48 protein-coding genes and 1 tRNA gene (1 of these 49 cut by a window edge) are annotated in these 57,671 nt (G+C 65.6%); 32 read left to right on the top strand and 17 right to left on the bottom strand.

What is annotated here, in order from left to right; all coding sequences use genetic code 11:
- From lepA to HH308_RS08650, 8 genes are all read left to right on the top strand, one after another.
- Positions 1-3: the final stretch of a translation elongation factor 4 gene (lepA, locus tag HH308_RS08685; RefSeq protein ID WP_170193907.1), read on the top strand. 1,875 nt of this gene lie to the left of the window's left edge; the window shows 3 of its 1,878 coding nt (coding positions 1,876-1,878); its start codon lies beyond the left edge, outside the window; its stop codon occupies positions 1-3.
- A gap of 3 nt (positions 4-6) precedes the next feature.
- A complete protein-coding gene (locus HH308_RS08680) occupies positions 7-2,046 on the top strand; it encodes a M3 family metallopeptidase (RefSeq protein ID WP_170193793.1) in 2,040 nt (679 codons plus the stop codon).
- A 61-nt stretch (positions 2,047-2,107) separates the two neighbouring features.
- Positions 2,108-2,308, top strand: coding sequence for a hypothetical protein (locus tag HH308_RS08675; RefSeq protein WP_170193792.1), 201 nt, complete (start codon positions 2,108-2,110; stop codon positions 2,306-2,308).
- 256 nt (positions 2,309-2,564) lie between these two features.
- The gene (locus tag HH308_RS08670; RefSeq protein ID WP_312870500.1) at positions 2,565-3,659 is read left to right on the top strand and encodes a sulfate ABC transporter substrate-binding protein; all 1,095 of its coding nucleotides are present in this window, start codon (positions 2,565-2,567) and stop codon (positions 3,657-3,659) included.
- Complete coding sequence (cysT, locus tag HH308_RS08665) at positions 3,656-4,516, top strand: sulfate ABC transporter permease subunit CysT (protein WP_170193790.1); 861 nt, start codon at positions 3,656-3,658, stop codon at positions 4,514-4,516. The genes HH308_RS08670 and cysT overlap by 4 nt, the downstream gene beginning before the upstream one ends.
- A 1-nt stretch (position 4,517) precedes the next feature.
- Complete coding sequence (cysW, locus tag HH308_RS08660) at positions 4,518-5,447, top strand: sulfate ABC transporter permease subunit CysW (RefSeq protein ID WP_170193789.1); 930 nt, start codon at positions 4,518-4,520, stop codon at positions 5,445-5,447.
- Positions 5,448-6,440 carry a sulfate/molybdate ABC transporter ATP-binding protein gene (locus HH308_RS08655; RefSeq protein WP_170193788.1) on the top strand — a complete coding sequence of 331 codons (993 nt, stop codon included), beginning with the start codon at positions 5,448-5,450 and terminating at the stop codon, positions 6,438-6,440.
- A gap of 213 nt (positions 6,441-6,653) precedes the next feature.
- The gene (locus HH308_RS08650; RefSeq protein WP_312870483.1) at positions 6,654-9,644 is read left to right on the top strand and encodes an acyltransferase family protein; all 2,991 of its coding nucleotides are present in this window, start codon (positions 6,654-6,656) and stop codon (positions 9,642-9,644) included.
- 3 nt (positions 9,645-9,647) lie between these two features.
- Here HH308_RS08650 and HH308_RS08645 read toward each other — a convergent pair whose 3' ends face one another.
- Both HH308_RS08645 and HH308_RS08640 read right to left on the bottom strand, forming a co-directional pair.
- Positions 9,648-10,487, bottom strand: a complete 840-nt coding sequence (locus tag HH308_RS08645; RefSeq protein ID WP_312870482.1) for an SGNH/GDSL hydrolase family protein — start codon at positions 10,485-10,487, stop codon at positions 9,648-9,650.
- Between the two features lie 106 nt (positions 10,488-10,593).
- On the bottom strand, positions 10,594-11,292 hold the full coding sequence (locus HH308_RS08640) for an alpha/beta hydrolase (RefSeq protein ID WP_170193786.1): 699 nt from the start codon (positions 11,290-11,292) through the stop codon (positions 10,594-10,596).
- Positions 11,293-11,384: 92 nt separating this feature from the next.
- Here HH308_RS08640 and HH308_RS08635 point away from each other — a divergent pair, with 92 nt between their 5' ends.
- Positions 11,385-12,332 carry an AraC family transcriptional regulator gene (locus HH308_RS08635; protein WP_170193785.1) on the top strand — a complete coding sequence of 316 codons (948 nt, stop codon included), beginning with the start codon at positions 11,385-11,387 and terminating at the stop codon, positions 12,330-12,332.
- Positions 12,333-12,679: 347 nt separating this feature from the next.
- Here HH308_RS08635 and HH308_RS08630 read toward each other — a convergent pair whose 3' ends face one another.
- The 5 genes from HH308_RS08630 to HH308_RS08610 are packed head-to-tail and all read right to left on the bottom strand — an operon-like array spanning position 12,680 to position 18,188.
- Complete coding sequence (locus HH308_RS08630; protein ID WP_170193784.1) at positions 12,680-13,435, bottom strand: sirohydrochlorin chelatase; 756 nt, start codon at positions 13,433-13,435, stop codon at positions 12,680-12,682.
- Position 13,436: 1 nt separating this feature from the next.
- Positions 13,437-14,744, bottom strand: coding sequence for a sulfate adenylyltransferase subunit 1 (locus HH308_RS08625; protein WP_170193783.1), 1,308 nt, complete (start codon positions 14,742-14,744; stop codon positions 13,437-13,439).
- 2 nt (positions 14,745-14,746) lie between these two features.
- Positions 14,747-15,727, bottom strand: coding sequence for a sulfate adenylyltransferase subunit CysD (gene cysD, locus HH308_RS08620; RefSeq protein WP_376767196.1), 981 nt, complete (start codon positions 15,725-15,727; stop codon positions 14,747-14,749).
- Complete coding sequence (locus tag HH308_RS08615; protein WP_170193781.1) at positions 15,706-16,461, bottom strand: phosphoadenylyl-sulfate reductase; 756 nt, start codon at positions 16,459-16,461, stop codon at positions 15,706-15,708. The genes cysD and HH308_RS08615 overlap by 22 nt, the downstream gene beginning before the upstream one ends.
- Complete coding sequence (locus HH308_RS08610; protein WP_170193780.1) at positions 16,458-18,188, bottom strand: nitrite/sulfite reductase; 1,731 nt, start codon at positions 18,186-18,188, stop codon at positions 16,458-16,460. The genes HH308_RS08615 and HH308_RS08610 overlap by 4 nt, the downstream gene beginning before the upstream one ends.
- A 355-nt stretch (positions 18,189-18,543) precedes the next feature.
- Between HH308_RS08610 and hemW the strand changes: the two genes are divergently transcribed.
- Complete coding sequence (gene hemW, locus HH308_RS08605) at positions 18,544-19,776, top strand: radical SAM family heme chaperone HemW (protein ID WP_170193905.1); 1,233 nt, start codon at positions 18,544-18,546, stop codon at positions 19,774-19,776.
- 13 nt (positions 19,777-19,789) lie between these two features.
- Here hemW and HH308_RS08600 read toward each other — a convergent pair whose 3' ends face one another.
- On the bottom strand, positions 19,790-20,224 hold the full coding sequence (locus HH308_RS08600; RefSeq protein WP_170193779.1) for a type II toxin-antitoxin system VapB family antitoxin: 435 nt from the start codon (positions 20,222-20,224) through the stop codon (positions 19,790-19,792).
- A 125-nt stretch (positions 20,225-20,349) separates the two neighbouring features.
- Here HH308_RS08600 and hrcA point away from each other — a divergent pair, with 125 nt between their 5' ends.
- The 10 genes from hrcA to HH308_RS08550 all read left to right on the top strand — a co-directional run bounded on the left by hrcA (position 20,350) and on the right by HH308_RS08550 (position 30,706).
- Positions 20,350-21,384: a heat-inducible transcriptional repressor HrcA gene (gene hrcA / locus HH308_RS08595; protein ID WP_170193778.1), complete on the top strand. Its 1,035-nt coding sequence runs from the start codon at positions 20,350-20,352 to the stop codon at positions 21,382-21,384.
- Between the two features lie 43 nt (positions 21,385-21,427).
- Positions 21,428-22,588 (top strand): molecular chaperone DnaJ, encoded by a 1,161-nt coding sequence (gene dnaJ, locus HH308_RS08590; protein WP_170193777.1) that lies wholly within the window; start codon positions 21,428-21,430, stop codon positions 22,586-22,588.
- An 18-nt stretch (positions 22,589-22,606) separates the two neighbouring features.
- A complete protein-coding gene (locus HH308_RS08585) occupies positions 22,607-23,386 on the top strand; it encodes a 16S rRNA (uracil(1498)-N(3))-methyltransferase (RefSeq protein WP_170193776.1) in 780 nt (259 codons plus the stop codon).
- Positions 23,383-24,153, top strand: a complete 771-nt coding sequence (locus HH308_RS08580; protein WP_170193775.1) for an alpha/beta hydrolase family protein — start codon at positions 23,383-23,385, stop codon at positions 24,151-24,153. The genes HH308_RS08585 and HH308_RS08580 overlap by 4 nt, the downstream gene beginning before the upstream one ends.
- Positions 24,154-24,222: 69 nt before the next feature.
- Positions 24,223-26,097 (top strand): PhoH family protein, encoded by a 1,875-nt coding sequence (locus HH308_RS08575; protein ID WP_312870480.1) that lies wholly within the window; start codon positions 24,223-24,225, stop codon positions 26,095-26,097.
- Positions 26,094-26,633, top strand: a complete 540-nt coding sequence (gene ybeY, locus HH308_RS08570) for an rRNA maturation RNase YbeY (RefSeq protein WP_170193774.1) — start codon at positions 26,094-26,096, stop codon at positions 26,631-26,633. The genes HH308_RS08575 and ybeY overlap by 4 nt, the downstream gene beginning before the upstream one ends.
- Before the next feature lie 7 nt (positions 26,634-26,640).
- Complete coding sequence (locus HH308_RS08565; protein ID WP_211188315.1) at positions 26,641-27,966, top strand: hemolysin family protein; 1,326 nt, start codon at positions 26,641-26,643, stop codon at positions 27,964-27,966.
- 17 nt (positions 27,967-27,983) lie between these two features.
- The gene (locus HH308_RS08560) at positions 27,984-28,328 is read left to right on the top strand and encodes a cytidine deaminase-like protein (RefSeq protein ID WP_170193773.1); all 345 of its coding nucleotides are present in this window, start codon (positions 27,984-27,986) and stop codon (positions 28,326-28,328) included.
- Complete coding sequence (gene era / locus HH308_RS08555; RefSeq protein WP_170193772.1) at positions 28,325-29,245, top strand: GTPase Era; 921 nt, start codon at positions 28,325-28,327, stop codon at positions 29,243-29,245. The genes HH308_RS08560 and era overlap by 4 nt, the downstream gene beginning before the upstream one ends.
- Before the next feature lie 96 nt (positions 29,246-29,341).
- A complete protein-coding gene (locus HH308_RS08550) occupies positions 29,342-30,706 on the top strand; it encodes a YhgE/Pip domain-containing protein (RefSeq protein ID WP_170193902.1) in 1,365 nt (454 codons plus the stop codon).
- Positions 30,707-30,987: 281 nt separating this feature from the next.
- Here HH308_RS08550 and HH308_RS08545 read toward each other — a convergent pair whose 3' ends face one another.
- Positions 30,988-31,656 carry a GNAT family N-acetyltransferase gene (locus HH308_RS08545; protein ID WP_170193771.1) on the bottom strand — a complete coding sequence of 223 codons (669 nt, stop codon included), beginning with the start codon at positions 31,654-31,656 and terminating at the stop codon, positions 30,988-30,990.
- Positions 31,657-31,732: 76 nt separating this feature from the next.
- On the opposite strand from HH308_RS08545, the gene recO reads away from it, so the two are divergent.
- The 3 genes from recO to HH308_RS08530 are packed head-to-tail and all read left to right on the top strand — an operon-like array spanning position 31,733 to position 33,692.
- Entirely contained in the window at positions 31,733-32,491 is a 759-nt protein-coding gene (gene recO, locus HH308_RS08540) for a DNA repair protein RecO (protein WP_170193770.1), read from the top strand.
- A gap of 11 nt (positions 32,492-32,502) precedes the next feature.
- A complete protein-coding gene (locus HH308_RS08535; RefSeq protein ID WP_170193769.1) occupies positions 32,503-33,306 on the top strand; it encodes an isoprenyl transferase in 804 nt (267 codons plus the stop codon).
- Positions 33,303-33,692 carry a hypothetical protein gene (locus HH308_RS08530; RefSeq protein WP_170193768.1) on the top strand — a complete coding sequence of 130 codons (390 nt, stop codon included), beginning with the start codon at positions 33,303-33,305 and terminating at the stop codon, positions 33,690-33,692. The genes HH308_RS08535 and HH308_RS08530 overlap by 4 nt, the downstream gene beginning before the upstream one ends.
- Positions 33,693-34,281: 589 nt before the next feature.
- Here HH308_RS08530 and HH308_RS08525 read toward each other — a convergent pair.
- The 4 genes from HH308_RS08525 to HH308_RS08510 all read right to left on the bottom strand — a co-directional run bounded on the left by HH308_RS08525 (position 34,282) and on the right by HH308_RS08510 (position 36,039).
- A complete protein-coding gene (locus tag HH308_RS08525; protein WP_170193767.1) occupies positions 34,282-34,686 on the bottom strand; it encodes a Fur family transcriptional regulator in 405 nt (134 codons plus the stop codon).
- Positions 34,679-35,035: an ArsR/SmtB family transcription factor gene (locus tag HH308_RS08520; RefSeq protein ID WP_376767199.1), complete on the bottom strand. Its 357-nt coding sequence runs from the start codon at positions 35,033-35,035 to the stop codon at positions 34,679-34,681. Before HH308_RS08520 ends, HH308_RS08525 begins: the two co-directional genes overlap by 8 nt.
- A 63-nt stretch (positions 35,036-35,098) precedes the next feature.
- Positions 35,099-35,566: a MaoC/PaaZ C-terminal domain-containing protein gene (locus HH308_RS08515; RefSeq protein ID WP_170193765.1), complete on the bottom strand. Its 468-nt coding sequence runs from the start codon at positions 35,564-35,566 to the stop codon at positions 35,099-35,101.
- A 26-nt stretch (positions 35,567-35,592) separates the two neighbouring features.
- On the bottom strand, positions 35,593-36,039 hold the full coding sequence (locus tag HH308_RS08510) for a winged helix-turn-helix transcriptional regulator (protein ID WP_170193764.1): 447 nt from the start codon (positions 36,037-36,039) through the stop codon (positions 35,593-35,595).
- 149 nt (positions 36,040-36,188) lie between these two features.
- On the opposite strand from HH308_RS08510, the gene HH308_RS08505 reads away from it, so the two are divergent.
- The 3 genes from HH308_RS08505 to HH308_RS08495 all read left to right on the top strand — a co-directional run bounded on the left by HH308_RS08505 (position 36,189) and on the right by HH308_RS08495 (position 39,495).
- Positions 36,189-37,580, top strand: coding sequence for a glycine--tRNA ligase (locus HH308_RS08505; RefSeq protein WP_376767198.1), 1,392 nt, complete (start codon positions 36,189-36,191; stop codon positions 37,578-37,580).
- A 132-nt stretch (positions 37,581-37,712) separates the two neighbouring features.
- Positions 37,713-38,201: a cold-shock protein gene (locus tag HH308_RS08500; RefSeq protein ID WP_170193762.1), complete on the top strand. Its 489-nt coding sequence runs from the start codon at positions 37,713-37,715 to the stop codon at positions 38,199-38,201.
- Entirely contained in the window at positions 38,194-39,495 is a 1,302-nt protein-coding gene (locus HH308_RS08495) for a deoxyguanosinetriphosphate triphosphohydrolase (RefSeq protein WP_170193761.1), read from the top strand. Before HH308_RS08500 ends, HH308_RS08495 begins: the two co-directional genes overlap by 8 nt.
- A 277-nt stretch (positions 39,496-39,772) precedes the next feature.
- On the opposite strand, the gene HH308_RS08490 is transcribed toward HH308_RS08495, so the two are convergent.
- The gene (locus HH308_RS08490) at positions 39,773-40,783 is read right to left on the bottom strand and encodes a pyridoxamine 5'-phosphate oxidase family protein (RefSeq protein ID WP_170193760.1); all 1,011 of its coding nucleotides are present in this window, start codon (positions 40,781-40,783) and stop codon (positions 39,773-39,775) included.
- 78 nt (positions 40,784-40,861) lie between these two features.
- Here HH308_RS08490 and HH308_RS08485 point away from each other — a divergent pair, with 78 nt between their 5' ends.
- Complete coding sequence (locus tag HH308_RS08485) at positions 40,862-41,497, top strand: TetR/AcrR family transcriptional regulator (protein ID WP_170193759.1); 636 nt, start codon at positions 40,862-40,864, stop codon at positions 41,495-41,497.
- A 128-nt stretch (positions 41,498-41,625) separates the two neighbouring features.
- Here HH308_RS08485 and proA read toward each other — a convergent pair whose 3' ends face one another.
- Complete coding sequence (proA, locus tag HH308_RS08480) at positions 41,626-47,583, bottom strand: anti-phage protein ProA (RefSeq protein WP_170193758.1); 5,958 nt, start codon at positions 47,581-47,583, stop codon at positions 41,626-41,628.
- Between the two features lie 330 nt (positions 47,584-47,913).
- Between proA and dnaG the strand changes: the two genes are divergently transcribed.
- The 3 genes from dnaG (at position 47,914) to HH308_RS08465 (ending at position 51,631) form a co-directional block, all read left to right on the top strand.
- Entirely contained in the window at positions 47,914-49,827 is a 1,914-nt protein-coding gene (gene dnaG, locus HH308_RS08475; RefSeq protein ID WP_170193757.1) for a DNA primase, read from the top strand.
- A 130-nt stretch (positions 49,828-49,957) separates the two neighbouring features.
- Positions 49,958-51,448 carry a glyceraldehyde-3-phosphate dehydrogenase gene (locus HH308_RS08470; protein WP_312870499.1) on the top strand — a complete coding sequence of 497 codons (1,491 nt, stop codon included), beginning with the start codon at positions 49,958-49,960 and terminating at the stop codon, positions 51,446-51,448.
- Between the two features lie 109 nt (positions 51,449-51,557).
- Positions 51,558-51,631 (top strand) — tRNA-Ile (locus HH308_RS08465).
- Between the two features lie 34 nt (positions 51,632-51,665).
- On the opposite strand, the gene HH308_RS08460 is transcribed toward HH308_RS08465, so the two are convergent.
- Positions 51,666-52,157, bottom strand: coding sequence for an FBP domain-containing protein (locus HH308_RS08460; RefSeq protein WP_170193755.1), 492 nt, complete (start codon positions 52,155-52,157; stop codon positions 51,666-51,668).
- 1,040 nt (positions 52,158-53,197) lie between these two features.
- Between HH308_RS08460 and HH308_RS29720 the strand changes: the two genes are divergently transcribed.
- Positions 53,198-53,773 carry an LpqN/LpqT family lipoprotein gene (locus tag HH308_RS29720; protein WP_312870478.1) on the top strand — a complete coding sequence of 192 codons (576 nt, stop codon included), beginning with the start codon at positions 53,198-53,200 and terminating at the stop codon, positions 53,771-53,773.
- A gap of 146 nt (positions 53,774-53,919) precedes the next feature.
- Here the strand turns inward: HH308_RS29720 and HH308_RS08450 are convergent, their stop codons facing one another.
- On the bottom strand, positions 53,920-56,925 hold the full coding sequence (locus tag HH308_RS08450; protein ID WP_170193753.1) for an ATP-binding protein: 3,006 nt from the start codon (positions 56,923-56,925) through the stop codon (positions 53,920-53,922).
- 41 nt (positions 56,926-56,966) lie between these two features.
- Here HH308_RS08450 and HH308_RS08445 point away from each other — a divergent pair, with 41 nt between their 5' ends.
- Positions 56,967-57,512 (top strand): GNAT family N-acetyltransferase, encoded by a 546-nt coding sequence (locus tag HH308_RS08445; RefSeq protein WP_211188314.1) that lies wholly within the window; start codon positions 56,967-56,969, stop codon positions 57,510-57,512.
- Positions 57,513-57,671: the final 159 nt, after the last annotated feature.

The raw sequence follows: 57,671 nt of genomic DNA, 5'->3' as shown, positions 1-57,671 counted from the left end.
TAGCTTATGCCGCAGGATAATTCGGTACTCGCACACCACGACCTCGCGTACGGGCTACCGGATTTCGCGTCGATCGCCGACGACGACTTCCTGCCGGCGTTCGACGCCGCGATGGCCTCGCACCGCCAGGAGGTGGACGCCGTCGCCGACGATCCGCAGCCGCCCACCTTCGCCAATACCATTGAGGCACTGGAACGTTCGGGTGGCGCGCTGACCCGGTGCATGGGTATCTTCTTCAACCTCGTCGGCCCCGACACCAACCCGAGGCGCAATGAGATCGCTCAGGTGCTGTCGACGAAGCTCACCGACCACGGCAACGCGATCTCGTTGAACGCCAAGCTTTTCGACCGGGTCGAACAGTTGCATCGGGACTCGGCGCGGCTGCGGCTCGACGAAGATCAGCAGCGTCTGCTCGACAAGCGTTACCGGGAGGCCATCCGCGCGGGCGCCGGCCTGGACGACGCCGGACAGCAGGAGATGCGCGAAATATCCTCGCGCCTGGCCTATCTCACCACCCAGGTGGGGCAGTTCATCCTCGACGACGCCAACGCGTCGGCGGTGCTGTTCGACGACGCCGGTGATCTGGAGGGATTGTCCGCCGGTGAGATCGCCGCAGCGGCACGCGCGGCCGCCGACGCCGGTCATCCCGACGGCACGTACCTGATCGCGCTGGAACTGCCGACTAGCCAGTCGTCGGTCGCGTCGCTGGTGAATCCCGCTGCGCGGCAACGAATCTTCTCCGCGTCGATGAACCGGGGTGCGCGCGGCAACGACTACGACACGTCGGCGTCGATCCGGGAGATCGTCGCGCTGCGCGCGCGCCGAGCCGAGCTGCTCGGCTACGCCGATCACGCCGAGTACGTGATCGCCGAGGAGACCGCCCCGGACGCCGACGCGGTGTCGGCGTTGCTGGAGCGGCTGTCGAGCGCGGCGGTCGAGGCGGGCCGTCGGGAACTCGCCCGGCTGGCCGATCTCGCCGGCGCCGAGCTTGCTCCGTCCGACGTCACGTACTGGCTGGCCCAGGCTCGACAGGCGGATTCGGCTGTGCCCCTTGATGATTTCGCCGACTACTGCGAACTCGACACCGTACTCTCCGACGGCGTCTTCTACGCCGCCGGACAGCTCTACGGATTGCGTTTCGAGCCGCGTCCCGACCTGCGGGCCTACCACCCGGATGTCCGCGTGTGGGAAGTCTTCGACGACACCGATACCGGAATCGGCCTATACCTCGGCGACTTCTACGCGCGGCCTTCCAAGCGGGGTGGCGCGTGGATGAACAGCATTGTCGACCAGTCGACGCTGTTGGGGCAGTTGCCGGTCATCGTCAACGTCCTCAACGTGCCCAAACCGGCCGAGGGCCAGCCCGCGCTGCTGTCGACCGACCAGCTGATCACCCTGTTCCACGAGTTCGGCCACACACTGCACGGGCTGCTCTCGGCGGTGCGCTATCCGTCGCAGTCGGGAACGTCGGTACCGCGCGACTTCGTCGAATTCCCGTCGCAGGTCAACGAGATGTGGGCGCTGCACCCCGATGTCTTGAGTCACTACGCCCGACATCATCGGACCGGTGCGCCGATCCCCGCCGAACTCGCCGACGCCGCCCGCGCCGCCGGCAAGACCGAAAGCGCCCACTCGACCATCGAGTACCTGGCCGCCGCGGTCCTCGACCTCGCCTGGCATCGACTCACCGCGGCCCAGGCGTCGGAGATCGGCGACCTCGCGGCGTTCGAGTCCGACGCACTCGAGCGCGCCGGACTCGGCGACCCGCTCATCCCGCCGCGCTACCGCAGCGCCTATTTCAACCACATCTTCGCGGGTGGGTATTCGGCCGGTTACTACAGTTACATCTGGTCGGAGGTGCTCGACGCCGAGACCGAACAGTGGTTTCTCAACTCGGGCGGGCTGACCCGCGCGAACGGGCGAGAATTCGTCGAGTCGACGCTGAGCCGGGGCGACAGCGTCGAGCCGATCAGCAGCCATCAACGGTTGCTCGGGCGGGCGGCGGACGTCGAACCGTTGCTGCGTAGGCGAGGGCTCGCGTCATGACCGTCGAAAGCCGTTCTTTTAATCACCTTGAACGAAAGTTCTCGACGGAAGGCGGGCCGGCATGAGCGGTTTTGTGACGTGGTGGGACGGCGTCGAGGAATGGCTGACGGCGTTGTCGTTCGTGCCGCAGTTGCTGGTCACCCTCGCGGTGGTGGTTCCGGTGGCGGTGGTGGCCGCAATCGTGCTGAATTGGCTGGTCACCATGGGTTCACGGGTATTCGATCGGCGCAGTTTCGCCGACGACGACGGATCGGGGTTGTGACGATGATCAAGTCACGGGTAACGATAGCGCTGATCGCGTTGGTCATCCTTGTACTCCTCGCCTGGCTTCTGACGAGATAGCACAACACCCGCTGGGGACCAACCCCTTAGAACCAGGCCGGTCGCGGCCGGTGTCGGGTCGCCTGTTTGGTTGTTAGCGTTTTTTCGCTAGGACGTGCACCGTGTGCGGCGGTGCGCTCGAAACAACCACAACAGATGGAGGTCCGAACGTGAAGCACACCACAGGTGTTTCCGCGGTGGTCAGGGCAGTAGTACTGCTCTGCGCCGCGGTCCTGGGCGTGGGGGTGATCAGTGCTTGCGGCGGCGGCTCCACCGACACTCCGGGCGGCGCCGACATCTCCAGCGGCTCACGCCACCTCAACCTCGTCGCGTACGCGACTCCCAAGCCGGGCTTCGACGTGATCATCCCCGCGTTCCGCAAGACCGACGCCGGCCGCGACATCGGCTTCTCGCAGTCCTACGGGGCGTCGGGCGACCAGTCGCGCAAAGTCGCACGTCGCGTGCCCGCCGACGTCGTGAACTTCTCCGTCGAGCCCGACGTCACGCGGTTGGTGAAAGAGGGGGTCGTCGACGAGGACTGGAAGAAGCAGGCACCCAACAACAGCATCCCGTTCGGTTCGGTGGTCGCGCTGGTGGTCCGCAAGGGCAACCCGAAGAACATCCACACCTGGGACGACCTGCTCAAGCCGGGCGTCGAAGTGGTGACCCCCAACCCGGGCAGTTCCGGTTCGGCCAAGTGGAACCTGCTCGCGCCGTACGCGCAGAAGAGCAAGGGCGGCGTCGACAACAAGGCTGGCCTGGCCTACCTCGCTGATCTGGTTCGCGATCACGTTCGCGTGCAACCGAAGTCGGGTCGTGAAGCCACCACCACCTTCGAGCAGGGCCAGGGCGACGTACTGATCAGCTACGAGAACGAAGCGATCATGCTCAAACGCAACAATGCGACCGCACCGGACAATGCCAAGGTCGACTACATCATTCCGCCGCAGACCTTCAAGATCGAGAATCCCGTCGCGGTGGTAAACACCAGCGACGACGTCGCGGGCGCCAAGGCATTCGTCAGCTTCCTGTTCACCGATGAAGCACAACGACTCTGGGCCCAGCAGGGCTTCCGTCCGGTGGTTCCGTCGATCGTCGCCGAAACCAAAGCGCTGTTCCCCGGCAACCCAGAGAAGATCTGGACCATCAAGGAACTGGGCAAGGTTCTCGGTGCGGGCACCGCGGCCCAGAACGACGGCAAAGACCTGACCGGCTGGAAGGCAGTGGACGCCAAGCTGTTCGGCCAGAAGGGCGCGATCACCAAGATCTACGCCAACGGAGGAAAACAATGACCACGCAGGCACTACCCGATACGGCGGCGCCCGCACCCCGATCCGACGACGGCGGATTCCGGTCCCGCACCTTCCGCGGGGTCAGTCCGCTCGGCATCGGTGTCGCCGGCCTGTGGCTCACCGTCATCGTGCTCTTGCCGCTGGCCGCAATCGCCGTACAGGCGTTCGGCTCCGGCTGGGGTGGCTTCTGGGACGCGATCACCGCCTCCGACGCCGTCGACGCCCTGCTGATCACCGTCGAGGTGTCAGTCGTCGTCGCGCTCATCAACGTGCTGTTCGGCACCCTCATCGCGTGGGTCCTGGTGCGTGACGACTTCCGTGGCAAGGGGGTCGTCAACGCCATCATCGACCTTCCGTTCGCATTGCCGACCATCGTCGCCAGCCTGGTGCTGCTGTCGCTGTACGGCCCGAACAGCCCGATCGACATCAAGCTCAACGCGACCCAGCCGGCGCTGGTCATCGCGCTGACCTTCGTCACGCTGCCCTTCGTCGTGCGTCAGGTGCAGCCGGTGCTCATCGAGCTCGACACCGACGTCGAAGAAGCCGCCGCCGTGCTGGGGGCGTCGAACTGGACCATCTGGTGGAAGATCGTCGTGCCCGCGCTGCTGCCGTCGATTCTCACCGGCGCCGGTCTGGCGTTCACCCGCGCGATCGGCGAGTTCGGATCAGTCGTCCTGATCGGCGGCAACATCCCCGGCAAGACACAGGTCGCCTCGCAGTACATCCAGCAGCAACTGGAGATCGACGAGCCGGTCGACGCCGCCGCGATCTCGGTGGTCCTGCTGCTGATCGCCTTCGTCGCACTGTTGTTGCTGCGTCTGGTCAGCCGCCGCCAATCACGCCGAGAGGAGCAGTGACATGAAAACGTCACCGCTGTCGAAGTACCTGCTGCGCGCGATCGCGCTGATCTACCTGTTCATCCTGCTGCTGGTCCCGGTGGGGCTGATCCTCTGGCGTTCGTTCGAGCACGGCATCGTGCAGTTCTGGGACTGGATCACCACTCCGGCCGCCATCTCAGCGCTGCAACTCTCGCTGCTCATCGTCGTGATCGTCGTGCCGCTCAATGTCGTCTTCGGTGTCGCGACCGCGTTGGCGCTGGCCCGTGGCAAGTTCCCCGGCAAGGGCATCCTGCAGGCCGTCGTCGACTTGCCGTTCGCGGTGTCGCCGGTCGTCGTCGGCGTCTCGCTGATCGCCCTGTGGGGCTACGGCGGTTGGTTCGGCGGGGTGGAGAACCTCGGCTTCCGCATCATTTTCGGATTCCCGGGTCTGGTCCTCGCGACGCTGTTCGTCACGCTGCCCTTCGTCGTGCGCGAGGTCGAGCCGGTGCTGCGCGAGATCGGCACCGAACAAGAGCAGGCCGCGGCCACCCTGGGTGCCAATGGCCGCCAGACGTTCTGGCTGATCACCCTGCCCGCCATCAAGTGGGGCCTGACCTACGGCGTGGTGCTGACCGTCGCGCGTGCGCTCGGTGAATACGGTGCGGTGACCATGGTGTCGTCGAACTACCCCGGCATCTCCCAGACGCTGACTCTGTTGGTGTCGTCGCGCTACACCGACGATTACAACGAGTACGGCGCCTACTCGGCGGCGACGCTGCTGATGTTCGTCGCCGTGCTGGTCCTGGTCGCGATGACCTTCATCGAACGTCGCAGCAAACTGCGCTACGCCGAGGCCAGCTACTCCTACGTCGACGGGGAGGAAGCCGAGCTCAACGCCGGCCCCGCCCCCGAATCCCTGCCGGTGCGCGTGCCCGGGTCCACTGCTTCGCTTGTGAAAGAAGGCGTGTAAATGTCCATCTCGGTTACCGGCGCGAACAAGCACTACGGTGACTTCGCCGCGCTCGACAATGTGTCCATCGATATCCCCGAAGGGTCGTTGACGTCGTTGCTCGGCCCGTCCGGCTCCGGCAAGTCGACGCTGCTGCGTTCGATCGCCGGCCTGGACTCGCTGGACTCCGGCAGCATCGAGATCAACGGAAAAGACGTCACTCATGCCTCGCCGCAGCAGCGTGACATCGGCTTCGTGTTCCAGCACTATGCCGCGTTCAAACACCTGTCGGTACGCGACAACGTCGCATTCGGGCTGAAGATCCGCAAGAAGCCGAAGGCCGAAGTCGAGGCGAAGGTCGACGAACTGTTGGAGATCGTCGGGCTCGTCGGATTCCAGCGTCGTTTCCCGGCTCAGCTGTCGGGTGGACAGCGTCAGCGTATGGCCCTCGCGCGGGCCCTCGCGGTGGATCCCAAGGTGCTGCTGCTCGACGAGCCGTTCGGCGCGCTCGACGCGAAGGTCCGGGAAGACCTTCGAAAGTGGTTGCGGCGCTTGCACGATGAGGTCCACGTGACCACGGTGCTGGTTACCCACGACCAGCAGGAGGCGCTCGACGTGTCCGATCGCATCGCCGTCCTCAACAAGGGGCGCATCGAGCAGATCGGTACACCGGACGACCTCTACGATCGCCCTGCCAACGTCTTCGTCGCGTCCTTCCTCGGCTCGACCGTGCGGGTCAACGGCGAATTGGTCCGCCCGCACGACATCCGGCTCGGACGCACTCCCGAACTGGCGTGGCCGTCGCTCGACGCCGAGCTGGACACCGGCGTCATCAAGGCCACCGTGCAGCGCGTCGTGCACCTCGGCTTCGAGACCCGCGTCGATCTCGTGGCCACCGCGACCGGCGAGGAATTTCTCGCGCAGGTCACCCGCGGCGATGCCAACGCACTGGGGCTACGTACCGGCGAGGAGGTCTACGCCCGCGCGACGAAGGTACCGGAGATCAGCGCTTAGGCGAGTATCCAGCGGCGTTTCCGCTCGCTCCCGTGGGGGCGACGGGAGACGCCGCTGCTGCATTTGGTCCGTCCACTGATCGGGTGAAACATCTCACTCGAATTCGCGCTACGGCGTCGGCCCACTAAAATCGTAGGGAAATCCGAAACCTCGTGGCCCGTCACGACTGTGTCGTCACGGTCTGGCTGCCGCGCGCGACATGACAGGAGCCCTGTGCCGATCACCACCCGTTCGTCGTCGTCGGCTCCGCATAGCGGGGAGCAGGTCGAGCAGGAGGAGCGCCCGGGCCACGTCGAGCACCCGGAGATCGACGACTCACTGACTCCGATCAACGAGTCGTCCCAGCGTGACGCGGCATTCCCGCATCTTCGCGGCCGTCGCCGGCACTTCGAACCCAAGCCGGCCGTGCGGGACGCCGACGACGAGTCCGCCGAGGACGTCGGCGATGACGAGACTGTCGACGACGTCGCCGCCGAGAACGCGGCGCCTGTCGCCCAGTCGGACGTCGACCTCGATGACGAGTCCGAGTCGGCCGCGGGAGACGAGTCCGCCGCTGACGCGGAGTCGGACGACGAGTCGGCTAATAGCGGCGAATCGGACGCTGAGTCTGACGTTGAGATTGAGACTGATGGTGATGCTGAGGCCCACGGTGAACCAGAGGCAGATGTAGCGGCAGACACGGAGTCGGAGGCCGACTCGGCGACCGACGACGAGTCCGCGGCTGACGAGTCTGTGGCCCACGTCGAGGTCGATTCGAAGGCCGCGCTCGAGTCAGAGGAGCTCGAGTCAGACGAAGCGGAACCGGACGCTGAAGCAGTATCCGACGGTGGAGTCGTCGCGGACGCGGATCCGGAGTCGGACGATGAAGCGCCCGTGGCGGCAAACGCCGAACTGGACGCCGACGTTGACCTAGAGGCGGGCGCTGAACCTGCCGCCGACGTCGAGGCCGAATCGGACGCCGCCGCTGACGTCGCTGTCGCGCCAGACGTCGACGTCGAACCGGAAGCCGACGCCGACGCCACTGTCGAGCCAGACGCCGACACCACGTCGGACACCGCACCGGAGGCCGAGCCCGAGTCGGACGCCGACGTCGAAGCTTCTTCCGAGGTTGCCGCGGAGCCCACGGCCGACGATGAGACGGTGACCGAGCGGCTGCCCGTCGCCGTCATGGCTGCCGAGTCGGAGGCGGTCACCGAGCGCTTGGTTTTCGGCACGGCGGCAACCGAGCCGGTGACGAAGCCGATGGGTCTCGTCGGAACGGCGCTCAAGACCGATTCGCCACCGACGGCTGAGGCACCCTCCGAGACGAAGGTCGAGTCTCAACCCGAACCGGTACGCGGTCCGGGCGGTATTCGCCGTGTCTTGGCGCTCGACGGCCTGCGTGGCATCGCGGTCATCTCGGTGGTCGTCTACCACTGCTTCGGCAATGTCATGCGGGGCGGGTATCTCGGTGTCGACATCTTCTTCGTGCTGTCCGGGTTTCTCATCACATCGCTGCTGGTCCGCGAATTCGGTGCGACCGGCACGACGTCGCTGAGCGGATTCTGGCGGCGTCGTGCGCGCCGTATTCTGCCCGCGGCGATCACCGTCTTGCTGGTCGGTACCGCGGCTGCCGGGTTGATCGGCGGCGATGTCGCGGTGCAACTGGTGCCGCAATTCCTCAGCTCGCTGTTCTTCGTGAACAACTGGGAGCAGATCGCCGAGTCGCACAGTTACTTCGCCGACACCACCCCGCAGATCTTCATGCACTACTGGTCACTGGCGATCGAAGAGCAGTTCTACGTCGTGTGGCCATTGGTGTTCTTCGGCGTGATGTGGCTGCTGCGCAAGCAGAAGTTGCGTGTCCGACTCTGGGGCGCGGCAGCGCTGGCGGTCGGCCTGGGCGCCGCGTCGGCGACCGCGATGGCGCTCCTCTACGACTCGGCCACCGACCCGAGCCGGATCTACTTCGGCACCGACACCCACGCCTTCGGTCTGCTGGCGGGCGCCGCGCTGGCGTTGCTCGTCACTTCGGCGACGGCCGACGTCGAGCACTCCTGGCCCGGAGCACCGCGCGGACGACGCGTGGAGATCGCGTCGTGGACCATCGCGACCCTCGCCTTCGTGACCCTTGTCGTCGCACTTTTCGCGTTGCCCGACACCGCGGCGCTGACCTACCTCGGCGGGTTGGTCGGTGCGTCGCTGCTGACCGCGGTGGTGATTTTCAGCGCGCTGGGTGGGACCGGACCGATCGTCTGGGTGCTTCGCCTGGACGCCCTGCGGTGGTTCGGCGCGCGCTCGTTCAGCCTCTACCTGTGGCACTGGCCGATCATGGTGTTCGCGCGCAACCTACTCGGCGGCGACGGACCCGACGACCTGCGGTGGCCCGGCTGGCTGGTCGGCGCGATCGCGGTAATCGTCGCTCTGGCCTTGTCCGAGCTGTCCTACCGGTACATCGAGACGCCCTTCCGACGTCGTGGCCTGCGCGGTGTCATCGCGTGGCTGGCCGGGGCGTCGAAGGCGATCGTGCCGGGTGCGATCGTCGCGCTGCTGTTGGTGGTCACCATGCTCGCGGGCTCGGCGTTGGGCCGCAGCCCGGAGAAGTCGGAACTGGAGCAGAGTCTCGATCGACTCGCACAACTGCAGCAGCAGGCGAATGCGGCGGCCGCGGCGCTTCCGCCGCCCAAGCCCGCCGCGCCGACGCGGACTCTGCCCGAGGGATACGAGATCACCGGCATCGGCGACTCGGTGATGCTCGCGTCGTCGCAGGCCCTGCTGTTTCGCTTCCCGCGCATGTACATCGATGCCGAGGTGTCGCGGCACTACACCGGCGGTGAAACGGTGATCAACAACTTGGCCGCGCGGGGTACCTTGCGCAAGTACGTGGTACTGGGCTTCGGTACGAACGGTCAGGCCTTCGACGGTCAACTCGATCGGATCCTGAAGGAGATCGGGCCGGGCCACGAAATCGTGCTGTTGGTGCCCTACGGTCCCGTCGACGGGATCCCGCAGGCTGCCCGGCAGGTGCTGCGCTATGCGCCGCGACATCCGAACGTCTACCTCGCGCCGTGGTGTCAGGAGGCGGCGACCCATCAGCAGTACCTGCGCGGCGACGGTGTTCACCCGCAGGGCAAGGGAACCTATCTCTACGCCGACGCGGTCGCCGACGGACTGCGTCAGGCCGTGACCGGTAAGCGCGACACAAACATCACGTGCCCGATCTGATCCCTACCGGATCCACGCCGCCGTCGGTGTAGCGCCGACGGCGCCGGACGGATAGGACGCGGCCAGTGCGTCGGCGAACCGCTTGTTGCGTTCGGTCGTCCCGGCCGCGGTGTAGTGGATCCCGTCGCCGGCATACAGGTTGGGTTTCGCGGCGCCTGCCCAGTCGTAGACGGCGAGGTTGCTATACCGGCCGGCGGCCCGACGCAGCGCGTCGTTGAAGGTGTTCATCGCTGCTGCGTTGAATGCCGGCTTGGCTGGATTCGACGACATCACCGTCGGCCACAGCACCGGTTGACCGCTTAGCTGAGTCATGATCCGCGCGATGCGTTGGTCGGCGGTGACCGAACTGCCCGAGCTGATCGCCCCGGAATCGTTGACGCCCATCGCGATGACCCAGCAGCCCCGAGCGCCGGCGGCGAGCCGGGATGCGACGGCGTGCTCCGCATCTGGGGACGGACCCCCGACGACGGCGCGGCCGCTGACCGCATCGACGGTCACCGACGTCGCGCCGACCCGCTTGTACTGCGCCGAAGCCGTGTTCGCGGCGCCCGCGAGCATGCTCGCGTTGTCGGCCGCGACCGACGTCGAGTCACCGATCTGGATCACCGAGGTGCACCGCGTCTTACCCGTGGTGCCACCGCTGTCCGGAAACAACCGCTTCAGCAGATCTTGCAGACCGAAGTCCGACGATCCGGCGGAGACGGCCGGTGCCAGCGCACCTGCCATATCGCCCAGGATGTTCGCCGACGCCGGGGAAGCGGTCAGCGCGACGGTTGCCCCAACGCTGAACGCACCGGTGCAGACGCGTCGGAGCAGGCGAGAACGACGAAGAATTGATGCCACAATATTCACACTAAACACGAATTGCCCCACCAGTAACAAGGTGACGCCGATATCGGTTCGGTAACCTCATCATTTCGCGTGCGCGGGTTCCCCGGGGATCCGGCAGTCAGTTGCCTGCGACGGTTCCCGCTGCCTCGACGATGAGGTCGGTGACCTCGACGGGCTTCGACGCCAGTGAAGCGTGGCTTGCGTCGAGTTCGATGACCTTGCGGGCTTCGAGGCGACCGGCCATCCGGCGCTGATTGTCTGGGTTGATCATGCGGTCGTCGCGCGACACCTGATACCAGCTCGGCCTGGTCCGCCACGCGGGCTCGGTGACGTTGTCGCCGAAGGTGCTTCCGAGCGGAGCCTTCTGGGTGACGGCCATCACCCACGCTTCATCCTCGGTGAGGTCCTGGGCGAAACTCTCGTGGAACTTGTCCGGCTTGACCCACAGGTAGCCGTCGGAGTCGGGCGCGATGTTCTCGAACGCCGCGGGCGGGTTCGACTCGGTGATCTGGCCGGGGCTCTCGCCGGCGTCCGGGGCGAACGCTGCGATGTACACCAGTCCGACGACGTTGGGTGCGGTACCGGCCTCGGTGATCACCGCGCCGCCATAGGAGTGTCCGACGAGCAGGACCGGCCCGTCGATCTGGGCGATCATCTGCCGAGTGCGCGCGGCGTCGTCGGCGAGTGACGTCAGCGGGTTCTCGACGGCGTGTACGTCGGTGTAGCCCCGCCTCCTCAGCTCGACGATCACGTTGGCCCAGTGGGCTGCACCTCCCCAGAAGCCGTGGACCAATACGATGGCGGGAATTGTGGACATGGCAGGTTCCTTCGATAGTTGTCGCCGATTGCGGTCGATCGGCGTACGTTTGGCTGACATGTCGACCGTATTCGGCGATCCGGACAAGATCCATGACTGAGAATCCACGAGATATTGCTGATCCTCCAGACCTACTGGTCGATGATCGTTCCGACGTACTTTCCGACACCATTCGCGCGGTCGCACTGCGCGGTGTCGCGGCGTCGCGGTGGGCACCGCCCCTCCCGTTCCGCGTGACGATCTTCGCGGGCGGGCCGGTGGTTCATCTGGCCGAGGCTCCGATCGTGATAGCGGGTGCAGGCGTCCCCGATGTGGAGATGGCGGCGGGAGACCTGTGTTTGTTGGCGCGGGGTGTGCAGCATCAGGTCGTCTCACCGGGCGCCGCCGGCCGAGCCCGACCGCTCGGAGCGGGCGACCGGTATGGCGTGTCACCCGCCGCGGCGGCCTGGGTCACTGGGAGCTACCGTGCGACCGACGTCGGTGCCGGTCTACTCGACGAGTTGCCGCCGATCGTCGTCGTGCGAGCCGCCGCCGGGCACGAGTGGCAGCCGTTGGCCGCCCAGCTGCTCGTGGCCGAGATCGAACCGCATCGACCGGGAGCGTCGGTGATGATTGGCCGGATCCTCGACCTGCTGTTGATTCACGCGCTACGCGAGTGGTCGTCGTCGACCAAGACGGGAAGCGGACCGCTCGCCGCGGCCTTGGACGCGCAGCTCGCGCCCGCGCTGGAGGTGATTCACCGGGAGCCGGGGAAGCCATGGAGCGTCGACGATCTGGCGCGATTGACCCAGCAGTCACGATCATCGTTCGCGGCTCGGTTCCGGGCGAAAGTGGGGCTCTCGCCCGCGGCTTATCTCATCGAGCGCCGATTGATGGTCGCCGCGGAAAAACTGCGGAACACCTCGGCACCTTCCAGTCAGATCGCCCACGCCGTCGGGTACGACTCCGAAGCGGCGTTCAGTCGTGCCTTTCGGCGTCAGTACGGCCAGCCGCCCCGCGACTATCGCAACAGCGTTCTGCGTACCGACGACGAACGCTGATGTCCCATTCGGTGGTTGAGCGTCGGATTCACCGACGGCAGGCCCTATCCGCTGGTTGAGCCGTGAGGAGCGTTAGCGACGAGCGTGTCGAAACCACGGTGACACAACGGATTTCGGTGAGTCGCGGCTGGCGAGGACAGCCACCATCAGCCCAACCGGCGAATGCACCTGCTGGGTGCATTCGACTGAAGACGATCACACGATCGGCAGGCGAGCTGAGGGTCGCGCCAAGTCTGTTGTGCCACGGTGATTTCGACTCGCTGCGCTCGCTCAATCCACGGGTTTCGACACGCTCAACCAGCGGAGGGAGTGCCATCAGCGGATCCACGCTCAACCAGCGAGGTACCTCAGGAAGCCGTGACGGCCAGCGTGGTGTCGACCACTGGCCGAGCCGCAGCGAACCGCTCGACGACGGCGGCGGTCAACGCCGGGTGATCCCCGATGGCACCGGCCACTACGACGCCGGGTTCCAGCGCACGTAGTCTCTCGTTGACCCGCTCGGTCAGCAGTCCCGCCGACAGGAAGTACGGACTCAGGGCGATACGCCGAGCGCCTTGGGACCGCAGTCTGCTTGCCGCCCTACGTAATTCGGCGTCTGCTCGCCCCAACTTCGTCGCGAACACCACCTCGACGGGTACTCTAGTCAGTGCGCTGAGCTCCGCGCCCCGACGCCGCGCCTGCGCATCCGAGTCGGCGTCCGACGACCCCACGGCGCACATCACCACACCGTCGGAGCCGCGAAGGCCCGCCTCATCCAACCGTGCAGCCAGCGCTGGAACGAGCGAGGTGTCGCCGACGACGCGCGTCTGCACCGCGTGCAGGGCGGGATGTTGCCGTTTTGCCGCAGAGATGATCGCCGGCAGGTCGAATCTGCTGTGGTAACCGTCACCGAAGAGCAACGGCACCACGACCACGTCGCCGACGGTCTCAGCGAGCTGCGACAGCGCGTCCCCGACGAGCGGCTCAGTCAGATCGAGATAGCTCAATCCGACTGTGACGCCGGGCAATTCGGTCCGGACAGCCGAACGCACCCGCTCAGCGGTCGCGGCGAAGCGGGGATCGCGACTGCCGTGCGCGACGAGAAGCAGTGCGGGAGCGGTCATCTCAGGCGGGCTGCGCGACCGACAGGTGCAACGGCGCCAACGCGTCGCCGACCAGGCCGGCGGCCAGGGTGTTGCCACCCTGCGGGTCGATCAGCAGGAAGCTGCCCGACTCACGGCTCGTCGCGTAGTCGTCAGCCGCGATCGGCTCGGCGGTCTGCACGCTGATCCGCCCGATGTGGTTGAGCTCCAAGGACTCCGGCGCGTCGACCAGTGCCAGGTTCTGTTCGTCGAACAGGGCGTCGAGGCCGCCGATGATCGCCTGCGTGGTCTTGGTGCCGTGTTTGAGCAGCAGTCGGGCACCCGGTCGCAGCGGCTTGTCGGCGAGCCAGCACACCGTGGCGCTGAACTGCTGGATCGGCTCGGGTGCGTCGGTCGCCGCCGCGATCACGTCGCCGCGCGAGATGTCGACGTCGTCGTCGAGCAGCAGGGTCACGCTGCGTCCCGCGTGCGCCGTCGCAAGCGGCCCGTCGGCGGTGTCGATCTGCTTGATCCGCGAACGCGTGCCCGACGGCAGTATGGTCACCTCGTCGCCGACACTGACTGCGCCGGCGGCGATCTGGCCCGCATAGCCGCGGTAGTCGGGGAATTCGGCGGTGCGGGGCCGAATCACGTACTGCACCGGGAAACGCAGACCGAGCGGGCCATGGTTGTGCTCGGTGACATTCGGCACCGACTCCAGGTGCTCGATCAGCGACGGACCGTCGTAGTACGGCGTGTTCGCCGAACGGCTCGCGACGTTGTCGCCGTGCAGCGCCGACACCGGGATCGTGGTGACCTCGTCGTCGCTCCAGCCCAGCGAGCGCGTCAGTGCGCTGAACTCCTCGACGATCGCGGCGTACTTCGACGCCGGGTCGTCGACGAGGTCGATCTTGTTGACCGCCAACACGAGTTGCGGAACACCCAGGAGCGCCATCACCGCGGCATGCCGACGGGTCTGCGCGACGACGCCGTTACGGGCGTCGACGAGCAGGATCACCAGCTGTGCGGTCGACGCCCCGGACACCGTGTTGCGGGTGTATTGGACGTGGCCGGGGGTGTCGGCGAGCACGAAAGACCGTGCGGGCGTGGCGAAGTAGCGGTACGCGACGTCGATGGTGATGCCCTGCTCGCGCTCGGCGCGCAGACCGTCGACGAGCAGCGAGAGGTCGGGCCCATCAAGGCCGCGGTCCACCGAGGCCTTGGTGACGGCGTCGATCTGGTCTGCCAGAACAGATTTCGTGTCGTAGAGCAGACGCCCGACGAGAGTGGACTTGCCATCGTCGACGCTGCCCGCCGTTGCGATGCGGAGCAGATCGGGAGCGTGCTTCATGATCAGAAGTATCCTTCGCGTTTGCGGTCTTCCATGGCTGCCTCGGACACGCGGTCGTCGCCGCGGGTGGCGCCGCGTTCGGTCAGGCGCGACGCGGCAACCTCGTCGAGGACGGCGTCGTTGTCGGCCGCCTCGGAAAGGATTGCGCCGGTGGTGGATCCGTCGCCGACGGTGCGGTAGCGCACCGAGCGGGTCTCGAGGATCTCACCGTCACGGGGGCCGCCCCACGGGCCGGGGGTCATCCACATGCCGTCGCGGGAGAACACCTCTCGCTGGTGTGCGTAGTAGATCGGCGGCAGCAGCACCGACTCGCGGGCGATGTAACGCCACACGTCGAGTTCGGTCCAGTTCGACAGCGGGAAGACACGCACGTGCTCGCCGGGGGCGTGGCGGCCGTTGTAGAGGTTCCACAGTTCGGGGCGCTGGCGCTTCGGGTCCCACTGCCCGAATGCGTTGCGCAGCGAGAAGATCCGCTCCTTGGCGCGCGAACGCTCCTCGTCGCGGCGGCCGCCGCCGAACACCGCGTCGAAGCGGTTCTCGGTGATGGCGTCGAGCAGCGGGATGGTCTGCAGCGGGTTGCGGATGCCGTCCGGGCGCTCGGTGAGTCGACCGTCGGCCAAGTAGTCCTCGACCTTCGCGACATGCAGGCGCAGATTGTGGCGTTCGACCACCTCGTCGCGGAACTTCAGCACCTCGGGCAGGTTGTGCCCAGTGTCGACGTGCAGCAGCGAGAAGGGCAGCGGCGCAGGCCAGAACGCCTTGAGCGCGACGTGCAGCAGCAGCGTCGAGTCCTTGCCGCCGGAGAACAGGATCACCGGCCGCTCGAATTCACCCGCCACCTCGCGGAAGATGTGGATGGCCTCGGATTCGAGGGCGTCGAGGGTGGTGAATTCATCGACAAGCTCTGGACGGCGCTCGTCGGTGCCCGGCTCGGTGAGCGCCGGTGTGTTATCGGTGACGGTCATGATGCGTGCAACCCACATTCTGTCTTGGCCTGGCCGGCCCAGCGGCCGCTTCGGGGATCGGAACCTGGTTCGGGCTTGGCCGTGCACGGTGCGCAGCCGATGGACGGATAACCTTCGTCGACAAGGGGATTCACCAGAATGCCGTTGTCGTCGATGTAGTTCTGCATGGTCTCGTCGGACCATGCGGCGATCGGATTGATCTTGACCAACCCGAAGCCCTCGTCGAACGAGATGAGCGGGGCGTTGGCGCGGGTGGGTGCCTCGACGCGGCGGATGCCAGTGATCCAGGCGCTGTACCCGGAGAGCGACTTGCGCAGCGGCACCACCTTGCGCAGGCGGCAGCATTCGCCGGGCTCGCGCTCGAAGAGGTTGCGGCCCAACAGCTGATCCTGCTCGGCGACGGTGTGCTCGGGTGTCACGTTCACCAGTTCGACGCCATACACCTGCTCGACGGCGTCGCGGGTGCCGATGGTCTCGGCGAAGTGATAGCCGGTGTCGAGGAAGAGCACCTTCACCTTGCCGCCGTCGAGGGTCTGCACGGGGACGTGTTTGACGGCGAGGTCGACGAGGACCGCGTCCTGCATGTTCGACGCGACGAGGAAGTCGGTGCCGAAAGTTGCTGCGGTCCAAGCGATCAGCTGCTCGGGGGTGGCGTCGGGGCCGAGTAGCTGCGCACCCTCGGCGGCGATCTGGCGCAGTTCTGCTTCGCTCCGCGCGCGTTCGGTCGCAACGGAGGTGTCGGTGACGGTCATCGCAATGCCTCCTCGTCGGCGCGTACAACCCATTCGGCGAATCGCTCGGCCTCATACCGCTGAGCGGTGAAGTTGCGCACCACGCGTTCGATGTAGTCGCCGAGCTCGGGGCTGGTCACCTTGTGCTGACGCAACTTTCGGCCGAATCCGCTGTCGAGTCCGAGGCTGCCGCCGAGGTGCACCTGGAACCCCTCGACCTGGTTGCCGTCGCCGTCGTCGACGAGCTGGCCCTTGAAGCCGATGTCGGCGACCTGGGACCGCGCACACGAGTTGGGGCAACCGTTGATGTTGATCGTGATCGGGACGTCGAGGTCGGCGTTGATGTCGGCCAGCCGTGCCTCGAGGTCGGGGACCAGCGCCTGGGAACGCTTGCGGGTCTCGGCGAAGGACAGCTTGCAGAACTCGATGCCCGAGCAGGCCATCAGGTTCTGACGCCAGTGCGACGGACGGGCCGGCAGACCCAGCTCGTCCAGACCTGCGATGAGCGCGTCGAGCTTGTCGTCGGGGACGTCGAGGACGATGAGTTTCTGGTACGGCGTGAAGCGGATGGCATCGGACCCGGCCTGTTCGGCGAGGTCGGCGACCTTGCTCAGGATGGTCCCGGACACCCGGCCGGCGATGGGAGCCACGCCCACGGCGTTGAGGCCGTTGGTGAGCTTCTGAATCCCGACGTGATCGATGGGACGGTTGGGCTTCTCGGCGGGCGGGCCGTCGATCAGCTTGCGGCCCAGATACTCGTCCTCGAGGACCTGGCGGAACTTCTCGATACCCCAGTCCTTGACGAGGAACTTCAGGCGTGCCTTGGAGCGCAGTCGCCGGTAGCCGTAGTCGCGGAAGACCGACACGACCGCTTCCCAGACGTCGGGCACTTCGTCGAGCGGTACCCACACACCGACTCGCTGCGCGAGCATCGGGTTGGTCGACAGTCCGCCGCCGACCCAGAGGTCGAGGCCGGGGCCGTGCTCGGGATGGTTGACACCGATGAACGCGACGTCGTTGATCTCGTGGACGACGTCGGGCTGACCGGAGATGGCGGTCTTGAACTTGCGCGGCAGGTTCGAGTACTTGGGATCGCCGATGTAGCGGCGGACGATCTCATCGATCGCCGGGGTGGGGTCGAGGACCTCGGACACCGACCGTCCGGCCAGCGGCGAGCCCAACACGACGCGCGGGCAGTCGCCACAGGCCTCGGTGGTCTTGAGCCCGACGCCTTCCAGGCGCTGCCAGATCTCCGGGACGTTCTCCACTTCGATCCAGTGGTACTGGACGTTCTCCCGGTCCGAGAGGTCCGCGGTGTCGCGGCCGAACTCGGTCGAGATCGCGCCGATCGTGCGCAGCTGCTCGACGTTCAGGGCCCCGGCGTCGCACCGGACACGCATCATGAAGTACTTGGCTTCGAGGATGTCAATGTTCTCATCGCCGGTCCATGTGCCGTCGTAGCCTTGTTCGCGCTGGGTGTAGAGGCCCCACCACCGGAAACGTCCGCGCAGGTCGGCCTTGTCGATCGAGTCGAAGCCGCCCCTGGCGTAGATGTTCTCGATTCGGCCGCGGACATTGAGCGGATTGTCGTCCTTCTTGGACTGCTCGTTGGGGTTGAGCGGCTCGCGGTAGCCGAGTTTCCACTGGCCCTCGGCGCGACGCTTAGTGGGGCGCGCCTTGCGAGCTGGACGCGCCTTGGGAGTGGAGTCCTCGGCGGGAGCAGCACTCACATCGGTGGTGGTGGTCATGAGTTCTCTTCTCGAGTGTGCGCACGGCAGCATGAGGCCATGAGCACGGGCTGGGTGCTTTTGGGCGCAGAGACGTTCTTAGGGCTGTTCACGCGAGCGCGTGGAGTCCAGGAGTCGGCGGAATCGCCGGAAGACGTCAGCTAGAGCTGACAGTTCGCGCTGCAGACGCGCTTGAGATCGATGTGGCGACGCTCAGCGAGCCACACTCCTGGGGAGGTCACGTCGTCCATAGTGCCATGTGTACCGCGATGCCGTCTACTTGGGGATACTTTTCCTCACGGTGATGGAAATAGGTCTGCGACGGCCGTGAGCGGGCGTCGGCGCAGGCACGCGGCATGATGTCTACGTGGCAGTAATCGATGCGGCGCTACCGCACACGGAGCCCTCCGGGCTGACCGGCGAGGCCTCGGCCCGGTTGTCCGGCGTCGACGCGCGCACTCCGTTCGGGCTCTACATCCACGTGCCGTTCTGCGCGACACGCTGCGGATACTGCGATTTCAACACCTACACGGCCGGTGAACTCGGCAGCGCGGCGTCGCCGGAATCGTGGCAGGAGGGCATCGAACGCGAACTGGATCTCGCGGCCGCGGCACTGTCTCCGGCACGAGAGGTGTCGACGATCTTCGTCGGCGGCGGCACGCCGTCGATGTTGGGCGGGCGCGGCCTGGTCCGCGTGCTCGACGCCGTACGTGACCGATTCCACATCGCATCCGGCGCCGAGATCACCACAGAGTCCAATCCCGAGTCGACGTCGGCGGCGTTCTTCGACGACCTGCGAGCGGGGGGCTTCACCCGGATCTCGCTCGGCATGCAGTCGGCGTCGAGCAGAGTGCTGCGCATACTCGAACGCATCCACACGCCCGGCCGCGCGCTCGACGCGGCGCGGGAGGCCGCCGCCGCGGGCTTCGAGCACATCAATCTCGACCTCATCTACGGCACTCCCGGTGAGACCGACGCCGATCTCGACGCCAGCCTCGACGCCGTGCTGTCGACCCCCGTCGACCACGTGTCCGCGTACGCGCTCATCGTCGAAGACGGCACGGCGTTCGCGCGCAAGGTGCGTCGCGGCGAGATCGCCGCGCCCGACGACGACGTCCTCGCCGACCGGTACCGCCGCATCGACGAGCGGCTGTCGCAGGCCGGCCTGGGTTGGTATGAAGTCTCGAATTGGGCTCGCCGGCAAGGGGATTCGCCCGATCCGGCAGCGCAGTGTCGACACAATCTGGCCTACTGGCACAGCACCGACTGGTGGGGGCTGGGTCCCGGCGCGCATTCGCACGTCAACGGGGTGCGCTGGTGGAACCGCAAGCATCCCGCGCGGTACGCGGCGACGCTCGCCGACGGTGTGCTGCCGATCGACGACCACGAGATCCTCGACGCCGCCGACATCCACACCGAGCGGGTCATGCTGCTGGCCCGCCTGCGGTCCGGTCTGCCGGTCGACGGATTGTCCGACGGCGAAGTACGACGCGCGCGGCGGTTCGTCGCCGACGGGCTGCTGATCACCGAGCCCGGTGGTTTTGTGTTGACCGACGCCGGGCGACTGCTCGCCGACGCGGTGATTCGCGGCATTCTGGTGGGGGACTAGGGACTCTCGCGGACTACATGTCCTCCGGCAGGGTCCACCCCGACCGGGTTGCGCGCATCGACCGAGGCTGTGCTCCGACGGGCCGCGCGGGCGTGGGCACCTCGACGCCGCTGACCTGCTCCTCGATCGTCGGCGCGCCCGGCCGGAAATCCACCATGTCGAGGTCGAGCATCCGCGCGTGGATGATGTGCCGATTGCGCAGAGCCGACCGGACCGCGCGATGCAGGCCGTCTTCGAGATACAGTTCGCCCTGCCAGCGGATGATGTGGCTGAAGAGGTCGCCGTAGAACGTCGAGTCCTCGCTGAGCAGTTTGTCGAGCGCCAACACCGACGTCACCGTCGTGAGCTGATCGAGGCGGAACTGGCGGGGCGGGATCTTGGCCCACGACCGACCGGAGAGCCGGTGATCGGGGTACGGCTTGCCGTCCTGCACGCCCTTGAAGATCATGACCGGCACGCTTCTTTCGATCGCCTGCGAGCCGAGGCGACGCCGCGTCGCGCATACGCCACGACGACAGTCACACCCACGCCCTAAGATGTTTGAACGTCACCACTGTATGGGAGGTAGGGCACATGTCGAGTACAGATGACCGCAGATTCGAGGTGCTGCGTGCCATCGTCACCGACTACGTCTCCACCCAGGAGCCCATCGGCTCCAAGGCGCTCGTCGAGCGCCACCACCTCGGCGTGTCGAGTGCGACGGTCCGCAACGACATGGCGGTCCTCGAAGCCGAGGGGTACATCGCCCAACCGCACACCAGTTCCGGACGCATCCCCACCGACAAGGGCTACCGGCTGTTCGTCGACCGGATCAGCGAGGTCAAGCCGCTGTCGAAGGCCGAGCGGCGCGCCATTCTGTCGGTCCTCGACTCCGGTGTCGACCTCGACGACGTGCTTCGACGCTCCGTTCGCCTCCTCGCCCAGCTGACCAGGCAGGTCGCCATCATTCAATACCCGGTGCTGTCGCTGGCGACCGTCCGTCATCTCGAGCTCGTGTCGCTCGCCCCGTCGCGGCTGCTCGCGGTCGTCATCACCGACACCGGCCGCGTCGAACAACGGATGGTGAGCCTCACCCGCGACATCTCCGATGCCGAGCTTGCGGCACTGCGTGACATGTTCGCCCAGGCGCTGCACGGCAAGCGCCTGGAAGATGCGTCGGTGGCGGTCGCCGAGCTCGCCAACACCGCGCCGCACGACATCGGCGACGTCGTGATTCGGATCGCGACGGTGCTGGTGGAAACGCTGGTCGAACGCGGCGACGATCGCCTGGTGCTCGGCGGGACGTCGAACCTCGCACGCTCGGCCGCCGACTTCGATCCGGAGGCCGGCGGCATGGATTCCGTCCTCGAAGCGCTCGAAGAACAGGTCGTCGTCCTCAAGCTGCTCGCCACCACCCAGCGCAGCGGAATGGTCACCGTTCAGATCGGTGAGGAGACGCGGACGGAGAACCTGCGTGGCACCTCGGTGGTCTCTACCGGGTACGGTGCCTCTGGAACAGTTCTCGGCAGTGTGGGTGTGGTCGGTCCCACACGCATGGACTACCCGGGAACAATCGCGTCGGTCGCGGCCGTTGCGAAATACGTCGGCGAAGTGCTCGCAGAGCGCTGAGCACGCCAGATTTTGAATGTGAAGTCAGAGGAATAATAGGTCTGTGGCCAAGGATTACTACGGCGTTCTGGGTGTTGCCCAGGGCGCGTCGGATCAAGACATCAAGCGCGCGTACCGCAAACTCGCCCGGGAGTTGCATCCCGACGTGAACCCCGGTGCCGAGGAGCAGTTCAAAGAGGTCAGCACGGCCTACGAGGTCCTCAGCGACCCGGAGAAGCGACGGATCGTCGACGCCGGTGGCGACCCGCTGAGCAGTGCGGGTGCCGGCGGCTTCGGCGGCGGCGGCTTCGGGGACGTGTTCGAGGCGTTCTTCGGCGGTAGCGGCGGCGGGTTCGGGGGAGGCTTCGGCGGTGGCGGACGCGGTCCGCGCAGTCGGGTGCAACCGGGTGAGCCCGCGTTGGTGACCATGCAGCTCGATCTCGCGGAGTGCGCACTGGGCGTCAACAAAGAGATCTCCATCGACACCGCGATTCTCTGCGACGTCTGCACCGGCAAGGGGACCAACGGTAACTCCAAACCGAAGACCTGCGACACCTGCAAGGGTGCGGGCGAGATCCAGGCGGTGCAGCGGTCGTTCCTCGGTCAGGTGATGACCGTACGGCAGTGCCCGACCTGTCAGGGCGTTGGCGAGGTCATCCCCGACCCGTGTCACAAGTGCGGGGGCGACGGACGTGTCCGCTCACGCCGGACGATGACCGTGAAGATCCCGGCGGGCATCGCGGGCGGCATGCGCGTGCGGCTGGCCGGCCAGGGTGAAGTCGGCCCCGGCGGCGGCCCGGCCGGCGACCTGTACGTCGAGGTCAAGGAACGTCGCCACGACACCTTCATCCGCGACGAGGACGATCTGCACTGCACCATCAAGGTGCCCATCGCCGACGCCGCGCTCGGCTCGGAGATCTCCATCAACACGATCTTCGACGACCCGGTCAGCGTTGTGATTCCGGCGGGCACCCAGCCCGGTCAGGTCGTCAAGCTGCGCGGACAGGGCATGCCCCACTTGAACACCGGTGTGCGCGGCACGCTGCACGCCCACCTCGACGTGGTGGTGCCGACCAAGCTGGACTCCGCGGCGACCGACACCCTCAAACGATTCCGTGAGCAGACCCCCGACGACCAGGTCGAGTTGGTCAGCGCGTCGATGGCGTCGAGCGGCAACGGCGGCGGATTGTTCTCGCGGCTGCGCAACGCGTTCGCCGGCCGGTAGGCACGGGGCGTCGAGCAGGTGAGTCCGCCGCTGTTCTGGATCGACGACGTCCCGTCGGCCGGTGCCACCGCCACGCTGCGCGGCCCGGAGGGGCGGCACGCGGTGACCGTGACCCGGCTGCGCGCGGGTGAACCGGTGATCCTCGGCGACGGCCGCGGCGGGAGCGCTTTGTGTGAAGTCGTCTCGACGTCGGGCAAAGACGCGTTGACGGTGCGTGCTCTGTCGTACCGGTTCACCGACCGCCCGCGCCCGCGGGTGACCGTCGTACAGGCACTGCCGAAGTCGGAGCGCTCGGAGCTGTTCGTCGAACTGGCGACCGAGGCCGGCGCCGACACGATCGTTCCGTGGCAGGCGTCGCGCTGCGTCGCACGGTGGTCCGGTGGCGATCGCGGTCGTACGGAGAAAGCCGACAAGGGCGTCGCCAAGTGGCGCGCGACGGCGTCGGCCGCGGCCAAGCAGAGTCGACGTCCCTGGATCCCCGAGGTCACCGACCTCGCCACGACCACCGTCGTTCGTGCGCGTTGTGCTGAGGTGATCGGCGCGGGCGGGCAGGTGCTCGCGCTGCACGAAGACGGCTCGCGCAGCTTCCGCGACGTTGTCGCCGCGTCGTCGTCGGAGGTGCTTCTGATCGTCGGACCCGAAGGGGGACTTGCGGATTCGGAGATCGCCGACTTCTCGGCGCTAGGTGCGCACGCCGTCGTACTCGGTCCCGAAGTGCTGCGCACCTCGACCGCCGCCGCCGTTGCGCTCGGCGCACTGGGCGCGCTCACCGACCGATGGGATCCCGCACCGCGATGAAACGGGTGAAGGTCGCTTACGGCGCGGCGCCGTCGCAGTTCGGGCACGTCTATCTGCCCGCGTGCACGCCGGAGGACTATCAGACCGTTCCCCTGGTGGTGCTCATCCACGGTGGATACTGGTCGACCGAGTTCTCACTGACGATCCAGACGGCCGTCGCGCGCAGCCTCGCCGAGCGTGGAGCCGTGGTCTGGAACATCGAATACCGTCGTGTCGGCGAGCCCGGCGGCGGATGGCCCAACACCGGCCGCGACGTCGTCGCCGCATTGCGCGCCCTCGACGGTCCGGTCGCCGCGGCACTGCCCGACGACGTGCGCTCGCGGGTGGCCTGGCGCTCGGTGTCGGTGGTCGGGCACTCGGCGGGCGGCATGCTCGCGGTGTGGGCCACCACCGAGATCGGCGCCGCCACGCAGCGCAGCGCGATCACCACGATCATCGCGCAGTCGGCGCCGTTGGACCTCACGGTCGGCGCCGGGTACGAGCGCGGGTCGGTGCGCAAGCTGATGGGCGTCGACTACGACGTCGCGCCGCAGCGCTACCGTGATGCCTCGCCCGCGTGCCAGCCGGTGTGCGCCGCACAGATCATCGCGCTGCATGCGGGCGACGACGAGATGGTTCCGGTCGAATCGAGCAGGCACTACGTCGACACCGTCACCGAGCGGGGGCAGTCGGCGAAACTCGTCGTCGTCGACGGCGAGCGGCACGAAGCGTTCATCCACCCGGCCAGCGCCTGCGCGCGCCGCACCGTACGACTGTTGGGTTTGTGATGGCCAATTGGTTTTGTGTACAGCGTTTACACTGGACAACGACCCCGGACCCCAGGAGTGATGTCATAAGTGACTGACGACCCCAGCGTGAACGCAGCCGACGGCGCTTCGGCGCGCAGTTCGTCTGCGGAGAGTTCGCCAACCGTCAATTCCACTGTCGACGTCGCGCCCGAGTCGGTCTTCGGACTGCTCGGCACCAGTGACATCAATCTGCGCACACTTGAAGAACTGCTGCCCGCCGACATCCACGTGCGCGGCAATCGGGTGACGCTGACCGGGGTGCCCGCCGACGTAGCCGCGTCCGAACGCGTCCTCGACGAACTGCTCAGCCTGGTGCGCCGGGGTACGCCGCTGACGCCCGACGCCGTGCGCAACGCGGTGTCGATCCTCACCGAAGGCACCGGCGAATCACCGGCCGAGGTGCTCAGCCTCGACATCATTTCCCGGCGCGGCAAGACGATTCGGCCCAAGACGCTCAACCAGAAGAAGTACGTCGACGCGATCGACAAGCACACGATCGTCTTCGGCCTGGGCCCGGCCGGTACCGGCAAAACCTACCTGGCGATGGCCAAAGCCGTTGCGGCGCTTCAGTCCAAGCAGGTCACCCGGATCATTCTCACCCGTCCCGCGGTGGAGGCCGGTGAGCGCCTGGGCTTTCTGCCGGGCACGCTGAGCGAGAAGATCGACCCCTACCTGCGGCCGCTCTACGACGCGCTGCACGACATGATGGACCCCGACTCCATCCCCAAGCTGATGGCTGCCGGAGTCATCGAAGTCGCCCCGCTGGCGTATATGCGGGGACGCGCACAGCCGGTGTCGACCCGCGTCCTGACACCAGGCGGTTTTCGCCAGATCGGCGAAATCAAGGTCGGCGACTTCGTCGTCGGGTCATCGGGCAAACCGACCCAGGTTCTCGGCGTATACCCGCAGGGATTCAAAGACATCGTGCGCGTGACGGCCCAGGACGGGGCGTCGACGCTGTGCTCCACCGATCATCTGTGGTCGGTGTACACGCGTGCGGACCGACGGCGCGGCAAGGGGCCACGAGTACTCGAAACCAAGGAGATGATCGGGCATCTGCGGGCGGCGCACTACCACCGGTACGAGCTGCCGATGCTCGATGCGCCGGTGGAATTCGCCGAACGAGAGGTGCCGACGGACCCGTATGGGTTGGCCGCGATGCTCGATCCGACATCGGGCGTTGACGAGCGCTACCTCGTCAATTCGGCCGACGTGCGTCTTGCCGTCCTGCAGGGACTGCTCGACGCCGATGCCGACACAGACGGCGAGATCGTTCGAGTCGCCGTCGCGTCAGACCGGCGCCGTGACGATGTCACCTACCTGGTTCAGTCATTGGGCGGCACCGCGATTCGCCACGACGCCCACGTCATCGACATCCGACTTCCCGAAGGGCTGCAACCCTTCCGACTGGCCCGCAAGGCGGAGAAGTACGTGTGCGGCGGGTTCAAGCCCCCGAGGCGTTACATCGACAGCATCGAGTCGGTCGGCACCGACGAAGCAGTGTGCATCAGCGTCGCAGCGGAGGACTCGCTGTACGTCACCGAAGACTTTCTGTTGACCCACAACACCCTCAACGACGCCTTCATCATCCTCGACGAAGCGCAGAACACCACCGGCGAACAGATGAAGATGTTCCTCACCCGGCTGGGCTTCGGGTCGAAGATCGTCGTCACCGGTGACGTCACGCAGGTCGATCTGCCGGGTGGCGCGGAGAGCGGATTGAACGCTGCCACAAGGATCCTCGAAGGGATCGACGACATCCATTTCGCGCGGCTCACCAGCGCCGACGTCGTGCGGCATCGGCTCGTCGCCAACATCGTGGACGCGTACGGCCGCGCCGAGGAGTCCGCGCGAGCATCGAATTCGGGCCAGCTGCGCGGCAATCGCGCGGCTCGGCGAGCAGGAGGACCAAGGAGTTCATGAGCATCGAACTGTCCAATGAGTCGGGCGTCGACGTCCCGATCGAACTGGTGCTCGACGCCGCGAAGTTCGCCATCGGCACGATGGATGTGCACCCCGGAGCCGAACTGTCGGTGATCTTCGTCGACCTCGACACCATGGCCGACCTGCACATGAAGTGGATGGACCTGCCCGGCCCCACCGATGTGATGAGCTTCCCGATGGACGAGCTCACCCCCGGCGGCGGCCGCCCCGACTCGCCCGACCCCGGACCGGCCACCCTCGGCGACATCGTGCTATGCCCGGAATTCGCTGCGGCACAAGCGAAAGAGGCCAAGCACTCGTTCGAGCACGAGCTGGCCGTACTGACCGTGCACGGCGTGCTGCATCTGCTCGGCTACGACCACGCCGAACCCGACGAGGAGCGCGAGATGTTCGGGCTGCAGAACGACATCCTGGAACGGTGGTACGACGATCGCCGACGCCGCGACATCGAGCAGCGGATGACCGACCGCGACTCGAAGTTGTTGCGCAACATCGGTTTCGACGAGAGAAGCTGATCCTCCGTTGTCCTCGAGCATGTGGTTCGTCGTCGCCGCGGTGGCGCTGACCCCCATCAGCGGCATCTTCGCCGCCATCGACACCGCACTCGCCACCGTCTCCGAAGCACGCGTCGCCGATCTGCGCAAGGACGGCCGGCCCGGCGCCGGTCACCTGCAGGAAGTTCTGGAACGGCGCGCCACCTACATCAGCCTCGCCGTCCTGCTGCGCATCGTATGTGAAACGGCGGCAACGGTTTTCGCGACAGTTGCGGCCGTCGATGTATTGGGTCCGCGACTCGGGGTGCTGGTCGCGATCGCGATCATGGCGGTGGTGTCCTACGTGGTTGTGGGCGTCGGGCCGCGCACCCTGGGCCGCCAGCACGCCTACTCGATCGGCGTGCTGTCGGCTGCGGTGCTGCAGATCGTCGGACGGCTGCTGACGCCGCTCACCAGACTTTTGATCGTGATCGGTAACGCGATCACCCCGGGTAAGGGCTACCGCAATGGCCCGTTCGCCACCGAAGTCGAGGTCCGGGAGGTGGTGGATCTCGCCGAGGCGCGCGGCGTCGTCGACGCCGATGAACGGCGCATGATCCAGTCCGTCTTCGACCTCGGCGACGCCAATGCCCGCGAGGTGATGGTGCCGCGCACGGAGATGGTGTGGATCGAGGCCGATAAATCGGGTACGCAGGCCGCCAACCTAGCCATCCGTTCGGGCCATTCGCGGCTGCCGGTGATCGGGGAGAACCCGGACGACATCCTCGGCGTCGTCTATCTGAAAGACCTGGTGACACGGGCGCTTTTGGGTTCGGCGCAGTCGGTCACCGTCAAGGAGCTGATGCGCCCGGCGCAGTTCATCCCCGACTCCAAACCGCTGGACAAGGTACTCGCCGACATGCAGCGCACCCGCAATCACATGGCGTTGCTGGTCGACGAGTACGGCGGCATCGCCGGCCTGGTGACCATCGAGGACGTGCTGGAAGAGATCGTCGGCGAGATCACCGACGAGTACGACCGCGACGAGACCGCGCCCGTCGAAGAACTCGACGACGGCGGCTACCGGGTGTCCGCGCGCCTGCCCGTGGAAGATCTCGGCGAACTGTTCGACGACGTCGAGATCGACGACGACGAAGTGGAAACGGTCGGCGGTCTGGTCGCGCTGGTCCTCGGGCGGGTGCCGCTGCCCGGCGCCAGCGTCGACTATGCCGGTCTGCACCTCGTTGCCGAGGGCGGACCGAACAAGCAGGGGCGGCAGCGAATCACCACGGTCGTCGTAAGTCGGGTGCATGAGCCCGAGTCCGATAAGGTTCTATCCGCCGCTGACGACACTGACAGCGAGCGTGAGGACTGACGAAAGAGGCTGCCCCCTTGTCCGAGCATGACTTCGGAGACGAAGACCGCAAACTCGTCGTGCTCGCACGGGGCGCGCTGGCCCGCGCGGGAACCGGCAGCGGAGCCGCGGTGCGCGACACCGACGGCCGCACCTACGCCGGAGCGGCGGTTGCGACGACGACACTGCGACTGACCGCACTACAGGTCGCCGTCGCCACCGCATTGTCCAGCGGCGCACCGGGATTCGAGGCAGCCGTGCTGGTCGCCGGATCCGCTGACGACCCCGGCGTCGACACCCTGCGGGAGATCTCTGCCGACGCAGCCCTCTATGTGACCGATACCGCAGGCCGGCTCCTCGTCGGTGGAGAGGACCGCTCGTGACCGACGCACCCGAATTCCGTTCCGGCTTCATCTGTTTCGTCGGCCGCCCCAATACCGGAAAGTCGACCCTGACCAACGCCCTGGTCGGGGAGAAGATCGCCATCACGTCGAATCGCCCGCAGACCACGCGCCACACCATCCGGGGGATCGTCAACCGGCCCGACGCCCAGCTGATCCTCGTCGACACGCCCGGCCTGCACCGCCCCCGCACACTACTCGGGCAACGGCTCAACGATCTGGTCCGCGACACCTACTCCGAGGTCGACGTCATCGGCGTGTGCATCCCCGCCGACGAGCCGATCGGCCCCGGTGACCGCTGGATCGTCGAGCAGGTCCGCACCATGGCGCCGTCGACGACGGTGATCGGCGTGGTCACCAAGATCGACAAGGTCGGTCCGGAGGCGGTGGCCAAACAGTTGCTGGCATTGTCGAAGCTGCTGGGACCCGACTCCGACGTCGTGCCGGTGTCGGCACAGTCGGGAGAGCAGCTCGGCGTGCTGAGCGACGTGCTCGTCGGGCTGATGGAGCCCGGCCCGGCATTCTACCCCGACGGCGAACTCACCGACGAACCCGAGCAGGTCCTGATGGCCGAGTTCATCCGCGAAGCCGCGCTGGAGGGTGTGCGCGACGAACTGCCGCATTCGCTCGCCGTCGTCATCGACGAGGTGATTCCGCGGGAGGATCGCCGCGAAGATCAGGCGCCGATGGTCGATGTTCACGCGATCTTGTACGTCGAGCGGGATTCGCAGAAGGGAATCGTCATCGGGCACAAGGGTTCTCGGCTCAAGCATGTGGGCACCGTCGCGCGCGGGCAGATCGAGAAGCTGCTCGGTAGCAAGGTGTATCTCGATCTTCGGGTCAAAGTCGCCAAAGACTGGCAACGTGATCCCAAACAATTGCGGCGGATGGGGTTCTAGATGGGTGAGAACGACAAGCCGGGCGTCGACGCGGTCGGCGCGGCCCGCGGCTCGACGGCGCCCGGCGACATCCCAGCGGTGGCCGACCCGTCCTGCATGACCGAGCGTCCGGGTGCGCCCGTGGAGGAGCTCGAGCAGGCGCGCGCCGCGATCGTCGACGTCGTGAAGCATCCGAGGTTCTGGGTGATGCCGGTCGCCGCGGTCGTGGGCCTGATGTGCCTGATGGCGGCGATGTACATGGGCGCGGTGGTCAACCCCACCAAGAATCTCCACAACTTTCCGGTGGCGCTCGTCAACGAGGACATCGGTGGATCGGTGGCGGCGGGCCAGCCCAAGCAGAACATCGGTGACCAGATCGTCGAGTCGATGGTGCCGTCGGCGGCCAAGTCCGGAATCGTGCTGACCGAGACCAACCGCACCGACGCACTGCGAAAGCTGAACTCCGGCAAGGTCTACGGCGTCGTGTACATCGGCCCCAACTTCACCAACATCACGCTGAACATGGCGAAGTCCGCGGCGCCGCTGATCCAGATCAAACCCGACCAGCCCAGGATCGACGTGTACATCAACCGGGGATCGGGGACCTTCGCGTCGTCGATCACCTCGGTGTTCGCCGAAACGATGGGCAAGCAGGTCAACGAGGCGGTCGGCAAACAACTCACCGCGACGGTGCGCCAGCAGTTGACGGCCAACAAGATGGACTTCTCCGGTGCGGCACAACTCGCGCTGGCCACGCCGGTTGCGGTCAAGGTGTCCGAGCCGACGCCGCTGCCCGAGGGGGCTGCGAACGGATTGTCGGCCTTCTATTTCACCCTGCTGTTGGTGCTCGCGGGATTCACCGGCGCGATGATGGTGTCGTCGATCGTCGACGGCGCGCTCGGGCAGCTGCCGATCGAGTTCGGCCCGATGTTCTTGGTACGCAAGCGATTGCCGATCTCGCGGTGGGGCACGCTCGCGGCCAAGTGGACCATCATGGCGATCATCGCTGTCCTGCAGTCGTCGCTGTATCTCGCGGTGTGTGCCGCCGTGGGGATATCGATGCCCAATACCTTTGTGCTGTGGTTATTCTCGATACTCGCCATCACCGCGGTCGGCGTGACGGCGAGTGCGATGTTGTCGGTCTTCGGCAGCCTCGGATTGATCCTCAACCTGGTGTTCTTCGTGATCCTCGGTCTGCCGTCGTCGGGCGGCACCGTGCCGCTGGAGGCGAGCCCGAGCATCTTCACCTGGCTGGCCGCGTTCGAGCCGATGCATCAGATCTACATCGGCGTGCGCGCCATTCTGTACTTCGACGCCGACCTCGGTGCGGGCTTCGGAAAGTCGATCATCATCTGCGTCATCGGTCTGATCCTCGGCCTGCTCATGGGAGTCGTGGTGACCAAGTGGTACGACCGCCGCAAATGGTTCCGGGTTCCGGGCGCGATGAAGCTGTCGCCCGCCTTCGCGAAGCTGACCGAGTGAGCAAGCTGCGGTGACTATCTCGCTCCCCGAGTGTCGGGGTGAGTTCCTCGTTGCCTGCGTGCTGCGGTGAGTTCCTCGCTCGCCGAGTGTGGCGGAGCGTTACCTCGTTCGCTGAGTATCTCGCTCCCCGAGTGCCGAAGCGAGGAACGAGCTTCGGTGTAACGAGGGGTCGGTGAGACGAAGAATCCAAGCCGACCAGAAACACCTGTGGGCGTGCGGCTTTCACCGTCACGCCGAGGTGCCACATCGGGTTGACCTCTCGCCGACCCGCTACGTCGTTCCTAGCGGAACTCTTCCAGGCGCCGGAGTTGCCCGCCCGCCTCGTCGAAGTTCTCCGGACTGAGCCACGCCTGATACGCGGCGCGCAGCGCGGGCCATTCGGTGTCGACGATGGAATACCACGCGGTGTCGCGGTTGAGGCCCTTGACGACCATGTGCTGGCGGAACAGGCCCTCGTAGGTGAAGCCGAAGCGTCGGGCGGCGCGGTGCGACGGCGCGTTGTCGTTGTTGCACTTCCACTCGAAGCGCCGGTAGCCGAGGTCGTCGAAAATGTATGAGGCGAAGAGGAATTGGGCCTCGGTCGCCGCGGGAGTGCGGGAGATGGTCGGGCCCCAGTAGATGTCGCCGATCTCGGCGACACCCGACGCGGCGTCGATCCGCATCAGCGACTGGCGCCCGGCGATGGTGTCGCTCGCCTTGTCGATGACCGTGAAGTACAAGGGATCTGCGCTCGACTCGGCATAGTCGAGCCACGGCTGGAACGCCTCGCGATTCTCCGGGGGAAAGGTGCCGAGCCAGGTGAATCGGTCGACGGCGTCGGAGACGGAGCTGACCGCGTACAGGCCGTCGCCGTGACGCGCGGCGTCGAGCGGCTCGAGTCGGGTGTAGCGGCCGTCGAGTACGAGGCGGTCGGGGCGGGGACGCGGAGTCCAACCGGAGAGGTCTGTCATGTGTGGAAACATACTCGGCGTCCGAGTCTGGGGATGTCGGTGATCCGATGTCGGCGGTCGGTGGAAGAATGATCGAGTGAGGTTTTACCGGGACGAGGCTGTCGTGTTGCGACAGCACAAGCTTGGCGAAGCCGACCGGATCATCACGTTGTTGACACGCGAACACGGACTGGTGCGGGCGGTGGCCAAAGGTGTTCGACGCACCCGCTCCAAGTTCGGGGCTCGTCTCGAGCCGTTCGCCCACGTCGATGTGCACCTCTATCCGGGCCGCAACCTCGACGTCATCACCCAGGTGCATAGCCTCGACAGTTTCGCCGCCGACATCGTCGCCGACTACGGCTGCTACACCACCGCATGCGCCGTGTTGGAGACCGCCGAACGTCTCGCCGGCGAGGAGCGTGCGCCGGTGCTGGCATTGCAGAAACTGACCGTGGGTGCGTTGCGTGCTCTCGCCGCGGGCAATCGACCGCGTCAGCAGGTGCTCGACGCCTACTTGCTGCGCGCCATGCACGCCTCGGGCTGGATGCCCGCTCTGGACGAGTGCGCCCGGTGTGCGCAACCTGGCCCGCACCGCGCGTTCCACGTCGCGGCCGGTGGCGCGGTGTGCGTGTACTGTCGGCCCGCGGGTGCGGCGTCGCCGTCGCCGGGTGTGCTTGATCTGATGGATGCGATGTTCCGCGGTCAGTGGGAGCACACCGTCGAGGCGAGTGACTCGATGCGCCGCCAGGCCAGTGGTCTGGTGGCCGCGCATCTGCAATGGCATTTGGAGAGACAACTACGCACATTGCCGCTGATCGAGCGTGCGGCACCGCACATGCTCAGTGAAATCGGGTAAGGAGACTTCATATGGTGCGTCGTAGTCTGCGTCGAACCGAGGCCGAGGCGCCGCGTGCCGTTCGCCCGCCGGACCCCCATCCGTCGGGCGCCACGCCGCCGGACATACCCAAAGAGTTCGTCCCCAAGCACGTCGCACTCGTGATGGACGGCAACGGCCGGTGGGCAACCGACCGCGGGCTGCCACGTACGGAGGGGCACAAGCGCGGCGAGGCAGTCCTGATGGACAGTGTGTGCGGCTGTATCGAGATGGGCGTCGAATGGTTGTCGGCGTACGCGTTCTCCACCGAGAACTGGTCGCGCAGCCCCGAAGAGGTGAAGTTTCTGATGGGCTTCAACCGCGACGTGATTCGACGCCGCCGCGACGAGATGAACGAAATGGGCGTGCGGGTCCGGTGGGCCGGTCGCCGACCCCGCTTGTGGCGCAGCGTGATCCGCGAGCTGGAGGTCGCCGAGGAACTCACGAAGGACAACACCGTGATGACCCTGACGATGTGTGTCAACTATGGCGGCCGAGCCGAAATCGCGGACGCTGCAAGGGAAATCGCGCGGCGCGCCGCCCGCGGCGAGATCGATCCGGAGCGGATCACCGAGGCGTCGTTCGCGAAATACCTCGATGAACCCGACATGCCCGACGTCGACCTGTTCCTCCGGCCATCGGGGGAGCAGCGCATCTCCAACTTCCTGCTGTGGCAGTCGGCTTATGCGGAGATGGTCTATCAGGAGAAGCTGTTCCCCGACTTCGACCGCCGCGACCTGTGGAATGCGTGTCTGGAATATGCCAAGCGGGACAGGCGATTCGGCGGTGCGAAATGAGTACCGCGCCGTTGGAGCGGATCGTCGGGCTGATCGTCGATCTGGGGACGGTGACCGCCGACGACGACGCCGCGCTAGTGGAACTGGGCGGCACTCGGGCGTCGGTGCGGGTCCTCGATCTGGGTGACGGCCTCGAGGTCGTCGCGGTCACCCAGCTGGTGGCAGCGGGCCTGGCGAACACCGGGGAGTTGCGAGACGCGGTTGAATCACGCAGTGCCGCACTGAGTTTCGGCGCTTTGCGCCGGGCCAGCCGGGACGACGAGCGGACCGACGTGCTCTTGTCGTACACCTTCCCGCTGGGTGACCTCGCGGACCTGCCATTGCTGACGATGCTGCACATGGTGCTGTCGGCCGGCGTCGATGTGCGCGGCGAGCTAGTTGGGTGAGTGGCTCCGCCGGCTGGTTGAGCTGCCTCTCCGCTGGTTGAGCCTGGTTAAGCCGGGCCGGAGCGCCCCTCTGCTGGTTGAGCCGGTCCGAGCGCCGTGCTGAGCGAGGCGCTAGCCGAGTCGAAGTAGCGCTAGCCGAGTCCGTGTCGAAACCTCTCAGCCACAACGACTTTCGACGGTCCGCGCCGATATCGGAGATGTCACCCGGCAAGTGAGGCGTGTGCCCTCTACGGGTGCACACGCCTCGATGTTCGATTCCATCGCAGTTCGACACGTGCGCCACCATCAAATGCATTGTGGTACAGGGGTTTCGACACGCTCGTCACTTCGACTCGGCTAGCGCCTCGCGGCTCAACCAGCGGAGAGGGCCCACCATCGGCGGATCAAGGTTGAGCCGGGCCGGAGCGCTAGCGAAGGTCCGTGTCGAAACCTCGTGAGTCGACGGTGCCAGAGCAGCCGAACACTTTCAGTCGATTGAGAATCCGTGTTGCGGTGGTTTCGACTCGCTTCGCTCGCTCAACCAACGGGTGGGGCGTTGCGCTCGCTCAAACCGACAAGCGGGTGTGCAGCGGTGAGTCGGGCCGGGAACTCAGTCCTGCTGGCAGCCTGCGCAGAGCCCGAACACCTCGACGGTGTGGTTGACGTCGCTGAAACCGTGACTGGCAGCGACCTTTTCGGCCCACCGTTCGACCGGCTCCGCCTGGATCTCGACTGTCGTGCCGCAGCGTCGGCAGACCAGGTGATGGTGATGGCCGGTGGAGCAGTGCCGGTATCGTGTCTCGCCCGACCCATCCCACAGTGCGTCGATCTCGCCAGCCTTCGTCAGCGCCTGCAGGTTGCGGTACACGGTGGTCAGGCCGATCGACTCGCCGTTGGCCTTGAGATGCTCGTGAAGTTCCTGCGCGGAGAGAAAATCGTCGGTGCTGCTCAGAACCTCGGCGAGGGCGGCGCGTTGCTTCGTCGAGCGAATTCCGGTCACGGGAGCGTCAGTCATCGTGCGGGTGCTCCCGCTCGGCGGCGTGCAGCACGGCGTCGGTGACGATGTGTGTCAGGTGCTCGTCGACGAGTTGGTACATGATCTCGCGACCGTTGCGGTGTCCGCGCACCACGCCGGCGTCCTTGAGCACGCGTAGATGCTGACTGACCAGGGGCTGAGAGAACCCGAGCTCGCCGACGAGCTCATGCACGCATTTACCCTGTTCGTGCAGGGACAGGACGATGGCGATGCGGGCCGGCGCGGCGAGCGCGCGCAACAGATCACCGGCGGCCACCAACGCCGCCGAATCGACGGGATTCGACACTCCCGCGGGCGGAAGAGGGCCTTCATGAGGTTCGGTGGCCAGCGGGTCCACGTGGGATTCACTCATAACGCTTCCATGTTAATGGAAGACGTTTCCAAATGCTGCTCAGTCGGGCCGCTTCCAAGCGAGTAGTCGCGCAGTGGAGCGTTGCCGGGCCTCGCCGTGCTGATTGAGCGTCTGATGCGACGCGACGACGATGGCGCGGTCGGGCCGCGACTTCGAAAAGGTGATGTCGTCGATCGTGCCCTCGAGATGAAGGACGTCACCGGCGACCATAGCGCTGGGCCAGGTGAGGTCGACGCCCGCACCGACGATCCCAGTCGCGATCGGCAGTGCCTCGGTGAACAGGCGCATCGTCAGCGCGGCGGTGTGCCAGCCGCTGCCGACCAGGCCGTCGAAGAAGGTGCCCCGTGCGGCGGCGTCGTCGAGGTGAAATGTCTGTGGGTCGTAGCGCTGCGCGAATTCGACGATGTCGTCGGAGCTCACGTCGACGGTGCGGGAGATGAATGTCTGACCGACGGCGAGGTCGTCGGCCCAGAGTCCGTCGGGTCGGGTGGGTAACGGGGCGGTCATCGTGACTCCTCGATTTGTCGGTTGAATTACCAAGCGTCGGAAGCGAATTCGGCGTGAATGTCGCGCCGCGCGAGATCGGTGTCGCAGTGTTCGCAGCGCAGCGACAGTCGCGGTTGATGCCCGCACGTCTTATGGGTGAGCATGACGGGCGGTTCGTCGACGACCCACTTGTCGCCCCACTGAATCACCGCGACCAGCAGCGGGTAGAGGTCCTCGCCCTTGGTCGTGAGGTGGTAGTCGAGACGATCGGGTGCGGTGTCGTAGCGCCGACGTTCGAGGATTCCCTCGTCGACGAGCATCCGCAGCCGATCGGTGAGCACGCTGCGGCCGAGGCCGAGCTTGCGGGCGATCGGATCGAAGCGATGCTCGCCCTTGAAGAACTCGCGCAGGATCAGCATGGTCCAGCGTTCGCCGACGATGGCCCAGGTGCGGGCCACGGCGCAGTTCACGGTGGCGAGGTCGTCGTGGCGCATGACAAGACGATATCGGGCTTCTAACAGCTAAGTCAATAAAAATGACTGCCTGGCGGACGTGGGTCGCCCGCTCGATTCCCGGCGCGCGGCGTCGCACAGCTAGGCTGTATGGGTTCCAGCCCAATCGAGTAAGTGGAGTGACAACACCCGTGGCCAGCTCACCGTCAAACCGTGTCGATGCAATCGTCAACCTCGCCAAGCGTCGAGGCCTGGTGTTTCCGTGCGGTGAGATCTACGGCGGAACGCGCTCGGCGTGGGACTACGGCCCACTCGGTGTGGAGCTGAAGGAAAACATCAAGAAGCAGTGGTGGCGCGCGATGGTGACCAGCCGCGACGACGTCGTCGGACTGGACAGCTCGGTCATCCTGCCCCGCCAGGTGTGGGAGGCGTCGGGTCACGTCGAGGTGTTCACCGACCCGCTCGTCGAGTCGCTTCACACCCACAAGCGTTACCGCGCAGACCATTTGATCGAAGCGTACGAGGCCAAGCACGGCCATCCGCCGGAGAACGGCCTGGCCGACATCAACGATCCGGAGACCGGACAGCCGGGCAACTGGACCGAGCCCAAGGCGTTCAGCGGCTTGATGAAGACTTTCCTCGGCCCCGTCGACGACGAAGCCGGCCTGCACTACTTGCGCCCGGAGACCGCGCAGGGCATCTTCATCAACTTCAAGAACGTGATGACCACCGCTCGCAAGAAGCCCCCGTTCGGCATCGCGCAGATCGGCAAGAGCTTCCGCAACGAGATCACCCCGGGCAACTTCATCTTCCGCACCCGCGAGTTCGAACAGATGGAGATGGAGTTCTTCGTCAAACCCGGCGAGGACGAAGAGTGGCAGAAGTACTGGATCGATCAGCGGTTCAACTGGTACACCGACCTCGGCATCGATCCGGAGAACCTGCGCCTCTACGACCATCCCAAAGAGAAACTGTCGCACTACTCGAAGAGCACCGTCGACGTCGAATACAAGTTCGGCTTCGCGGGTAACCCGTGGGGTGAGCTCGAGGGCATCGCGAACCGCACCGACTACGACCTGTCGACGCACAGCAAGGCCTCCGGTGAGGATCTGTCGTTCTTCGACCAGGCATCGGGTGAGCGGTACACGCCGTTCGTCATCGAACCGGCCGCCGGTTTGACCCGCTCGCTGATGGCGTTCCTCTGTGACGCGTACACCGAAGAAGAAGTGGCGAATGCCAAGGGCGGCACCGATACTCGCACCGTGCTGCGCCTCGATCGGCGTCTGGCGCCGATCAAGGTGGCGGTGTTGCCGCTCTCGCGCAACGAGAAGCTCTCGCCCAAGGCGAAAGATCTCGCCGCTGAGTTGCGCAAATACTGGAACGTCGAGTTCGACGACGCTCAGGGCATCGGCAAGCGGTACCGGCGTCAGGACGAGATCGGCACGCCGTTCTGCGTCACGGTCGACTTCGACACGCTCGACGACCAGGCCGTCACGATCCGCGAGCGCGACACCATGAGTCAGCAGCGCGTCGCGCTCGACAAGGTTGTCGAGTATCTCGCCGGTCAGCTGGTCGGCGCCTGACCCTTCGTGCGACGCCGGGCTGGCTCAACAGTCGTTGGGTCGGCCCGACTTCTGTCATGATGGACGAGGTGTGAGTTGCGATCGCAGGCAAGGGGCCTGCGGATTCTGCGCCCGCCGGATGGGAATGGGTACGTGTCTGTCAGCGGAAAAGTTGTTCACTACGACACCAATCGTGGATTCGGGTTCTTGGCGCCGGAGACCGGGGGAGCCGATGTATTCCTGCACATCAACGACATCGATATCGATGAAAACCTCCTGAAGCCGGGCGCCGTCGTCGAATTCGACGTCGAAGACACCGACCGTGGGTCGAAGGCCGTCAATGTATCGGTTACCGAAGAGGCGCCGGCAGGCAGCGACGACGCCGCGGGCGAGCGGGCGCATCGCCGCGAGTCGCACGACCGTGGTGGTCGTGATCACGGCCATGGCCGCGATCGGGATCGCGGTGATCGGGGACGTCGGCCGCGCGGTGGAGGCGGCGGTTCGCTCGATGCCGGATCGTTCAGCGAAGAGATCACCGAGCTGCTGCTCGACTCTTCCGACGACCTGACGGCGGGGCAGATCATCGAGATCCGGCAGCGGTTCACCGACTTCGCGGTCGGTCGGGGCTGGGTGCTTGACTAGTTCGTCCCCGGTGTCCCCAGCCGCCGACTATGACGCGGCGTCGCTGGAACGCCTTGTGCCCGAGAGGCCGAAGACCGCCGGCCTGCCCGGGGTGCACACCGATCACCGCAACGATTTCGCGCGCGACCGGGCACGGGTGCTGCATTGCGCGGCACTGCGTCGGCTCGCGGACAAGACGCAGGTGGTCGGTCCGCGCGAGGGTGACACACCGCGCACGCGGCTGACGCATTCGTTGGAGGTCGGGCAGATCGGGCGGGGGATCGCCGTCGAGCTGGGCTGCGACCCCGATCTCGTGGAGTTGGCCGGCCTGGCCCACGACATCGGCCATCCGCCATACGGGCACAACGGTGAGCGGGCGCTCGACGAGGTGGCGTCGGAGTATGGCGGGTTCGAGGGCAACGCGCAGAATCTGCGGATTCTGACCCGGCTCGAGCCGAAGATCCTCGCGGCCGACGGATCGAGCGCCGGAATGAATCTGACGCGAGCTTCGTTGGACGCGACCCTGAAGTACCCGTGGACGCGGACTGCGCCGGGATCGAAATTCGGTGCGTACGACGACGATTCGGCCGCACTGCGATGGATCCGATCGGATTCTGCCGGCGCCGGAACGACGCGGCAGTGCCTGGAGTCGCAGGTGATGGACTGGTCCGACGACGTCGCCTACTCGGTACACGACGTCGAGGACGGCATCATCTCGGGTCGCATCGATCTGCGTTCGCTGGGCGATCCGTCGGACCAGCGGGCGCTGGCCGAGTTGGGCGTGAGGTATTTCAAGGGACTCGACGCCGATGCGATGATCGATGCCGCGCAGCGGCTCTCGCGGATGGAAATCGTTGCGGCGCTTGGACAATTCGACGGGACGTTGACGTCGTCGGTAGCGTTGAAGAGGTTCACGTCGGAGCTGATCGGGCGGTTCGCCAATGCTGCGGTATCGGGTACGCGGGACGTGGTCGGGGGCCGGCCGATCTCACGGTACGACGCTGATTTGTCGGTGCCGCCACTGGTGGCCGCCGAGGTGGCGGTGCTGAAAACCGTTGCGCTGCGGTTCATTTTCTCCAATCTGCGCCATCGGTCGCATCAGGATCGCCAGCGCGACCGGATTCATCGCGTCGCGACGTGGCTGCTCGCCGCCGCACCGGGCGGACTGGATCCGTTGTTCGTCCCCTCATGGAACGCCGCAGCCGACGACGCCGAGCGCATGCGTGTGATCGTCGATCAGATCGCATCCATGACCGAGGGCCGACTGGAGCGTATGGACAAGCAGAACTCGGGGATGCAAGCGCATCTGGGGTAGCGGGCTCGGCGCGGTGACGTCGCGAGTAGATACGGGTCCCCGTGAGCGACACGGACGCTACATCGGCATCCATCCGGCTGAGGGGGCCCGGTTTGGGTCTGGCGATCGGGCGGGGGTAGTTCGCTGACATTGCGGTATCCGATTCGGCGCTGCGGCAACGTCTTCCCATCTCGGTAATCACGTCCGCGGGAACCGACTACCGCCGCGATAATTCGACTACCGCAGTGTTAACGCGCGTACGATGGCAGTGCCACCTCGCAGCGTTCACTTCGACCTCCTACCGACCCAGCTCCTCATACCGAGGCACCCGCTGGCCTCGACGCTGTGCTTCGGAATCCAAGCGCCGCTTCAACTTTCGTCCCGCAGACAACATGTGTACTGCTCGACGCAAGGGATTGCGCGGCACGTCGAAGTTCTGCATCAAACGCTCAGCGTGGAATTCGACGCTCTCGCCGACCCAGCGGCAGGTCCCGATCACCCCGACGTTGGACTGGCTGTCGAAGGTCTCCGCGTGGGTGTGGAAGGTGAGGCACGCTGCGCCGTCGGGGATGGTGACGCCATTCGGCGGGGTCAGGCGGAAGCCGAAGTCGGTGCGCTGCGCGGCACGCATCCGCAGCGGGAGTGGCCAACCGGCGTCGTCGACGACGGTCAGCACCGGCAGTCCCAGTGCCTCGATTGCGTGGAGTGTTTTGCGCTGCCACGGTTCCGGCGTCGCGCAATTCCAGGATCCGGCACCGCGGCCACCCGGCGCCGGGTCCGACGCCGGGACGTCGAACGGGCTCGCCGGTTCCCATACCTGCGGTGCCGCGGTCAAGTCTCCGCCGGGCCACCACAGCACGCGCACTGGCGTGACTTCGACCCAGATCCGAGTCCAATACCAGGCCATTCGCCGCATCACGGCATCGGGCGTCGACGCCGTGAGATCGGGGAACCGCTCCGCCGACTGCGCCAGATACCGTGCCGAGTTGGCGCGCAGGTCGGCGTCGCGCACCGTCGCGTATCCCTGGATCACGAAGGTGGCGGGAGCGTCGAGCCCGGATCCGGTCGGCTCGGAGAACGACAGTGCGACCTTCGGATTGCGCCGTGCCCGCTCGGCTTTCAACGGGTACGTCAGCCCGGTCGAGATGTCGACCGTGCCGCGGTCGGTGCCCGAATACGGCGTCACCGGCCAGGTGACGGGTGTGCCGTCGCGGCTCACCGACGCATATTCGGTCGCGATGAACGAAGTCGCCTGGGCGGCGATCGACGGCCAGTCGAGCTGGGTGCGAGTGTCGGGTTGCGGGTTCACGGTGGCCTCCTGAGGAGTTTTGATATTGTTACCTCTATTGAATAGAGGTGACTCTAGAAATTGGTTCGAAAGGTGTCAATGGCGCAGATCGGTCGAACGTATGACGGCAGTCGACGCCGGGCAGCCGCCGATGCCCGACGCCACCGCATCGTCGAGGAGGCGACGAAACTCTTTGTGGCACAGGGCTTCGGATCGACGTCGATCGATCAGATAGCGCGCGCGGCCGACGTGTCGACGCCGACTGTGTACGCCGCCTTCGGATCGAAGGCGAACGTGCTCGGCACAGCGATCGACTTCGCGCTCGCCGGCGACGTCGACGGCGTCCCGGTCGCCGACCGCTACCTGGCCGCGCTCGATGCGGTCGACGACGACGTCTACGCGCGGTTCGCGGCCGCTGCCGAGTTTCTGCGCGCGCTCAACGAGTCGGTGGCGCCGCTGATCCGCGTCATGGAGCTCGCGGCGTCGGCCGACCCAGCCTTGCGCGACCTACGTGCGGCGCTGATGGCTGCACTGCGCGCCGACTCGCGACTGTTCATCGAACGGTTCTTCGCCGACCACCTTCGTCCGGGGCTCAGCGTCGACGACGCCGCCGACTCACTTGCGGTCATCACCTCGCCGTCGCTGTTCTCGATGTTCACCGTCGACGCCGGATGGGCGCCGGAGAAATACGAGCGGTGGATCGCCGAATCGTTGCCGCGGCTGTTGGTCAACTAGGTGTGTTTCCCGATTCTTTCGCGAGGCATCGAATCCACCGAGGATCCACAAAGGGAATTGGAGACACGCCTTAGCGGCGAGTCGCGTTCAGCCAGGCCCTTGAGCCGGATGAAGCTGGCCACGCGGGCTCAGTCGACAACCCGGTAGCGCTCACTGACTAGTGACATTCGGCCCTGACCGACCGCCCGATCGATGCAGGCGCCCACGCGACTACCGGCTGTCTCGGTTAGCCGCCCTTGACCGAACAGCATCAAAGTATCGCGAGTAAGTTGCTCGATGTCGCAATCGCGTTGTGCGGCGGCAAAGCATAGAGCGTTGATAATCTCCTCGGCACAGATCTCATTTAGTGGCCGTTCCTTGGACCGGCTTTGGCGAAAAGCTCGCCATGATGCGGGGTCCAAACTGTCCGGCCACACGAAGTCACCGAGCGACTCGTCGCGATACACGCGGCCCGCAGGGATCAACTTCGCCACAAATGCTCGTCTCGGTGCGGTGGTCTTGTCCCATCCGAACCGCCTGACGACGATTTTGCACAAGCGATCATGCTCGACCGGACCCTCAGCTTCGATCGTCTCAACGATTCCGCGGCTGATCTTGTCACGCAATGCACGTGAGTGTTGATTGTCGAGCTCATCGCGCACGCCGAGAGCATCGCGTGGCGACAATTGATACGGCATCGCAACGGGCGTATTGTCGTGCATCACAATCGGTTCGCGCACCGGCGCAGGTAGAGCAGAACCAGTCGGCTCGGCCTCACGGGCACCGTCTACGACTAGACTGGGAGTTTCGATCGGCTTGACCCGTTTAACGTAATCGATTCGGGTTTGGGGTGCTGTGGTGACCGACCGAATCGGCTCACTGAGCATAGAATCTTTGGGCAGAGGGTCGCCGGTATTCGTCGTATCGGGTGAGGCAGTCACGCCCGCGGCTTCCAATCCCGCAGCGATTCGGTCGAACTCTGCTCTCTCGACTGCCGCGGCAATCCGACTGGTGACATCAGCGCGATGCTGCAGCCAGTCGGGTAGCCACACGCGAATCACTTCAGGCCAGTGCATTATTGACTCCAGCAGACTCGGCATGACGTCGCGGTCGGTAACTGTCGGACGTTTGCGCCACTGTGGGCCGTCGAGCATCACCGCGATCTGCCAGTCGTCGGATGTCTGTGCACGCACCGCGATATCGACGACGAATTCTGACATCCCGTAATTGACGCGCACCTCGAACCCCTTCGCTCGCAACGCGTCGGCGATGTCGCTCTGGAGCGAGCCCGATAATTTCGTATCGGGAGTCGTGATAGTCGGAGTGCGTGAGTCCGCGGTCTCAAGGTAGCGGCGCAGATGTGCCATCCCAATCGACCGGGTGCGGCTCAGGTCGATATCGGTCGGGTCAAATGAGCTGAACACCAACACTTTTCGTCGCGCGCGAGTTACGGCGACATTCAGGCGTCGCTCACCTCCCGCGCGCGTTAGCGGACCGAAGTTCAGTGGTAATTGATCGCCGTTCGGTGGCTTTGAGAAGGCGGTCGAGAACAGAATGACATCCCGCTCGTCGCCCTGTACGTTCTCGAGGTTTTTCACGAACAGTCCGTCAGTTGCTTCGGGCTGCAAAAGAGCGATGATAGTGGGATCGCCGCTTTCCTCAAGTAGGTTAAGCACCAGATCCTGCTGCTGGCGGTTGAAGGTCACCACCCCGATACTGCGCTGTGGGACTTCGGAATTCACGAGCCGCCGGATCTCGGTCACGATGCCTTCGGCCTCGACGCGGTTCGTCCTGAACTCATGTGTGCGATCTTCACGGTTGAAATGTCCGTGGACACGTCTTAGTTCGACTCCGGTGTCCGCCGTTTGACCGGGGCTGGGCAGAGTCGCAAGCTTCGACTCGTAATACTTGTCGTTGGAGAACGCGATCAGCGACTCATCTTGGCTGCGGTAGTGCCACGATAACCACAGTCGGGGGATCCCCGATTCGACGCTTTCCGACAGAATACTTTCGAGATCCTCGGGAACGGCGCCGGAGGTATCGCCGTCATCTTCGGCGTCATCGCTGATGTCGGAGTTGGCGATTCCGATAGATGTGGGTGGCATCTGCTTTGAATCCCCGACGATCACCGCCGAATTTGCCCGTCCGAGGGCGCCGATCGCTTGGGCAACCGTGACTTGAGATGCTTCGTCGAACACGACGAGGTCGAACGTCACCGATCCTGGGGGCACAAACTGGGCGAGCGATGCCGGGCTGACCAGGAAACATGGCGCGGCGGAGACGATTTCACGTCCATAGTCCTGCATTAGTCTTCTGACCGACGCGACCTTGCGCTTACCGTCGAGCGCGCCGCGGAGCTTGCCGTAGGAACCGGTGAGTCGGTCCGGATCAAACTGGCGCTGTACAGCAAGCCGGGCGGGCAGCGAGTGTGCAAGTTCGGTCCGCATTGCCTGCGCTGAATTGACGAAGTCTGATACTTCGCCATCCTGCAAAGCGGTGGCGAAATCGGACAGGCCGCCGACACGAGTCCGTTCGGCGATCGAGGCTTGGGCAACGCCGGAGAGGAAGCGGACTTCGGCCTCAGTGTGGGGCACCTCGCCGCTGAGTAGTGCGTTCGCGAAGTCATCTAGGCCGTAGGCGCGCAGCGGAGCGAGTGCGGCATTGAGGGCGAGGAACCGGCGGGCGACGTTGGGACCACGATCGTCGAGGTCGGCTTGCCATTTCGGCTGATAGTGCGCCCACGAAGCGAACCATCCTTGGCCGGCTTGCCATCGAGACAGGGTCGTCGAGTCGGCTCCAGTGGCAGCGAGTAAGGCATTCCAGGCGCGCACGGCGCCAGTGATCGTGTCGAGCGTGCTGGCTGAGACTCTGTCCAGCGAGCGCAAGGTATGCCATATTTGTGCATGGTCGCCAGCGAACTGAAGCGTTGTCGAGATATGCTGACGGACACCCTCGATCTCGTCATGTGCGGACGGCGATAGGGGCTCCCAACCTACGGGCAGCAGTGGGCCTAGCACGGTGCTGAAGTTCCCCTTTACCTCTGCGTGGGAGCTCCGGAATCCGGGGATCTGGTCGAGTAGCGGGATTGCATCCTCGAGCGCGAGCTCGACGCCGGGCCGTAACGCCCGGCGCAACTCGCTCTGAGCCTGCTCGATTCGTTTGCGCTTCCCGAAAAGTCCGTGAGGCGCAGCGCGCACGGTCTCGGCTAACGCGGCCGGGTCACCCGCGTTGAGGAAATCACCGTGGAAGGTCGCGGCCAAGAGGTGTGACTGTGTCTGGAAGTCAGCGAGCTGGCGATTCGCGTTGGCCATGCGCTGAGTCCATCGTGCGTCAGTGAACTCTTCCAGATCGGAGGACGTAAGGTGGAACGTGTCCGCCTCGGTCCGTGCCCGGGATACCAGCGTGAGCGCGTCGCCGGGTGTCGGTAGGGATGAAAGTATTCGTGCCGCAATGGAATCGGACTGCGCACGAACCAATGCAGTCGACGCGTGGCGAACCGAGTTAACGAGTACGTCGTCGTCGACGATTGATGATGCGAGCACCCAGGGATTGTCATGGCGGATATCGGCTGGAATCGCCAACCGGGAGAATTCGACGACGCCGTCGCGAATCTTGTTCACTTGTTCGGGGGTTGCAGTCGAGACGAATCGCGTTGGCAGGTTGACGTACTTCTGGCCAGGTGATGCGGTGACCGTATCCGTCGCGGACCACAGCGAATCGCCCACCGCGTTGCGGTCGTGAATCTTTCCCGGATATAGGTCGAGTGCACGGTGCTTGGAGCGCCAACGAGCCAGTTCGGCTTCGAATCGCTTCTCGTTGTATTGTGCCTGGAACTCCAAGGAGTCCTTGAGTTGCGCGCGAACATTCTCGCCGCGTTGTCCAGCTCCGTGTAGGTCGAGCAGAAATGGGCGCAGGCCGATCTTGTCGAGACGGGTACGCACCACGTCGAGGGCAGCCTGCTTCTCGGCGACGAACAGAACGGTGCGGCCAGCGTCGAGGTTGCGTGCGATCAGGTTCGTGATGGTCTGTGACTTTCCCGTCCCAGGCGGTCCTTCGAGGACGAAAGTCCTACCTTGAGCAGACAATTCGACCGCGCGTAGTTGGGATCCGTCGTAGACGGATGGCAAAGCGTGCGCAGTTTCATCGACGGGAATCGTCTGGAGCGAATCGTCGTTCTCGGCGTGCGGATCGATGAAAGTCTCACCTGGGCGATAGGTGAGGTGGTGTACCAGCGGGGACTGCTCAAGAACATTCCAATGCACCTGCAGGTCCTGCCACATTCCGAATGTTCCGAACTTGCAGATCGCGATGGCCGCGGTCTCTTCGACGCGGAATGGCAGCCCGAACTGGGCTAAGTCAGCACGGATTCGAGTAAGGGCCGATGGTAGGTCGAGCCCGCGATTGTCGTCGATCGGGGGACTACTCAGGGCATCGATGATGACGTTGTTGTGGGCGACGCGCAACCACTCCGTCAAGCAGAAGTTGGGCTCCGCCGTCTCAGTGGTGTTGCGGGTCACCGTGAAGGAACTATTTCCCTCACCTCCGGCGATCCGCACGGGCAGTAGGAACAACGGAGCTTGTGCCCGCGCACCTGACTTCGTCTCATGGACCAGCGACCCGAGGGTGAGGTAGAGGTTGGCACTGCCCGTCTCCTCCAACAGCATTCGGGCTGTTCGTTGGAGGTTCTTCAGCGTCGACGCGTAGTTGCTCTCGGAAAGAGCCGCGAACACTTCGCGACGTTGGTCGAAGACTGTTGTGATCTCGTCGACTGGGAGCTCCGCCGCAGACCGGATTCCACTGAGCTGTTGAAGGTTGCCCAGATCGTCGCTCGCCCGCAAGGTGAACCTTTTGCCGCTGTGAACACAGTCGGCAGCCTTCGCGAGTGCGCGGTCGGGCAAAGTGAGGTAAACGACCTCGCGTGAAGTTCGCAGATTCAGTAGCCGATTGCGCGTGCTCAGGTCGAGCAGCGACCGCTTCCACCGTTTCACCCGCCCTGGCGCAGTGTCGGTCGTATCGAGTACCTGGTCGCCATCCCGTTCGTCAGCGAGTTCGGCGGGAAGTGTCAGATCGGCAACCGGTGACGCTGAAAGTGTCGCTGTGCACACGTTCGCGGTCACCGTCTCGGACCGGTCGGCATCGGCCGACGTTGGAATCGGGGTGATCCTCGCCCGCCTAGCCGCCGCGATGTCGATCACGCAACGCAATCGGTCGTGGTAGCTGAGGTGTTGACGTGCTTCGGCGACTGCAGCCGCGAAAGTCGGTGCGGTACTCGGCGAGTAGAACTTTGCTTCGGAGAGAACGACATTGCCGGACTTGGCGAGATTGTCCATCTGGTTGGGATCGCTGATCACCGCGGTCGGGGACACGATCTCATCGCGCCAGAACCCGACGAAGGCGTGACCTTCCACGATCCAGATCTGGGGGTGCAGACCGACCGCCTCCAGTGTTCCGGCGTACAGGACAGCGAGGTCGATGCAGGTGCCGAAGCGTTCGCTGAGCACTTCGTCTGCGGTGCGTACCTTCTGCCCTGTGGTTTCGAACGACGCAGGTGGATTGGAGTATCGAAGCCCACGAGCGCTGAGGGCGCTGTAAACCGCAGCTGCGATCTTTCCAGCGCGGACGGGTCCTTCCTGGTAGCCCTGAAGAGCGGGATCACCGGTCTGCTCGCCGAGGATCGTTGACGCAGCGTCGAGGACCGCGCGGATGGCCTCACTATTGGGTTGGACGAATGACGCGAGTGACTCCACGCACGCGGGCGTGTAGATCCACTCGTTGTGAGCGAGCAACCGTACCGGAACGTCGAAGATACCAGGCGTGGTGTCGAGACCGGCGGCGAGTGAGAACTCAAGTGTCGCATCGTAGGCCTCGGTCAAACGCCTCAGGTGTGCTCGTTCAGGGTTGACATCGCGGATGAGTTCCCACCCGACTGACTCGCCGCTCCGCAGTGCGGTGACCGTCTGAGTCCACTCCGGCGCATCGTCATCGTCCGTCTCAAGGCCCAAGAGCGCTGCGCGGACGATGACATCAGTCTTCGGTCCTTCGCCGATGTTTGTGATCTCAACGCGTTGGATGATCGGCACCGAGTTGTGGCTCAGTACATAGTTCATGACCGGTAGTGCCGACACCGAAAGCCTCAAGGAGTCGGTGTCCCAAACGTGCGCTGGGACAAACCCATGACTCACTTGATCCTGACTAGTCATGTCGCTCCTGAAGTGTGTGATCGCAGCTCGGTTGCAGGCTATGCCGTGGCACTGACAAGTCAGTCAGTCTAGGAATGCGATCCGCTCCTTGGCGAGCCCCGATGTCGCTCGGCCAGCGGAAATACGGAATCGCGCGTTGAGAATCCCCCAAACGAACCACACGATGCGGCGTCCTCGGGTGTGGACAACCGTCGGACATCGGTGCTTGCTTGTCTAGTGAGCACTAGACTGTCCCACGTGCCAGGCCGAATCCCCGATCGCGATATCACGGCGATCCGTGAGCAGACGCAGATCGAGGACATCGTCGGCGATTACGTCGCACTAAGGCGTGCCGGCGCCGACAGCCTCAAAGGCCTGTGCCCGTTCCACGACGAGAAGACGCCGTCGTTTCACGTGCGACCCAACCACGGGCATTTCCACTGCTTCGGTTGTGGAGAGGGCGGCGACGTCTACTCATTTCTGCAGAAGCAAGAGCACATCAGCTTCGTCGAGGCCGTCGAGCAACTCGCCGATCGCATCGGCTACCGCATCAACTACGAGGGCGGCGCCAAGACCGTTCAGCGCGACCGCGGCACGCGCGCACGTCTCGTCGCGGCGAACGCCGCCGCGCAGAAGTTCTACGCCGCGCAATTGCAGACGCCCGACGCGCAGGCGGCCCGCGACTACCTCACCGAACGCAACTTCGACGCCGCGGCCGCAGCGCAGTTCGGTTGCGGATACGCCCCTGACGGCTGGGACAAGATGACGAAAGCCCTTCAGCAGCAAGGGTTCGAGTTCGCCGAGCTGGAAGCGGCGGGACTGTCCAGGCAGGGCCGCAAAGGCCCCATCGACCGCTTCCATCGGCGCCTGCTCTGGCCGATTCGCAACCTCGGTGGCGACGTCATCGGGTTCGGTGCGCGCAAACTGTACGACGACGACAATCTCGGCAAGTACATGAACACACCGGAGACCATGCTGTACAAGAAGTCTCAGGTGCTCTTCGGCCTCGACCACGCCAAACGCAACATCGCCAAGGGACATCAGGTGGTCATCGTCGAGGGCTACACCGACGTCATGGCGATGCACCTGTCGGGCATCACTACGGCAGTCGCCAGCTGTGGCACGGCCTTCGGTGAAGATCACCTCGCGCTGGTGCGGCGCCTGATGATGGACGACTCGTACTTCCGCGGCGAGGTGATCTACACCTTCGACGGCGACGAGGCCGGACAAGCCGCCGCACTCAAGGCATTCGACGGTGAGCAGTCGATCGCCGGGCAGACCTTCGTCGCCATCGCGCCCGAGGGAATGGACCCGTGTGAGTTGCGGCAGCGCGACGGCGAAGTAGCCGTGCGCGATCTCATCGCCCGCCGCATCCCGATGTTCGAATTCGCGATCAAGGCGTTGCTCGGCAACCACGACCTCGACACCGCCGAGGGACGCGTGCACGCGTTACGTGACACGGTGCCCGTCGTCGCGCGCATCAAGGATGTCGCACTGCGCGACGAGTATGCCCGTCAGCTCGCCGGCTGGGTCGGGTGGGACGATGTGCCGCAAGTACTTTCACGTGTTCGCGAGGAGGCGTCGCGGAACGCGCGGCGCCGCGGGCGCGGCCCGGCCAAGGTGACCAGTCTGCGACAGGGACGCCCGGAAGCGTCGTCGACGCCGCCGACCGCGAAGCCGCTCGCCTCCGACCCGCGGTTGTGGCCGCAGCGGGAGGCGCTCAAATCCGCGCTGCAGTACCCGGCGATCGCCGGCACGGTCTTCGATTCGCTACCGGTGGAATGCTTCACCGAACCCGCCTACGCGAAGATCCGCACCGCGATGACCGAACTGGGCGGCACCTCGTCGGGCATGGGTGGCGCCGAATGGGTCGGTGCGGTGATTCACGGCGTCGACGATCAGGTGGTCGGTCCGCTCGTGACCGAGCTCGCAGTCGAGCCGATTCCGGTGTCGGAGAACGGGATTCCGCGCTACATCGGATCTGTGCTAGCCCGCTTGCAAGAGGTCTGGGTCGGCGCGCAGATCGCTGACATCAAATCCCGGCTGCGCCGAATGTCGCCGGCCGATGACTCCGACGCCTATAACGCGGTGTTCGGCGATCTCGTCGCGCTCGAGGCCTATCGGCGGAGTCTGCTGGAGCAGGTGCTCGACTCGGGTGGCGAGACCGGGTAGTCGTAGCATCACGCGCCGCGCGAGTTCTGCCGCCCGCCGGTCTACCGCAGAGCTGTCGAAATCCGCCGATCAGGTGGTGATGCATAATGTTCCCGTGGCGCAACAGCAGGATTCAGACTCGACAACAACCATTTCCGACGCCGAGGCCCGCGTCGCGTTCGACAGTCACCGTGATGCCTGGGTGGCACGCGAGGAACAGGCCGAGCGAATGATCCCGATGATCGGCCGGCTGTACCGCGACTACGGTGTGGTCACGTCGATCCACGGTCATCGGCTGATCAACTTGTCCGCCACCGCGGTCATCTCGGCGCATGAGCGGGCCCGCGAACTCGGCCACGACGAGTTGACCCTGGAGCAGTCGGACAAGGTGTTGCGCGGCCTGCTCGCCATCGGACCCGAGCCAGCGTCCATCGATGTCGCGCGCCTGGCAATGCTGGTCGGCGAACTCGACGACGATGACGACGTGCAGGCTTTCCTTCGAGACGAGATCGCCAAGCGCAATGTTCCCGAGGCGGGCGACGACGGTGGCGCCGATGTGGTGTTGTACGGATTCGGCCGCATCGGACGGCTGCTCGCGCGGATTCTGATCAGTCACGCTGGAAACGGCCACGGACTGCGCCTTCGTGCCATCGTGGTGCGCCGCGGCGGCCAGAACGACCTGCAGAAGCGGGCCAGTCTGCTGGCGCGCGACTCGGTACACGGCCCGTTCCCCGGCTCGGTGACGATCGACGCCGAGCACGACGTGATCATCGCCAACGGCACCCGAATCCAGGTCATCTACTCCGACGATCCGGCCACCAACGACTACACCGCATACGGAATCAGCGACGCGTTGATCGTCGACAACACCGGGCGCTGGCGTGACGAAGCCGGTCTGGCGCAGCACCTGCAGAGCAAGGGGGCGTCGCGAGTGCTGCTCACCGCGCCGGGCAAGGCACCGCTGAAGAACATCGTGCACGGCATCAACGACAACACGATCACCCCGGAGGACACGATTCTGTCCGCCGCCTCATGTACCACAAATGCGATCACCCCGGTGCTCGCAGCCCTGAACGAGGCGTACGGCATCCAGCGGGGCCACGTCGAGACCGTGCACTCGTTCACCAACGATCAGAACCTCATCGACAATCTGCACAAGGGAGACCGCCGCGGACGTTCCGCGGTGCTCAACATGGTCATCACCGAGACCGGAGCGGCCAAGGCGGTGGCGAAGGCGCTGCCCGAGTTGGAGGGCAAACTCACCGGGTCGAGTATCCGCGTCCCCACACCCGACGTGTCCCTTGCGATCCTCAACATCACCCTGGAGCGCCCGACCACGAAAGAAGAGGTCAACGACTATCTTCGACGGGTCTCACTGCACTCGAAGGTTCGCCAGCAGATCGACTACATCGAGTCGCCCGAGGTGGTCTCCAGTGACTTCGTCGGCTCGCACCGGGCGGGTATCGTCGACGGTCTCGCGACCATCGCCAACGGCGTCGATCTGGTGCTCTACGTCTGGTACGACAACGAGTACGGCTATTCCTGCCAGGTGGTGCGCGTGTTGGAACGGATGTCCGGCGTGCACCCGGTGGTCATCCCGGCGCGCGCGAACGTGACGGTGCAGGAGTCGACACCGGTGTAGCGCCAGGTGGGCGACGTGCCGGCCACTGTCTCACGTCGCCCACCCGCAAGCGCACGTCGGCCCCGAAAAGCGGGCCGGTACACTAAGATCGCCCGATGACCTCGGGCGCGGGGCGATAGCTCAGTTGGTTAGAGCCGCGGACTCATAATCCGCTGGTCCCGGGTTCGAGCCCCGGTCGCCCCACCGTTGGAAATGCGTCGGTCAACCCTCTACGCCTCTACGCCTCGGAGCACACCTCGGCGGCGAAGGCGGTGACCCGGCGTCGAAGATCGGCGATCCGTTCGGCGCGCACGGCATCGAGGTCGGTGCCCTTGTGGAACGCGGGCGGCAGCTGTCGCGCATTCTTGGAGCAGCCGAAGTTGTCGCACACCAATGCGCCCAGGGTCGCGCCGCGGCGTCCTGCCGCGCCGGCCCGCCGCACCGTGTACAGGACGGCCTCGTTGGTCAGGTTGACGTCGTTGCACCACGAGCACATCGCTCGACCACGCGGCTTGGCCTCCGCGCGAGTCAAAAGCAGTGCGACAGGCCCACTTTCGGCGTCGACGACGACATACGAACGGCGAGGGATCTTGCGGTCGCGCCAGCCGAAGAACTCGAGACGGTCGAAGTCGACCTCGTTGAAGTTCTCCGGGAAGGTGACTCGCTTGACCTCGCTGCGGGTCGCGCCGGTGAAGGCCGCGAGGATTTCGGATTGACTGAATGCGCGCATGAAAGAACCATCCTGAATAGCTGTGGGACGAAGCGGCTGGCTGCGTCAAGGAATCGAGGTACGACGACGCGGCCGATCACCTGGATCGGCTGCGGAGCGCGGTCATCTGGTGGCGGCGCACGACGCGCCGACCACCTCCTCGAATCGCTGGATGGTCACCGAACCACCGTAGCGCACCGCGCAAGTCGATTGTCGGTGCGGCGTAGTGGATGTCGACGCGAACCGTTCCCCAGCCACAGTCCAGTGGGTGGCGTGCCCCTCGATACACCGAAGCTCGCGAGCTCCCTTCGGCACTCGGGGAGCGCCCCTCGTTACACCGAAGCTCGCGAGCTCGCTTCGGCACTCGGGGAGCGGGGACGTTACACCGAAGCTCGCGAGCTCGCTTCGGCTTCGGCCTGGATCCACCGATGGTGGACCCTTTTCGCTGGTTGAGCCGTGAGGAGCGTTAGCGACGAGCGTGTCGAAACCACGGTGAGACAACGAATTTCGCTGAGTCGATGCAAACCAGGACAGCCCAACCGCCGAATGCACCTGTTGGGTGCACGACTGGAGATGATCACCACGGTCGGAACGCGAGAGAACCGTCGCGCGTAATCTGTTGTGTCACCGTGGTTTCGACACGGACCTCGGCTAGCGCCTCGGACCGGCTCAACCAGCGGAGGCGGTGTCATCGGTGGATCCAGGCCTGGGGGAGCGGGGACGTCGCAGTTTCGGCGGTGTGGTTTGTCGGCGCTCGGCAGCGAGGGGGCGGGCTCGGCCATGTGGGCTGCGGGGCGGAGGTGGTTGTTGGATACGTCGCCAATCATGTTCCAACGATTTTCCAACGGCGGATCAGTACTTTGCTCTCACCCGCGCGACGATCCCGTCCGCGGCCTGAAACAACCGAACCCGCTACGGCGGCGAGGAGGAGTCATGCGAATTTCTGCCCCCGCGCGCACTCAGATCGCGGCGGCCGCGGCGTCGCTCTAGTCCTGACACTCGGCGCGTGCAGTTCTGACAAGTCGTCGACGGCGAGCTCGTCGACGTCGACGAGTACGTCGGTGAGCGCGTCCAAACTGACGCCGCGCACCGTCGACTCGGCGACCGGTCCCAACGAGACGATCGCCAGCTACATCAAGTCCCATGGCATCACCGAGACCGAGGTCAAGCCGGGACAGGACGGTGCGCCCAAGATCGACCTGCCGATCCCCACCGGCTGGGCCGACGCCGGCGATAAGACACCGAACTATGCCGCCGGGGCCATCGTCTACACCGGTCCCGGTTCACAAGGGGCGAGTTACACCGCCAATATCATCGGCATCTTGTCGAAACTGACCGGCGATGTCGACGCCCAGAAACTCATCGATATCGCCGGTGGCGAGATGAAGAACCTTCCGCAGTTCAACCAGATCGGCACTGGCACGACCGGGAAACTGTCCGGATACCCCGCTTACAAGATCGCGGGAACGTACAACCTGGAGGGGATGACCGCGGTCACCGCGCAGCAGACCGTGGTGATCAAGGGCACCGACGCTGTCTACGTGCTGCAGTTCAACGCGACGAGCAATGAAGATCAGGCATCGGCGCTGCAGGCTGCCGCCGACGCCATCGATGAGCAGACGAAGATCTCGTTCTGAGGCCGACGACGGACAGCGCCGCTGCGGTGACGTGAGGCCTGGGTCGCCGAGTGACCTCGACGAAGCGGCGTAAGCGCTGCTCGACTGCGCGATCGCCGACCGCGGCGTCGAAGTTCGCCGGGTCGATGCCGGTCGTGACGGCGCGCTCAACGGCGTGAAGGAGTGTCCGGCGTCGACGCGACCTGGGCGCGTCGCGCGGAAATCATTGGGTCCCAAGCATGTTCGCCGGTGGACTGGGCGACGGACTCGGCTTGGTGCAGCAGCGCTTCCGCCGACGCGATGCGTCCGCACCGGGCCTCGATGTCGGCGCGCAGCACGAGAAAATAGGGGGTCATGGCCGAACTGCCGTCGAAGACATACGTGTCGTACGCTTCGGCGGCCGCAGCGGCCGTGTCGAGTGCGGCGTCGACGGCGAGGCAGCGTGCCCACGCCTCCACCATCTGGGCGCAGGCGGCCCATTGCGGTGCGCCCGCCGCGATCAGCGCATGTGCGACGGCGGCGGCCTCGTCGATCGTGGTCGGTCGCATGCCCACCATTGCGTCGACCTCGACCGTCGTCACCTGCGCGGCGAGGATGTTGAACACGTCGCCCCGCGAACGCGCCACTTCCAGTGCGCGGCGGCAACTTTCGCGGGCCTCGGCGACTTCACCGAGATTGGCGTGTGCGGCGGCGGCAAAGCAGTGCACCCGGGGATGGAAGAAGTGCAGCGGATCGGTGACGGTATCTGGAACCGGATAACGGGCCAACAGGTCTTCGCCCGCTGCCAGGGCGCCTCGATAGTCGCCGGCGAGGCCTTCGACCATGACTCGGCAGAAGAGCAACGCGAGGCCGGCATCCGAGGATGCGACGCTCTCTTGCCCGGCCAACGCATCGACGATCGCTCGCGCCTCGGCGATCCGGCCCTGCCCGCACATCACCTGGCACTGTGCCGCGATCGCACCGAAATAGTTTCGGCCGGAAGAGAATTCACCGATCTCAACCGCATGGCCGATGGCGTCGAGGAACTCCGTGCTCCCGTGACCGTGCCGAATCGCATTGGCCCCGGCGAGGTGGAGCCACAGCGTTGCCTGGCGATCGAGCATCTCGGGTTTGCGTGGGATTCGCGCGCAGACCTGCAGCGCATGTCGGGTGGTGGTCTCGATGTCGGCATAAGCCGAGCGATGCAGCGCGGTGTTGATCGCGTTCTCGTGCAATTCCAGCGCGACTTCGGCGTCGAGTTCGCTGCCCGCACGCCACGCGTGGTCGGCGGTGGCGATCGCCGCCTCGTAGGCGACCGGCGAGATGGTCTGCGGATGTCGTTGCGCGGCACGGGAATGCGCGCGCATGCGGTCGACAGTCGACGCAGCGGCGAGCACGGCGTCGCACATTATTGCGTGACAGAAGGTGAAAGCAGCCGGCGCGCTGGGGATTTCATCGATGATTCCGGCGTCGTAGGCAGATCGCAGAAGTCGGTGGACGGCGGTGACGGGGAGGTCGGCGACGTCGGCGAGTGCGGTGACGTCGAACTGCGGTCCGATGACCGCGGCGATCACCAGCAGGTCGCCGACGGAATCGTCGAGTCGGCGTAATCGTGCACCGACGACGTCGATCGCCGCGTCGGACACGCTCAGCGTGCGGTTGGCGGTCAAGTCGGCGCCCACGCTCCGGACGACCTCGCGCAGGAAGAACGGATTGCCGCCGGTGTGCGCCCTCAGTCGCTCGACCGTCTGCGCCGATGCCGACGCGCCGAAGCTGCGCAGCAATGCGGCGGTCTCATCGTGGTCGAGGCCGTGCAACGGAATCGACGTCGAATTCGACATGCGCAGTGCGGCAAGGTGTTCGGGCTCGACGGGGCGGTCGGGGCCGTACATCGTCCACGTCGCGACAACGAGAATCGACAGGCGATGCAGCTGTGGTTTGAGCAGCTGCACGACGTCGAGAGACTCGGCGTCGGCGGCGTGCAGGTCGTCGAGGACGATGAGCAACGGCCGCGTGGCCGCGAGCGTCCGCAGTATGCCGACCACGCCGTCGGCCAGTGCGAACCCCGACGCCGCGGGCGGTTGCGTTGTCCCCGATAGCCATTCGGGGACCAGCGCGGCGACGGCACCTGGATACCGGTGACATATGTGCGTACGGACAGCGCAATCGTGGTATGCGCCGGCGTCGCGGATCACTTGAATCCACGTCCAGAGTGCCGGGACACCCGCGTGCGCGGGGTGTGACGCCCAGACGGCATCGAGACCGTCGGGTCGTCGGTCCCAAAGACTTTGTGCGAGTTGGGTCTTTCCGATTCCGCTGGCACCCGTAAGAAGCATCAGACCGCCGCTGCCGGTCAGGGCGCCGGCGGCCGCGGCATCGAGGTCGGCGCGCTGGGCGTCGCGCCCGACGAACGGACTCGGACCTCGTGGTGCCACCGTCGGAGGCAGTACCGGCGCCGCTTGCGGGCGGTTGATTTGTGCGAAGATTCGGCGCAGTCCTTCGCCCGGCCCGGTGCCCAGTTCGGCGTCGAGCACGGTGCGGACTCGGTCGTAGCAGGCGAGTGCGTCGCCGGTCCGCCCGGCGCGGTGCAACGCCACCATGAGGTGCCCCCACAGGCGTTCTTGCAGCGGGGATTCGGCTACTGCGGCTTCGAGGTCGCCGATCACGTCGACCGCCTGGCCGGACTGCAGCAGCGCGTCGAAACGGGCTTCAATCGCGTTGTCCCGCAACGCGTTGGTGCGGTCGACAGTGGGCCGAAACACCGTCAGGTCACCGAACTCGCCGAACGGAAGGCCACGCCACAGGCGCAGCGCCTCGGTGAGCGCCGTCGCAGCGTCCGCGCTGCGTCCGGCAGCCAGCGCGGCCCGGCCGCGTGCGACCGCGGCCTCGAACACCTCGACGTCGATCGTGTCGTCGGCGGCGGGCGTGAGCCGGTAGCCATAGGACTTTGACTCCAGCCGAGTGCCCGCATGGAGGATCTGGCGCAGGTTCGACGTATACGCACGAAGCGAAACGGAGGCCTTTGCGGGCGGTCCATCGCCCCAGAGAGCGTCGATCACCACGTCGGTGGGCACGACCCTGCCCGCCGCGTTGAGGAGCACGGCGAGCAGGCAGCGTTGTTTGGGGCCACCGAGCGCAAGAGCCGAACCGGCGTCGTCGGCTTCGATGACGCCCAGGATTCGGTAGTTGGTCACGGTACTTATTTACCCGCCGGTCACTCCCGATGAGCGGTGTGGTGAAAGAAGTCCGATTCTGCGTGCCCGTCGACGCGACGGCGGCCTACGGTTGGGTGATGGCGATCACTTTGCGCAGAGCCGTGCCCGACGACGCACTCGACGTCGCGCGAGTTCACGTCCGGGCCTGGCAGATCGGCTACGCGGGGCTCATGCCCGACGACTACCTCACCGCCCTCGATCCGGGGGTCTGGGCGCGGCGCTACACCTTCGACGTGGCGAGCCCGGCGACGACGCTGGCCGTCGACGGCGACACCGTCGTCGGGCTGGCGACGGTGTCGACGGTCGGCGAGGTGGGCGAGGTGTGGGCGCTGTACGTGGAACCGGCGCGCTGGGGGAGTGGAATCGGTGCCAACCTGCTCGACGCGGCCGTCCGGCACCTACGCGACGCCGGGTTCGCCAGGGCCGAGTTGTGGGCACTGCGCGGCAACGACCGCGCGGCCAGGTTCTATGCAGCGCAGGGATGGACGCGCGACGGTCGGGTGCGCGAAGACGTCGGGCAGGGCGGGCTGGTACACGTGGACGAGTGCTTTGTGCGAGGACTGTGAGTCCTCAGCGCGGCCGTCGTCCGGTGATTCGCGCGAGGAAGTTGATGATCAGTCCGATCACCTCCAGCGCGGCCAACGCCGCCAATATCCACCAGGGTTCCACTGTCTGATCTCCGCCCACCGTACATTCAATATTTGTTATTCTAATGAACAGATTGC

Origin of the sequence: Gordonia asplenii (genome assembly GCF_012933505.1) — a bacterium.
GTDB lineage: Bacteria > Actinomycetota > Actinomycetes > Mycobacteriales > Mycobacteriaceae > Gordonia > Gordonia asplenii.
The sequence above is the reverse complement of the archived record's forward strand: the minus strand, read 5'-3'. Positions and strand labels throughout refer to the sequence as shown.

Bases quoted from the DNA above. Each gene is read 5' to 3' on its own strand.
- HH308_RS08680 (WP_170193793.1), top strand. From the start codon at position 7: ATGCCGCAGGATAATTCGGTACTCGCACACCACGACCTCGCGTACGGG.
- HH308_RS08675 (WP_170193792.1), top strand. From the start codon at position 2,108: ATGAGCGGTTTTGTGACGTGGTGGGACGGCGTCGAGGAATGGCTGACG.
- cysT (WP_170193790.1), top strand. From the start codon at position 3,656: ATGACCACGCAGGCACTACCCGATACGGCGGCGCCCGCACCCCGATCC.
- cysW (WP_170193789.1), top strand. From the start codon at position 4,518: ATGAAAACGTCACCGCTGTCGAAGTACCTGCTGCGCGCGATCGCGCTG.
- HH308_RS08655 (WP_170193788.1), top strand. From the start codon at position 5,448: ATGTCCATCTCGGTTACCGGCGCGAACAAGCACTACGGTGACTTCGCC.
- HH308_RS08640 (WP_170193786.1), bottom strand. From the start codon at position 11,292: ATGTCCACAATTCCCGCCATCGTATTGGTCCACGGCTTCTGGGGAGGT.
- HH308_RS08635 (WP_170193785.1), top strand. From the start codon at position 11,385: ATGACTGAGAATCCACGAGATATTGCTGATCCTCCAGACCTACTGGTC.
- HH308_RS08630 (WP_170193784.1), bottom strand. From the start codon at position 13,435: ATGACCGCTCCCGCACTGCTTCTCGTCGCGCACGGCAGTCGCGATCCC.
- HH308_RS08625 (WP_170193783.1), bottom strand. From the start codon at position 14,744: ATGAAGCACGCTCCCGATCTGCTCCGCATCGCAACGGCGGGCAGCGTC.
- cysD (WP_376767196.1), bottom strand. From the start codon at position 15,727: ATGTGGGTTGCACGCATCATGACCGTCACCGATAACACACCGGCGCTC.
- HH308_RS08615 (WP_170193781.1), bottom strand. From the start codon at position 16,461: ATGACCGTCACCGACACCTCCGTTGCGACCGAACGCGCGCGGAGCGAA.
- HH308_RS08610 (WP_170193780.1), bottom strand. From the start codon at position 18,188: ATGACCACCACCACCGATGTGAGTGCTGCTCCCGCCGAGGACTCCACT.
- HH308_RS08600 (WP_170193779.1), bottom strand. From the start codon at position 20,224: ATGATCTTCAAGGGCGTGCAGGACGGCAAGCCGTACCCCGATCACCGG.
- hrcA (WP_170193778.1), top strand. From the start codon at position 20,350: ATGTCGAGTACAGATGACCGCAGATTCGAGGTGCTGCGTGCCATCGTC.
- HH308_RS08580 (WP_170193775.1), top strand. From the start codon at position 23,383: ATGAAACGGGTGAAGGTCGCTTACGGCGCGGCGCCGTCGCAGTTCGGG.
- ybeY (WP_170193774.1), top strand. From the start codon at position 26,094: ATGAGCATCGAACTGTCCAATGAGTCGGGCGTCGACGTCCCGATCGAA.
- HH308_RS08550 (WP_170193902.1), top strand. From the start codon at position 29,342: ATGACCGAGCGTCCGGGTGCGCCCGTGGAGGAGCTCGAGCAGGCGCGC.
- HH308_RS08545 (WP_170193771.1), bottom strand. From the start codon at position 31,656: ATGACAGACCTCTCCGGTTGGACTCCGCGTCCCCGCCCCGACCGCCTC.
- HH308_RS08535 (WP_170193769.1), top strand. From the start codon at position 32,503: ATGGTGCGTCGTAGTCTGCGTCGAACCGAGGCCGAGGCGCCGCGTGCC.
- HH308_RS08530 (WP_170193768.1), top strand. From the start codon at position 33,303: ATGAGTACCGCGCCGTTGGAGCGGATCGTCGGGCTGATCGTCGATCTG.
- HH308_RS08525 (WP_170193767.1), bottom strand. From the start codon at position 34,686: ATGACTGACGCTCCCGTGACCGGAATTCGCTCGACGAAGCAACGCGCC.
- HH308_RS08515 (WP_170193765.1), bottom strand. From the start codon at position 35,566: ATGACCGCCCCGTTACCCACCCGACCCGACGGACTCTGGGCCGACGAC.
- HH308_RS08510 (WP_170193764.1), bottom strand. From the start codon at position 36,039: ATGCGCCACGACGACCTCGCCACCGTGAACTGCGCCGTGGCCCGCACC.
- HH308_RS08485 (WP_170193759.1), top strand. From the start codon at position 40,862: ATGGCGCAGATCGGTCGAACGTATGACGGCAGTCGACGCCGGGCAGCC.
- proA (WP_170193758.1), bottom strand. From the start codon at position 47,583: ATGAACTATGTACTGAGCCACAACTCGGTGCCGATCATCCAACGCGTT.
- HH308_RS08460 (WP_170193755.1), bottom strand. From the start codon at position 52,157: ATGCGCGCATTCAGTCAATCCGAAATCCTCGCGGCCTTCACCGGCGCG.